At 40.1% G+C, this 57671-nt stretch carries 47 protein-coding genes, 1 tRNA gene, 2 rRNA genes and 1 riboswitch (2 of these 51 only partly in view); of the genes, 5 read left to right on the forward strand and 45 right to left on the reverse strand.

Annotated features, from left to right (window positions below; all coding sequences use genetic code 11):
• From IGL70_RS11975 to pth, 15 genes are all read right to left on the reverse strand, one after another.
• Window positions 1-725: ribosomal RNA gene (locus IGL70_RS11975) — 23S ribosomal RNA — on the reverse strand; it reaches 2190 nt to the left of the window's first position.
• A gap of 292 nt (window positions 726-1017) precedes the next feature.
• Window positions 1018-1090: transfer RNA gene (locus IGL70_RS11980), tRNA-Ala, on the reverse strand.
• Between the two features lie 76 nt (window positions 1091-1166).
• Window positions 1167-2727: ribosomal RNA gene (locus IGL70_RS11985) — 16S ribosomal RNA — on the reverse strand.
• The 16S and 23S rRNA genes sit together here with 1 tRNA gene alongside, the layout of an rRNA operon.
• A 680-nt stretch (window positions 2728-3407) precedes the next feature.
• Window positions 3408-4904, reverse strand: a complete 1497-nt coding sequence (gene lysS / locus IGL70_RS11990) for a lysine--tRNA ligase (RefSeq protein ID WP_002296055.1) — start codon at window positions 4902-4904, stop codon at window positions 3408-3410.
• Between the two features lie 110 nt (window positions 4905-5014).
• A complete protein-coding gene (gene dusB / locus IGL70_RS11995; RefSeq protein WP_002307694.1) occupies window positions 5015-6019 on the reverse strand; it encodes a tRNA dihydrouridine synthase DusB in 1005 nt (334 codons plus the stop codon).
• Window positions 6020-6907 carry an Hsp33 family molecular chaperone HslO gene (hslO, locus tag IGL70_RS12000; RefSeq protein WP_002298174.1) on the reverse strand — a complete coding sequence of 296 codons (888 nt, stop codon included), beginning with the start codon at window positions 6905-6907 and terminating at the stop codon, window positions 6020-6022. It abuts the gene before it with no gap.
• 216 nt (window positions 6908-7123) lie between these two features.
• Window positions 7124-9235 carry an ATP-dependent zinc metalloprotease FtsH gene (ftsH, locus tag IGL70_RS12005; protein WP_002287418.1) on the reverse strand — a complete coding sequence of 704 codons (2112 nt, stop codon included), beginning with the start codon at window positions 9233-9235 and terminating at the stop codon, window positions 7124-7126.
• 89 nt (window positions 9236-9324) lie between these two features.
• Complete coding sequence (hpt, locus tag IGL70_RS12010) at window positions 9325-9870, reverse strand: hypoxanthine phosphoribosyltransferase (RefSeq protein WP_002287415.1); 546 nt, start codon at window positions 9868-9870, stop codon at window positions 9325-9327.
• Window positions 9870-11315: a tRNA lysidine(34) synthetase TilS gene (gene tilS / locus IGL70_RS12015; RefSeq protein ID WP_033585966.1), complete on the reverse strand. Its 1446-nt coding sequence runs from the start codon at window positions 11313-11315 to the stop codon at window positions 9870-9872. Before tilS ends, hpt begins: the two co-directional genes overlap by 1 nt.
• A gap of 119 nt (window positions 11316-11434) precedes the next feature.
• The gene (locus IGL70_RS12020) at window positions 11435-11905 is read right to left on the reverse strand and encodes a S1 domain-containing RNA-binding protein (protein WP_002287412.1); all 471 of its coding nucleotides are present in this window, start codon (window positions 11903-11905) and stop codon (window positions 11435-11437) included.
• 45 nt (window positions 11906-11950) lie between these two features.
• Entirely contained in the window at window positions 11951-12376 is a 426-nt protein-coding gene (locus tag IGL70_RS12025; protein WP_002287409.1) for an FtsB family cell division protein, read from the reverse strand.
• 66 nt (window positions 12377-12442) lie between these two features.
• Complete coding sequence (locus IGL70_RS12030; RefSeq protein ID WP_002287407.1) at window positions 12443-12712, reverse strand: RNA-binding S4 domain-containing protein; 270 nt, start codon at window positions 12710-12712, stop codon at window positions 12443-12445.
• 10 nt (window positions 12713-12722) lie between these two features.
• Window positions 12723-14318, reverse strand: a complete 1596-nt coding sequence (locus tag IGL70_RS12035) for a putative polysaccharide biosynthesis protein (RefSeq protein ID WP_002325526.1) — start codon at window positions 14316-14318, stop codon at window positions 12723-12725.
• Window positions 14319-14332: 14 nt separating this feature from the next.
• A complete protein-coding gene (gene mfd, locus IGL70_RS12040; protein WP_002287403.1) occupies window positions 14333-17854 on the reverse strand; it encodes a transcription-repair coupling factor in 3522 nt (1173 codons plus the stop codon).
• Between the two features lie 16 nt (window positions 17855-17870).
• Complete coding sequence (pth, locus tag IGL70_RS12045) at window positions 17871-18431, reverse strand: aminoacyl-tRNA hydrolase (protein ID WP_104873989.1); 561 nt, start codon at window positions 18429-18431, stop codon at window positions 17871-17873.
• Between the two features lie 352 nt (window positions 18432-18783).
• On the opposite strand from pth, the gene IGL70_RS12050 reads away from it, so the two are divergent.
• Together IGL70_RS12050 and IGL70_RS12055 are read left to right on the forward strand one after the other, a co-directional pair.
• Window positions 18784-19758 carry an L-lactate dehydrogenase gene (locus IGL70_RS12050; RefSeq protein WP_002287399.1) on the forward strand — a complete coding sequence of 325 codons (975 nt, stop codon included), beginning with the start codon at window positions 18784-18786 and terminating at the stop codon, window positions 19756-19758.
• 169 nt (window positions 19759-19927) lie between these two features.
• Window positions 19928-21328, forward strand: coding sequence for a L,D-transpeptidase family protein (locus IGL70_RS12055; protein ID WP_002298179.1), 1401 nt, complete (start codon window positions 19928-19930; stop codon window positions 21326-21328).
• 77 nt (window positions 21329-21405) lie between these two features.
• Here IGL70_RS12055 and IGL70_RS12060 read toward each other — a convergent pair whose 3' ends face one another.
• Complete coding sequence (locus tag IGL70_RS12060) at window positions 21406-22128, reverse strand: YebC/PmpR family DNA-binding transcriptional regulator (RefSeq protein WP_002287391.1); 723 nt, start codon at window positions 22126-22128, stop codon at window positions 21406-21408.
• 78 nt (window positions 22129-22206) lie between these two features.
• Window positions 22207-22713 carry a VanZ family protein gene (locus tag IGL70_RS12065; RefSeq protein WP_002287389.1) on the reverse strand — a complete coding sequence of 169 codons (507 nt, stop codon included), beginning with the start codon at window positions 22711-22713 and terminating at the stop codon, window positions 22207-22209.
• A gap of 122 nt (window positions 22714-22835) precedes the next feature.
• Between IGL70_RS12065 and IGL70_RS12070 the strand changes: the two genes are divergently transcribed.
• Window positions 22836-24635 carry a M3 family oligoendopeptidase gene (locus IGL70_RS12070; protein ID WP_002328221.1) on the forward strand — a complete coding sequence of 600 codons (1800 nt, stop codon included), beginning with the start codon at window positions 22836-22838 and terminating at the stop codon, window positions 24633-24635.
• Window positions 24636-24702: 67 nt separating this feature from the next.
• On the opposite strand, the gene IGL70_RS12075 is transcribed toward IGL70_RS12070, so the two are convergent.
• From IGL70_RS12075 to IGL70_RS12160, 18 genes are all read right to left on the reverse strand, one after another.
• On the reverse strand, window positions 24703-26280 hold the full coding sequence (locus tag IGL70_RS12075; RefSeq protein ID WP_104873988.1) for a C40 family peptidase: 1578 nt from the start codon (window positions 26278-26280) through the stop codon (window positions 24703-24705).
• A 254-nt stretch (window positions 26281-26534) separates the two neighbouring features.
• Window positions 26535-27044: a rod shape-determining protein MreD gene (mreD, locus tag IGL70_RS12080; RefSeq protein ID WP_002287385.1), complete on the reverse strand. Its 510-nt coding sequence runs from the start codon at window positions 27042-27044 to the stop codon at window positions 26535-26537.
• Between the two features lie 3 nt (window positions 27045-27047).
• A complete protein-coding gene (gene mreC / locus IGL70_RS12085; RefSeq protein WP_002298185.1) occupies window positions 27048-27902 on the reverse strand; it encodes a rod shape-determining protein MreC in 855 nt (284 codons plus the stop codon).
• 154 nt (window positions 27903-28056) lie between these two features.
• A complete protein-coding gene (locus IGL70_RS12090; protein WP_002287382.1) occupies window positions 28057-28695 on the reverse strand; it encodes a thiamine diphosphokinase in 639 nt (212 codons plus the stop codon).
• Window positions 28696-29346, reverse strand: a complete 651-nt coding sequence (gene rpe, locus IGL70_RS12095; protein ID WP_002287380.1) for a ribulose-phosphate 3-epimerase — start codon at window positions 29344-29346, stop codon at window positions 28696-28698.
• Between the two features lie 12 nt (window positions 29347-29358).
• The gene (rsgA, locus tag IGL70_RS12100; protein WP_002287379.1) at window positions 29359-30258 is read right to left on the reverse strand and encodes a ribosome small subunit-dependent GTPase A; all 900 of its coding nucleotides are present in this window, start codon (window positions 30256-30258) and stop codon (window positions 29359-29361) included.
• Between the two features lie 164 nt (window positions 30259-30422).
• A complete protein-coding gene (gene pknB, locus IGL70_RS12105; protein ID WP_002287377.1) occupies window positions 30423-32492 on the reverse strand; it encodes a Stk1 family PASTA domain-containing Ser/Thr kinase in 2070 nt (689 codons plus the stop codon).
• On the reverse strand, window positions 32489-33229 hold the full coding sequence (locus IGL70_RS12110) for a Stp1/IreP family PP2C-type Ser/Thr phosphatase (RefSeq protein ID WP_002287376.1): 741 nt from the start codon (window positions 33227-33229) through the stop codon (window positions 32489-32491). Before IGL70_RS12110 ends, pknB begins: the two co-directional genes overlap by 4 nt.
• Before the next feature lie 12 nt (window positions 33230-33241).
• Window positions 33242-34600 (reverse strand): 16S rRNA (cytosine(967)-C(5))-methyltransferase RsmB, encoded by a 1359-nt coding sequence (gene rsmB / locus IGL70_RS12115; RefSeq protein ID WP_104873986.1) that lies wholly within the window; start codon window positions 34598-34600, stop codon window positions 33242-33244.
• Window positions 34600-35538 carry a methionyl-tRNA formyltransferase gene (gene fmt / locus IGL70_RS12120; RefSeq protein WP_002301208.1) on the reverse strand — a complete coding sequence of 313 codons (939 nt, stop codon included), beginning with the start codon at window positions 35536-35538 and terminating at the stop codon, window positions 34600-34602. The genes rsmB and fmt overlap by 1 nt, the downstream gene beginning before the upstream one ends.
• Window positions 35531-36022 (reverse strand): peptide deformylase, encoded by a 492-nt coding sequence (def, locus tag IGL70_RS12125; protein ID WP_002287369.1) that lies wholly within the window; start codon window positions 36020-36022, stop codon window positions 35531-35533. Before def ends, fmt begins: the two co-directional genes overlap by 8 nt.
• A 14-nt stretch (window positions 36023-36036) precedes the next feature.
• Complete coding sequence (gene priA, locus IGL70_RS12130) at window positions 36037-38445, reverse strand: primosomal protein N' (RefSeq protein WP_002287367.1); 2409 nt, start codon at window positions 38443-38445, stop codon at window positions 36037-36039.
• A 252-nt stretch (window positions 38446-38697) separates the two neighbouring features.
• Window positions 38698-39003: a DNA-directed RNA polymerase subunit omega gene (gene rpoZ, locus IGL70_RS12135; protein ID WP_002287365.1), complete on the reverse strand. Its 306-nt coding sequence runs from the start codon at window positions 39001-39003 to the stop codon at window positions 38698-38700.
• A gap of 4 nt (window positions 39004-39007) precedes the next feature.
• Window positions 39008-39622: a guanylate kinase gene (gmk, locus tag IGL70_RS12140; protein ID WP_002287358.1), complete on the reverse strand. Its 615-nt coding sequence runs from the start codon at window positions 39620-39622 to the stop codon at window positions 39008-39010.
• Between the two features lie 486 nt (window positions 39623-40108).
• The gene (locus IGL70_RS12145) at window positions 40109-40393 is read right to left on the reverse strand and encodes a hypothetical protein (protein ID WP_002287356.1); all 285 of its coding nucleotides are present in this window, start codon (window positions 40391-40393) and stop codon (window positions 40109-40111) included.
• A 17-nt stretch (window positions 40394-40410) separates the two neighbouring features.
• Window positions 40411-41301, reverse strand: a complete 891-nt coding sequence (locus IGL70_RS12150) for a YicC/YloC family endoribonuclease (RefSeq protein WP_002301205.1) — start codon at window positions 41299-41301, stop codon at window positions 40411-40413.
• A gap of 19 nt (window positions 41302-41320) precedes the next feature.
• Window positions 41321-41539 carry a YdbC family protein gene (locus IGL70_RS12155; RefSeq protein ID WP_104873985.1) on the reverse strand — a complete coding sequence of 73 codons (219 nt, stop codon included), beginning with the start codon at window positions 41537-41539 and terminating at the stop codon, window positions 41321-41323.
• A complete protein-coding gene (locus IGL70_RS12160) occupies window positions 41509-43209 on the reverse strand; it encodes a patatin-like phospholipase family protein (RefSeq protein ID WP_081156759.1) in 1701 nt (566 codons plus the stop codon). Before IGL70_RS12160 ends, IGL70_RS12155 begins: the two co-directional genes overlap by 31 nt.
• Before the next feature lie 265 nt (window positions 43210-43474).
• Between IGL70_RS12160 and IGL70_RS12165 the strand changes: the two genes are divergently transcribed.
• Window positions 43475-44248, forward strand: a complete 774-nt coding sequence (locus IGL70_RS12165) for a hypothetical protein (protein WP_002298196.1) — start codon at window positions 43475-43477, stop codon at window positions 44246-44248.
• Window positions 44249-44328: 80 nt separating this feature from the next.
• Here IGL70_RS12165 and thiT read toward each other — a convergent pair whose 3' ends face one another.
• The 9 genes from thiT to mprF all read right to left on the reverse strand — a co-directional run bounded on the left by thiT (window position 44329) and on the right by mprF (window position 55259).
• A complete protein-coding gene (gene thiT, locus IGL70_RS12170; RefSeq protein WP_002301201.1) occupies window positions 44329-44898 on the reverse strand; it encodes an energy-coupled thiamine transporter ThiT in 570 nt (189 codons plus the stop codon).
• Window positions 44899-44963: 65 nt separating this feature from the next.
• Window positions 44964-45066, reverse strand: a riboswitch (TPP riboswitch).
• 5 nt (window positions 45067-45071) lie between these two features.
• Window positions 45072-46043, reverse strand: coding sequence for a ribose-phosphate diphosphokinase (locus IGL70_RS12175; RefSeq protein ID WP_002287347.1), 972 nt, complete (start codon window positions 46041-46043; stop codon window positions 45072-45074).
• A 93-nt stretch (window positions 46044-46136) separates the two neighbouring features.
• Window positions 46137-47510: a bifunctional UDP-N-acetylglucosamine diphosphorylase/glucosamine-1-phosphate N-acetyltransferase GlmU gene (glmU, locus tag IGL70_RS12180; RefSeq protein ID WP_002287346.1), complete on the reverse strand. Its 1374-nt coding sequence runs from the start codon at window positions 47508-47510 to the stop codon at window positions 46137-46139.
• A 502-nt stretch (window positions 47511-48012) separates the two neighbouring features.
• Entirely contained in the window at window positions 48013-48831 is an 819-nt protein-coding gene (gene purR / locus IGL70_RS12185) for a pur operon repressor (RefSeq protein ID WP_002287345.1), read from the reverse strand.
• A gap of 166 nt (window positions 48832-48997) precedes the next feature.
• Window positions 48998-49822, reverse strand: a complete 825-nt coding sequence (locus IGL70_RS12190; RefSeq protein WP_002287344.1) for a metal ABC transporter permease — start codon at window positions 49820-49822, stop codon at window positions 48998-49000.
• Window positions 49795-50475 (reverse strand): metal ABC transporter ATP-binding protein, encoded by a 681-nt coding sequence (locus IGL70_RS12195; protein WP_002287343.1) that lies wholly within the window; start codon window positions 50473-50475, stop codon window positions 49795-49797. Before IGL70_RS12195 ends, IGL70_RS12190 begins: the two co-directional genes overlap by 28 nt.
• 22 nt (window positions 50476-50497) lie before the next feature.
• Window positions 50498-51436, reverse strand: a complete 939-nt coding sequence (locus IGL70_RS12200; RefSeq protein WP_002287342.1) for a metal ABC transporter substrate-binding protein — start codon at window positions 51434-51436, stop codon at window positions 50498-50500.
• Window positions 51437-51680: 244 nt separating this feature from the next.
• Window positions 51681-52532, reverse strand: a complete 852-nt coding sequence (gene ispE, locus IGL70_RS12205) for a 4-(cytidine 5'-diphospho)-2-C-methyl-D-erythritol kinase (RefSeq protein ID WP_025479366.1) — start codon at window positions 52530-52532, stop codon at window positions 51681-51683.
• Between the two features lie 153 nt (window positions 52533-52685).
• Window positions 52686-55259 (reverse strand): bifunctional lysylphosphatidylglycerol flippase/synthetase MprF, encoded by a 2574-nt coding sequence (gene mprF, locus IGL70_RS12210; RefSeq protein WP_104873756.1) that lies wholly within the window; start codon window positions 55257-55259, stop codon window positions 52686-52688.
• A gap of 140 nt (window positions 55260-55399) precedes the next feature.
• Here mprF and proC point away from each other — a divergent pair, with 140 nt between their 5' ends.
• Window positions 55400-56206 carry a pyrroline-5-carboxylate reductase gene (proC, locus tag IGL70_RS12215; RefSeq protein WP_010728528.1) on the forward strand — a complete coding sequence of 269 codons (807 nt, stop codon included), beginning with the start codon at window positions 55400-55402 and terminating at the stop codon, window positions 56204-56206.
• A 78-nt stretch (window positions 56207-56284) separates the two neighbouring features.
• On the opposite strand, the gene rny is transcribed toward proC, so the two are convergent.
• On the reverse strand, window positions 56285-57671 hold the 3' portion of the coding sequence (rny, locus tag IGL70_RS12220; protein ID WP_002287336.1) for a ribonuclease Y. 170 nt of this gene lie beyond the right edge of the window; only the last 1387 of its 1557 coding nucleotides appear in the window; its start codon lies off the right edge, out of view; its stop codon occupies window positions 56285-56287.

Genomic DNA, 57671 nt, shown 5'->3' on the forward strand with positions numbered 1-57671 from the left:
ATCACATGGTTTCGGGTCTACGACTACATACTCAAACGCCCTATTCAGACTCGCTTTCGCTGCGGCTCCGTCTCTTCAACTTAACCTCGCATGCAATCGTAACTCGCCGGTTCATTCTACAAAAGGCACGCCATCACCCATTAACGGGCTTTGACTTGTTGTAGGCACACGGTTTCAGGTTCTATTTCACTCCCCTTCCGGGGTGCTTTTCACCTTTCCCTCACGGTACTGGTTCACTATCGGTCACTAGGGAGTATTTAGCCTTGGGAGATGGTCCTCCCGGATTCCGACGGAATTTCTCGTGTTCCGCCGTACTCAGGATCCTCCTAGGTGTCTTCCACATTTCGTCTACGGGGTTTTTACCCTCTTTGACTGACTTTTCCAAGTCATTCGACTATCTGAAAGAACTACCATATTGGAGTCCTACAACCCCAACAAGCAAGCTTGCTGGTTTGGGCTTTTCCCGTTTCGCTCGCCGCTACTCAGGGAATCGAATTTTCTTTCTCTTCCTGCAGGTACTTAGATGTTTCAGTTCTCTGCGTCTACCTCGAATGTGCTATGTATTCACACAATCGTAACATCCTATTAAAGATGCTGGGTTCCCCCATTCGGAAATCTCTGGATCATAGCTTACGTACAGCTCCCCAAAGCATATCGGTGTTAGTCCCGTCCTTCATCGGCTCCTAGTGCCAAGGCATCCACCGTGCGCCCTTATTCACTTAACCTTATCAACCTTGCGGTTGGGTTTTGATCCTTCTTCTAGCGATAGAAGTTAGATCAAGAAAATAAGCAATTGAACTTATTAAAAAACTCTATCCAGCTCACAAATCAGCCTGTGCGGCAAAAAGATCGATCGTCTCATAAAATCAAAGATTTTATGGCCGTCCGCCTATTTTGCTTCAGGCTAAACAATTTGTTCAGCTTTCAAATTCAACGCGGTGTTCTCGGTTTGTATTACTTACATTTACTTCAAATATCCAGTTTTCAATGAACAAATTTAACAACTAATGTTGTTAATGGAGCCTAGCGGGATCGAACCGCTGACCTCCTGCGTGCAAAGCAGGCGCTCTCCCAGCTGAGCTAAGGCCCCGTTTTAAATTGAGAGTAAACCTCTCAAAACTGAACAAAGTAAAAACAAATTGTGTAGTCTCCGTAATATTCCTTAGAAAGGAGGTGATCCAGCCGCACCTTCCGATACGGCTACCTTGTTACGACTTCACCCCAATCATCTATCCCACCTTAGGCGGCTGGCTCCAAAAAGGTTACCTCACCGACTTCGGGTGTTACAAACTCTCGTGGTGTGACGGGCGGTGTGTACAAGGCCCGGGAACGTATTCACCGCGGCGTGCTGATCCGCGATTACTAGCGATTCCGGCTTCATGCAGGCGAGTTGCAGCCTGCAATCCGAACTGAGAGAAGCTTTAAGAGATTAGCTTAGCCTCGCGACTTCGCAACTCGTTGTACTTCCCATTGTAGCACGTGTGTAGCCCAGGTCATAAGGGGCATGATGATTTGACGTCATCCCCACCTTCCTCCGGTTTGTCACCGGCAGTCTTGCTAGAGTGCCCAACTGAATGATGGCAACTAACAATAAGGGTTGCGCTCGTTGCGGGACTTAACCCAACATCTCACGACACGAGCTGACGACAACCATGCACCACCTGTCACTTTGCCCCCGAAGGGGAAGCTCTATCTCTAGAGTGGTCAAAGGATGTCAAGACCTGGTAAGGTTCTTCGCGTTGCTTCGAATTAAACCACATGCTCCACCGCTTGTGCGGGCCCCCGTCAATTCCTTTGAGTTTCAACCTTGCGGTCGTACTCCCCAGGCGGAGTGCTTAATGCGTTAGCTGCAGCACTGAAGGGCGGAAACCCTCCAACACTTAGCACTCATCGTTTACGGCGTGGACTACCAGGGTATCTAATCCTGTTTGCTCCCCACGCTTTCGAGCCTCAGCGTCAGTTACAGACCAGAGAGCCGCCTTCGCCACTGGTGTTCCTCCATATATCTACGCATTTCACCGCTACACATGGAATTCCACTCTCCTCTTCTGCACTCAAGTCTCCCAGTTTCCAATGACCCTCCCCGGTTGAGCCGGGGGCTTTCACATCAGACTTAAGAAACCGCCTGCGCTCGCTTTACGCCCAATAAATCCGGACAACGCTTGCCACCTACGTATTACCGCGGCTGCTGGCACGTAGTTAGCCGTGGCTTTCTGGTTAGATACCGTCAAGGGATGAACAGTTACTCTCATCCTTGTTCTTCTCTAACAACAGAGTTTTACGATCCGAAAACCTTCTTCACTCACGCGGCGTTGCTCGGTCAGACTTTCGTCCATTGCCGAAGATTCCCTACTGCTGCCTCCCGTAGGAGTTTGGGCCGTGTCTCAGTCCCAATGTGGCCGATCACCCTCTCAGGTCGGCTATGCATCGTGGCCTTGGTGAGCCGTTACCTCACCAACTAGCTAATGCACCGCGGGTCCATCCATCAGCGACACCCGAAAGCGCCTTTCAAATCAAAACCATGCGGTTTTGATTGTTATACGGTATTAGCACCTGTTTCCAAGTGTTATCCCCTTCTGATGGGCAGGTTACCCACGTGTTACTCACCCGTTCGCCACTCCTCTTTTTCCGGTGGAGCAAGCTCCGGTGGAAAAAGAAGCGTTCGACTTGCATGTATTAGGCACGCCGCCAGCGTTCGTCCTGAGCCAGGATCAAACTCTCATAAAAAGTTCGAACAATCTTGCGATTGTTAAGCTCAATTTGTTTGCTAGCATATTGCTTGCTTGTTAAAAATGTTTGTTGTCTTGAATTGAATCAAGACGCCCTACACATTTGGTTTGTCTTACTTTGTTCAGTTTTCAAAGGTCTACTTCATCGAGAGTGTTTCCCGATTCATTTTTGGTTGCCGTAGCAACTTTTATATCATATCAGAGAGACAAACGATTGTCAACTCTTTTTTAAAAGTTTTTTTCGATTTCGTTTTTCGAAATCTTTCAGCAACTCATTTATCATAACTTATCGTTTGTTATTTGTCAAGAACTTTTTTGAAGTTTTTTTCGATAGAATCAAGCTTCGCAAGTGGTTCTTTTTTAACGACTCAGTTATCTTATCATGTCGTTAGTAACATGTCAATAACTTTTTTGTTATGTTTTTGAATAAATATTTTCTTCTGTCTTTTGGACAAGTAATAATATACCAACTAAATTTAGCTTGGTCAACGAATTTTTTGTATTTTTTCAAGTTTTTTTCAATAAACGATTATTCATAACTTTTCTTTCTTTATCGTTCGTTTTCGTCTTCTTTAATGTCTAGAATAGTCGGCATTAGCTTTTGAACTTTCGTTATTATTTATTCCTTTCTACACAGCAAAAGCTGCCTAAGGAATTCCTTAGACAGCTTTTATTCGATTATCTCATTGTTGGGAATAGCAAAACATCCCGAATTGATTGTGCATCAGTTAGCAACATTACTAATCTGTCGATCCCGATACCTAGACCACCAGTTGGCGGCATACCGTATTCTAAGGCTTCCAAGAAGTCTTCGTCTACACCGTGAGCTTCGTCATTTCCTAGTTCACGTTCTTTTTCTTGCGCTTCGAATCTTTCTCTTTGATCAATTGGATCGTTCAGTTCTGTAAAGGCATTAGCAAATTCGCGCCCCACGATGAATAGTTCGAATCGATCTGTGAATCGAGGATCTTCTGGATTTTTCTTCGCTAAAGGCGAAACTTCGACTGGATGTCCGTATACAAACGTCGGTTGTGTCAATGTTTCTTCAACAAATGTTTCAAAGAATTCATTGATAACATGTCCGACACCCATAGCTTCGGTTACTTCTACATTGTGTTTTTCGGCTAAAGCTAATGCTTCTTCCAATGTCATTTCTTGCCAGAAGTCTACACCAGTTTGTTCTTTGATTGCATCTACCATATGGATGCGTTTAAAGTCACTTTCTAAGTCGACAGCTTGTCCATCATATGTGATTTTTGCTGTTCCTAGTACTTTTTCAGCTGCGTTACGGATAATACCTTCTGTCAGATTCATTACATCATTGAAATCAGTATATGCTGTGTATGCTTCTAACATTGTAAATTCTGGATTATGTGTAGTATCAATTCCTTCATTACGGAAAACGCGGCCGATTTCATAAACTTTTTCCATTCCGCCAACAATTAGTCGTTTTAAATGAAGTTCTAGCGCAATACGCAAATATAAATCAATGTCCAGTGCATTATGATGCGTGATAAATGGGCGTGCGGCAGCTCCACCTGCCTCATTGTGCAATACTGGTGTTTCTACTTCAATATAGCCATTGCCATCTAAATAGCGACGGATTTCGCTGATAATTTGGCTTCGTTTCATAAATCGGTCAAAGCTTTCGCGATTACTGATTAAATCCAAGTAGCGTTGTCTGTAGCGTTGTTCAATATTCGTTAAGCCATGGTATTTATCTGGCAGTGGACGAAGTGCTTTTGACAAAATCGTGATTTCTGAAGCTTTGATAGAAACTTCGCCTGTGTCTGTTTTCATGATTTGTCCAGTTACACCAAAGAAATCTCCAAGGTCTGCATGTTTGAATACTTCATAGGCCTCATCACCTACTTGGTCTTTTCTTACATAAATTTGAATTTGGCCTTCACGATCTTGTAGATGCGCAAATCCAGCTTTCCCTTTTCCTCGGCGAGTCATCATACGACCAGCTACACTAGCGGTCAATCCCATTTCTGCTAGTTCTTCTTTTGTTCTTGGATCAAATAGTTCATGCAATTCTTCTGAGTTGTGCGTGCGTTCAAATCGTTTTCCAAATGGATCGATTCCATCTTCACGCAATTGTTCCATTTTTTGACGACGTACAAGCATTTGATCATTTAAATCTTCTACTTGATGTTGTTGTTCCTGTGTCACAAAAGTTCCTCCATTCTCATGTTAATCTCTTTCCTATAATGCCAATGAAACACAAAAAAAGCAAGCCGAACTTGGAATTTCGGCTTGAAAATTCACGAAAAACTTAGAAATCACAACGTTTGTTTCAATAGTACTTTTTCCGCTTTTTCTACAAATTGGTCCAGCAGGTCATTGATTTCTTGCTGTTTTTCTGTCTGATTGATTGCTACTTTCACTTTCGCTGCTCGAGGAATCCCTTTTAAATAATAAGCCGCATGTGTTCTGAATTCTCTACAAGCTACTTTTTCTCCTTTGAGATCTGCTAAGCGTTGTAAATGAAGTTTAGCTGTAGCAATTTTTTCGGCTGGTGTTGGTTCAGGAATCAGTTCTCCTGTTTCGAGATAATGCTGTGTGCGGTGAATCATCCATGGATTGCCCAGCGCTGCACGACCAATCATCACACCGTCTGCACCGACATAGTCAAGCATCCGTTTTGCATCTTCTGGCGTTTTGACATCCCCGTTCCCCATAAATGGGATCGTCAAATGTTTTTTCACTTCTTTCAATACTTCCCAGTCCGCTTTTCCTTCATACATCTGAACCCGTGTACGTCCATGCATAGCGATGGCACTTGCTCCAGCTGATTGTGCTGCTAATGCATTTTCTACAGCAAAGACGTGCTCTTCATCCCAACCAATACGCATCTTGACTGTTACTGGGATATCTACTGCTGAAGAAACAGCTTGGACCATTTCGTATACTTTCTCAGGATCTAAAAGCCATTTTGCTCCTGCTTCTGCTTTGATTACTTTATTTACTGGACAGCCCATATTGATATCTATTATATCGGCAGCTGTGTTTTCTTCGACAAATTGAGCAGCTTCAACTAGACTATCTTTATTTCCGCCAAATATCTGTAAACTTAATGGATGTTCTGTTTCTTCAATGTGGAGCATCTCTAAAGTTTTTTTGTTTCTGAAATGAATACCTTGGTCACTGATCATTTCACATACGACTAAGCCTGCACCAAATTCTTTGACAGTGACTCGAAATGCTGAATTTGTTATTCCAGCCATCGGTGCAACAACGACACGATTAGGGATTTCCACATTGCCGATTTTCCATGTGTGTTCCACTTAAATCCCTCCTAAGGCTTCTTTCTTCAATCCAGCTAATTCTTCTTCACTATACTTGTATTTGTTATTACAGAAAGAACAAACCGCTTCTGCACCGTGATCTTCGTCTATCATTGCTTGGATTTCTTCTGCACCTAACGCGATAATTGCTTCTGCAAATTTTTCTTTTGAACAGTCACATTTGAATTGAACAGGCATTTTTTCCAAAATGTTCAATTCTTCTGTACCAAGCAATCCTTTCAATATTTCTTCTGGTGTCTGTCCTTCATCTAAGAGGGTAGAGATTCTTGGTGTCGTTTTTAATTGTTCTTCGATCTTGCTGATTGTTTCTTCATCGGCACCTGGCATGATTTGGATCATGAATCCTCCCGCCGTCTTGATGCTGTCGTCAGTATTGACCAATACACTCAGTCCAACAGCTGAAGGGATTTGTTCTGAGATAGCAAGATAGTAAGTAAAATCTTCAGCGATTTCTCCAGAAACAATCGGCGTTTGCCCAGAAAAAGGTTCTTTTAATCCTAAGTCTTTTGTGACAGTAAACATTCCTTGTGTTCCAACTGCTCCCCGCACATCGATTTTACCTTCACTATTTAGAGGAAGACTGAGATGCGGATTTTTGATGTAACCTTTCACATCTCCCTTTCCATTTGCATCTACTACAATTCCTGTTGCTGGACCATCGCCTTGGATTCGAACAGTTAGTTTGTCTTCTCCTTTGAGCGTCGCACCAAGTAGCAGACTACCGACCAATGTCCGTCCCAAAGCAGCTGAGGAGGTGTGCCAAGTATCATGACGTCTTTGTGCCTCCGCTACGGTATTTGTTGCTTGAACGGCGTATGCTCGGACGAATCCGTCGTGAGCAAGTGCCTTAACCAAATAATCTTTCATTTGTTATGTACTCCTTTTTCCGTTTTTAAACTCATAGTGAATCATACTAGCAACTACTGCTTTTTTCAACTTTGGAATGCTTCTTTTAAAAATAATTCAGAATCATCTAGAAAACAGGACATCATCCTATTTACAACTTAAATAAAGAAATCTCCCGAAAACCGGTTTTTGTTCCGGTTTTCGGGAGTCATATCAGATCAATTGACCTATATTTTTTTATTTGTATTGATCGTCTGAATGATTATCTTCTGATTGTTGAGAATCTGAATCATGTTCTGCTTTATTTTCCTCATTCAGTTCATGTTTTGCTTCTTCAAAATCACGTTTTTCTTCCGCTTGTTTTTCAGCGTCTTTTTCTTCCAAAGCACGTTTTGCTTCTTCAAAAGTTTTCGCTTCTTTTTCGCTTGGATAATCATTTGACTCAGTACCTTCAGGCATCACACCGTGTTCAAACAATGACTTGATTGCTTTGGCATCCAATGTTTCGAATTCCAAAAGTTTTTCAGCAATCAGTTTATGTTGTGCACGATGAGCTTCGATGATTTCTCGAGCTTTATCATGAGCTTCCATCAAGATTTTTCGTACTTCTTGATCAATCTCGAAAGCGACTTGTTCAGAGTAAGCTTTTGTTTGACCATAGTCGCGGCCAACAAACACTTGATGGTTTCCTTCATATTGAACAGGACCTAAACGATCACTCATTCCATATTCTGTTACCATGCTTCGTGCTAGAGCTGTCGCTTGCTCAAAGTCATTGGAAGCACCAGTTGATTGGACATTGAAGATGATTTCTTCAGCTGTACGTCCACCAAGTAAGCCTACGATTTGTTCAAACATATCTTCTTTCGTCATCAAGAACTGATCTTCTTTTGGTAAAGCGATCATATATCCGCCGGCGCGTCCGCGAGGGATGATCGTTACTTTGTGGACGACCCGAGCGCGACTCAATACTAATCCGACAATCGTATGACCAGCTTCGTGATAAGCAACCATTTCGCGTTCTTTTTTGCTGATTACGCGATCTTTTTTAGCTGGACCTGCAATCACGCGATCTTCCGCTTCATCGATATCAGAAGCATCGATTTTCTTTTTATTTCTTCTAGCAGCTACTAACGCTGCTTCATTCAAGACATTTTCTAAATCTGCTCCGGCAAAACCTGGTGTCTGTTGAGCCACAACTTTCAAGTCAACGTCATCTGCCATCGGTTTATTCCGTGCATGGACTCGCAAGATTGCTTCACGACCTTTTACATCTGGACGTCCAACTAAAATCTGGCGGTCAAAACGGCCTGGACGTAGTAACGCTGGGTCTAGTACATCAGAACGGTTGGTTGCAGCAATGACGATTACTCCTTCATTTCCGTCGAAGCCATCCATTTCTACAAGCAATTGGTTCAATGTTTGTTCGCGTTCATCATGTCCGCCGCCCATACCGGCACCACGTTGACGACCTACCGCATCAATTTCATCAATGAAAATGATAGCTGGTGCGTTTTTCTTCGCTGTTTCAAACAAATCACGAACACGACTTGCTCCGACACCGACAAACATTTCTACGAAATCAGAACCCGAGATCGAGTAAAACGGTACTCCAGCTTCTCCGGCAACAGCTTTTGCTAATAAGGTTTTACCTGTTCCTGGAGGTCCTTCTAAAAGTACACCTGCCGGGATACGGGCACCTAATTCAACAAATCGGCGAGGATCTTTCAGAAATTCAACAACTTCAACTAGTTCTTGTTTTTCTTCTTCCGCACCCGCTACATCAGAAAAACGTACGCGATTAGCTTTTTTGTCTGCTTCTTTGGCTTTTGATTTACCAAAGTTCATGACACGGCCGCCACCGCCACCGCCGCCGCCTTGTTGTCCCATCATCATGTAAAAGAAAAAGATGATGATTACGATTGGCAAGAAGCTAAGCAATAGGGAAACCCATATACCGCTGCTTGATTCTTCTTTTACTGTTGTAGCAACTTTGTTTTCTTTTGCCAGTTCTGTTACTTGGCTCAATGTTGTATCATTTGGCAAAATGATTGTTGTGAAATGGGTAGTAGTCGTATCTGTTGAACCTAAGATAGCTAACCCACCGCTGTTAGCGACGGTCTGCTGTTCTTTGTATTCACCAGTGATCTTATATACACCATTTGCAGGCTGCACTTCAAATTCTTTGATCTTGCCTGCTTGTAGTTGTTCTGTGAATTTTGAGTACTCGATATCTGACGATCGCTGGCCGTTATTACCAAAAATAAAATAAACGACCATTACCATCGCTAAGATTACGAGGACATAATACAAGGCATTTTTCATCATGCCGTTGTTCTTTTTGTTCATAGTTGCCCTCCCTAAGCGTCAATTTAATTTAACAGTTTTTTATCAATCCTGACCATTCTATTGTACCATAATTTAATTGAGATACAGCATTAATTTGATTGATAAACACTAGGTTTCAATACACCGATGTACGGAAGGTTACGATATGCTTCTGCATAATCCAAGCCATAACCGACCACAAATTCATTTGGTACGTTGAAGCCAACATAATCTGCTTCGATATTTACTACTCTTCCTTCAGGTTTGTCAAGTAGTGTAACAATTTTGACTGATTTTGCTTTGCGGTATTTGAAAAGATCCACTAAATAAGCAAGTGTTCTTCCGCTGTCAATGATATCTTCAACGATCAACAGATCGCGACCTTCTACATTCGTATCTAAGTCTTTGACGATTTTTACTTCCCCTGACGAGACTGTTGCATTCCCGTAGCTTGAAACATCCATGAAATCCAATTCCAAATACGTATCGATAGAACGAACGATATCTGCCATGAATGGTACCGCTCCTTTTAAGACACCTACTACTAGGGGATTGGTGTTTTGGTAAATTTCTGTTAACTCTTTGCCTAGTTCTTTGCAACGAACTTGTATCTCTTCTTGTGAGATCAAAATTCTCTCAATATCCTTTTCCAACATCAGGTTCTCCTTCCAATTGCTTCTTTTTGATATTTGTAAAGAAGTATGTAGTGTATTTTATCAGTTTCTTCACGAATACTCAAATATGAAAAGGCAAAAGGTATCAAGCTATATATATTTCTTTTGGCATCTGTAATGATCCAAGCATGCTGCCTTTGTGAATTAGGTACTTTCTGATCGATAAAATATCTAGATACTTTTTTTGTGAGATTCTCTGTTAATTTAATGCGGTCTCCTGCTTTTCTTTTTTCGACATACAGTTGCACATCAGCAGGAATCCAAATGTCATGAGAAAATAGAGACCATGAATCTGTTGCTTTGATGTCCCCTGCATTTTCAGGTTTGACCAGACCAATCCATTCTGTTTCATTCAAATATATTCCTTGTTCTGGAATCAGCAACAAGCGCTGGTTTTCTGTCTGGCTAGTTGCTTGTTTTTCTTTTTTAGAGAGTACAACAAAATGATACTCTCTTTTCAGTATCCAATTATTGCCAATACTGAGTTGCCATTGGCTTTTTTTCTGTTGCCACTGGTCTAAAATCGACTCCATTTGTTGTTCTTTCAAAATAATCCCTGTTTTTGAGAATGCTTTGTCGAAAAAGGAGTAAAAAAAATAGTATCGTTCAGCATCTGTCATTTCTTCAATCATTTCTGCAGAAAATCGAAATTGTTCCTCCCACTGTTCGACTTCCTTTTCGATCAACTGTCCCATATATTTTTGAATGACTTGGTCTGCCCATTGGATCTGTTGCGAAAATTGCTGGAAATGTCTCAACGCCTGTGTATTTTCTTGTTTCAATTGAGGAACTACCAAATGACGAAGCCGATTTCTCTGGACATCTAACAATTGGTTTGTCTGATCCTCAAAGTAAACAAGCTGCGATTCCGCTGCATAAGTATATAGGTCTTCTTTGCTAAAACTCAGCAACGGACGAACCAGTCTGCCCGTAGCAAATGGTTGTACTTCTTTGATTCCAGAAAAAGTATTTAACTGTCCCCCACGAACGATTTTCATTAACACCGTCTCGATTTGATCATCTCCGTGATGAGCAGTCATCAATGTGTCATATTGTCCTTCTTCCATCACGCGAGTGAATTCTTGATAACGAAAGTTACGAGCTTCTGTTTCTATGGCGGATTTGGCTGGATCTTCCCAAATACTTACATATAAAGGGAGATTCTTCTCTTCACAATATGAGCGAAGATAGGCAGCTTCTTCTGCTGATTCTTCTCTTAATTGGTGATTGATGTGGACGATACCTAAAGAAAAACCGATTTGGCGTTGCACTTGTAAAAGTAAATGGAGCAAAACCATCGAATCAACACCACCTGATACCGCTGCTAAAATTCTCGATCCTTGTTGCCAGAATCCTTGTTCATTCCCGTGCCGAATAAATGACTGCTGTAATAGCGGTGCTTTTTTCCCGCCTTTTTCAACGTTCATCCTTTCCACACCCTTTCTTCCTAAAAAAAAGAGAGCGGGAAAACGTCTAAAACGACAATTAACCTGCCCTCTGTTGATACTATGACCCAAATAGTCGCACTATCATTATTTGCGGCTTTTTAGCTGCGGCGTCCGCCACGGCCACCGCGCTTTCCTTCTGTGTTTCGCTTCAATGAAGATAAGCGGTCATCGCTATCTTTCAAAAATGAACTCATCAATGAATCGAAGTCTTCTTTTTGAGCTGAAGGTTGACTGCGAGAAAAAGATTTTTTCTGTGCTGGACGATTTCGGTTGTCACGGGGATCTTTTTGTTGATATTTTTTAGGACGGCTTTCTTCTCCAGATTCAGCAGGTTGTTCCTGCGCTTTCCGGATAGATAGTCCGATTTTTCCATCATCATTTACTGAAATAACTTTGACTGTTACTTCATCTCCTACACTTAAAACATCATGGATGTCTTTTACATAGCCATTTGACACTTCGCTAATATGAACTAGACCCGTTTTTCCAGCACCTAGATCAATAAACGCACCAAAATTTGTGATTCCTGATACTTTTCCTTGCAGTTTTGCTCCTACCTCGATTGACATAAAAAAAATGTTCCTCCTAATTATTTCCCTTTTTTATATTCCTGCTTATTTTGCAGTTGTAGAACTAGTTGATTGATCTGTTTCATTTGTCGAGCTGTCTGTATTTGATTCTAATATAGGATAAACTTTTTCACCGTCTTTTGAGTAAAAGAATTTGCTTCTGGCAAGTTTAGCTACATACTCATCATCTTTCAGCAATGAAACATCTTGGTGCAGCTGATCAACGTCTGCGTTGACTTCTTTCATTTCAGTATTTGCTTCGACTCTCAATTCGTTCAATTGATGCATCCTTTGCATGTCATGGAAAATCTGCACACCTATTATCGCGAAAATGACCAAAGCACCAACAAAAATTGCAGCCAGTCTGCGTCTTCGAAAAATCAGTTGACGTTGTTGTTGCTGAAATTCAGCATACTTTTTCTTTGCATATTCCGTATCTAGCGCAGCGATTTTATTGCTTTTTTTCGTCACTTGGATTCGCTCCAATCTTTTTGATTGTCTTTTTCATTATACCAATATCGTGAAAGCTTGTCTAATCTATTTCTCTAGTGTTTCTGTGCGATTTTCAGAAATAATTTCGTACATTTTTTGTGCATCTTCTTTTTTGGTTGATTCATGTAATTCCGTGATTTTCACTTCCAACGTTTTGTTGCCGAACTGGACTTTCAAAATATCGCCTACTTTGACATCACTGGAAGATTTCGCCAATTTACCGTTGATTTGAATTCTTCCTTTATCAGCTACTTCTTTTGCTACTGATCGTCTTTTGATGATTCGGGAAATTTTTAAAAATTTATCTAATCGCATATCTTATTCCTCACTTTTTAATTTTTTTATTTAATCGCAGGATTTTCTTACCAAAAGGCAACATTAGCCATTCTCGTACTGTAAACAGACGAAGACGGATCACTGTATAAATGAACACAGAAGCCCCGATCCCAACTCCTATCACGCTGACAAAAAAAGCAGTGGAACGATGAGTTACAGGACCAAACACTATATTCAATACACCATAATACAGCAGCAGTACTACTGCCATACAAAGAAGGCTGATCATCAACTTCCGTCCAAAATGCCGTTCTTTCCAAAAAGCATTTAGCTCTTTTGTTTCGATTCGAACAAAATACCAAAGCGTCACACCTAATCCTAAAAGAGTAGACAGGCTTGCACCTGCTGTTCCTAATAAACCGGTCAGAAAAGAAGTAGTCAATCCTTTTACCAATAGTCCCCATCCTGCGCCTTTTAAAGAAGGGCGAAACGAGTTCTTGCTTTGAGCAATACTTTGATAAGCTTGGATGACTGCAGTGAAAGCAATGGAAAAAACAAACAATACAAGCGCTGCATTTCCCGCATAATCTTTAAACAACGCATAATTGATATAAGGGAGCAGCAAGGCTAATCCCAAAGACGCAGCTAATGCTAAAGCGGTCGTCAATCTAAGATAGATTTTGGCTGTCTGTAAAAACTGACGATAGATCCGGTTGGTCAAATGACGAGTCAACGCAGGCAGGAATGTCGCACTTAATGCAGTGGCAATCACTAAACCTAATTGTACTAAAGGCTGACCTCGATCATAGACCCCTTTTGCTATCTTCGCACCGTATTCTGACAGTCCGTAAACTTCCAAAGCATTTTTTACAAAGAAAGAGTCGATCAGCTGGAAAAAGATAAGCAATCCACTATAAATCGAAACCAGTCCGCCTTCTATCAGAAAACGCCGGATCAAGGGCTTTGACGGCTGTTTGAACAATGGAAACCGTCGGAAGCTTAACGCTCCTCCATGAATCTTTTGTTCATAGTAGTGAAGGATCCCATATGCGCATAAACCGCCAAAAACAGCTCCACTCATTGCTGCCGTCCCTGTTTGGTACACCGTCCATCCAAGCTTTCTAAAAGCAAACGCACTACAGACAATCACAAAAACACGAACGAACTGCTCAACTACTTGAGAAACAGCAGTTGGTTCCATCAAGAATCTTCCTTGGAAATTCCCTCGATAAAAAGATAGACCAGGCATCAGCAAAAAGGTAAAGGAAACTACTTGGATCAGCGGTTTCAATTGTATGTCTCCCATCATCCAAGCAATCCAGCTGCTAAATGAAAAGACAAACAACCACAAAAAGACACCTGTCCAAAATACTAAGGGATAAAGATTTTGCAAAGCTTGCTTTCGCTCGAAAGGATTCTTTCTTTCTGCAACGTACTTTGATATGAACTGCGGAAGACCGGATAAAGCTAAAGTCATTGCTATCCCATAAATTGGATAAACTTGCTGATAAACATAAAAACCTTCGTCGCCGACTAAGTTTTGGAGGGGAATTCGGTAAAGGGCACTTAATACTTTTGCTATGAAAGAAGCAATCGTCAATACAAATGCTCCTTGCATGACGCGCCGCATTTCTTTATGATCCAAATCATTGCTCCTTCCTACGCTGACAGATATTTTTGCTCACGCAACGCTTTGACAAACTTTTGGATTTCCTGAAGCCATACTGCTTCTTCCATTTGGTTGGGGATCGTCAAGCGTATCACCATCTGTTCTTTTTCAACGCCTAGACTGGCTTTTAGTTTTGTCGCTGTCAGTGCTTCGAATAACTGTTCCACACTATAGCGTTTTGTTCCAACTTTACTTAGAGTAAAGACTATATGCGCCTCCTGTTTCCTTATCGTTTCTAGGAGCGCTCGATCGCCATCCATTTTGATCTGCCCAATTGTCAAGAGATGTGCTACTTCTTCTGGATATTCTCCAAAACGGTCGAGCAGATCATCTTCTAGTTCATCTAGCATTTCTTGCGAATCAAGTTCACGAATTCGTTTATAGATCTCGATTTTCTGCCGTTGATCTGCCACGTATGTTTCAGGTAGATACGCATCGACACCGAGGTCGATCTCAACAGTGGTCTTCTCCACTTGACTATTCTTTCCTTGTTTACGAGAAACAGCTTCGCTTAGCATTTGAGAATACATATCGAAACCGACTGCATCAATAAATCCATGCTGCTGAGCACCTAAGAGATTACCTGCACCGCGAATGGAAAGATCCCGCATCGCAATCTTGAATCCAGATCCCAGTTCTGTAAAATCTTTGATTGCCTGAAGACGTTTTTCACTGACTTCGTTAAGGATCTTCTGCTGCTCATACATAAAGTAAGCATATGCGACACGGCTGCTTCTTCCTACCCGCCCTCGCAATTGGTATAACGTGGATAATCCCATATAATCAGCGTTCTCAACGAACAACGTATTTGCGTTCGGGATATCTACTCCTGTTTCAATGATGGTTGTAGTGACAAGAACATCATACTGACCTTCAATAAATTCAAAAAGCGTATTTTCTAATTGCGCCTCTGTCATTTGCCCATGAGCATAACCGATCCGTGCTTCCGGAACGAGTTCTTGGATTTCTTCTACTTTTTGTTCGATCGTTTCTACCCGATTATATAAATAGAATACTTGTCCACCTCGTCCCATTTCTCGATGGATTGCTTCGCGAATAGCCCCAGGATTTTTTTCCATAACATATGTTTGGATCGGATAACGATTCGCAGGCGGTGTTTCGATTACTGAAAGATCCCGCACGCCTAACATCGACATATGCAAAGTTCTCGGAATCGGTGTTGCAGTCAGAGTCAAAACATCCACTTGTGCACGTAACTGTTTCAATCGTTCCTTATGTTTTACACCAAAACGTTGTTCTTCGTCAATGATCAGTAGACCCAAATCGCTAAATTCAATATCTTTTGACAAAATTCGGTGGGTCCCTACAACAATATCAACTTGACCTGTACGCAGTTGTTCGATGGTTTCTTTTTGTTGCTTTCTTGTTCTGAAACGACTTAATAGCCCGATATTTACGGGGAAGCCTTCAAATCTTTCCAGCATCGTTTCATAGTGCTGCTGTGCCAAGATCGTTGTTGGAACTAAAAAGGCTACTTGTTTGCTTTCCTTTATAGCTTTAAAGGCCGCTCGAAGCGCTACTTCTGTTTTCCCATAACCAACATCACCTACGAGTAGTCGATCCATTGGTTTTTCTTTTTCCATATCCCGTTTGATCTCCGCTGCACTTCTCAACTGGTCATCAGTTTCAGAGTAGGGGAAGGCATTTTCGAATTCTTTTTGGTAGGCGTCATCAGGTCCAAAAGCATATCCTTTTTCTGACTCTCTTGCGGCATATAATTTGATTAGATCGTCAGCGATATCCTCGATTTTTGAAGAGACTTTTCGCTTGGTTTTCGTCCATTCACTTCCGCCTAGCTTATTGATGCGAGGCGCTTTGGCTTCAGAGGCGACATATTTTTGGATCAGATTCAGTTGAGTAACAGGAATAAACAGTTTGTCGTCGTTTTGATACAAAATAGTCATATAGTCTTGGTGAACGCCATCTACTTCTAGCGTTTCCATCCCAATGTATTTCCCGATACCATGATTGGCATGGACAACGTAATCTCCTGCTTTTAACTCATTATAGCTTTTCAATCGCTCTGCGTTTGTTACTGTTTGACGTCTCGTTTGTTTTTTTGTTGTTTTTTGAAAAATTTCTTTTTCTGTGATAGCTACTATTTTTTCTTGAGGAAGTTCAAAACCAGCCTGCAAAGCTCCTTCAACTAATTGTACCTGTCCTCTGATCAATGCATTTTTTTCTGTTTCTACTACTAATATGTCTTCATCTCGAAGCATTTGTTCTGCTTTGCGTATTCTGTCCTTTGTCGGAATAAAGATCACAACAGTCTGTTTTTGCTTGCGCCAACGGTCCATTTCTGTTTTCAGCAATGGCATTTGTCCGAAGAACTGTTGCATCGTCCGATATTGAAAATTATGGATTGCTTGGAAACGAAGATTTCCCATCCCTTTTTGGAAGAGTGAGAAAAAGGTTGTGGTGAACTTTTCCTTCTGCACGATTTTTTGTATATCTGCTGAAAATGTCTGCTCAGAAAACACCCGCAATTCGCTGATTTTTTGAGTCTGCCATTCTGCCGCTTCCCTTTCGATTTCCCGATTTGTTTCCATGATTCGCTGATAATCATCAACGACTAGTAAACTATTTGAAGGGAAATAATCCAAGATCGTCACAGATTCTTGGTAAAGAAGATCTGAGTAGAATTTTGCTTCTTCTGTCGGGACACCTGCTTGCCAGCTTGAAGTCAGCTGACCGAAGTAATCTTGCAAAAACTCGCGGTCTGCTTCTTCTGTGGTCGCAGCAAGCCGTTTTTCTAGCATTTTTTGCATTTGCTCTATTCCATGTTCTAGATCCTCTGGTCCGTAGACTTGTTCACTCGTTGGGGAAACCCAGATTTCTTCCGTTTTTTCGATTGAGCGTTGTGTTTCTGCTTCAAAATACCGCATAGAATCTATCTCTACATCAAATAGTTCTACACGAACAGGATAGGTTGTCGTTAACGGGTAAATATCGATAATGCTTCCTCGAATACTGAATTCTCCCGGTTTTGCGACCATCTCTTCTCGTACATAGCCCATCAAAGTCAATTGGCGAGGAAGATTTTCCACGTCTATCTCATCACCAATATGCCAATTCAATTGCGCCTGTAGCCAAGTTTTCTTATTCGGCAGTCGTTTGTGCAAAGATGCGACTGGCAACAAATAGATACCTGCTTTTTTTTCTTGAAGTGCGTTAAGCGTTGCAACTCTCTCGCCTCGCGCTTCTGGAGAAGAAAAGGCCATTTCAGCAGAAAGCACTTCATCCACTGGAAATAAATGGATCTGATCTTGCGGAATCACATGTTGCAGATCTTCTGCTAACTGATTCGCATAATACAAATTTGGCATCAGAATAATCATGTTTTTATTTGTTTTCTTAAACGCTCGAGCAAATAGAAGTGTTTTCGCTGAGCCCGCTAATCCTGTGATTAGTTGTCTAGGCATTTTTTCTTCTAAATTGCTGACCCATTCTTTTACTTGCGGATCTTTTCCGACTAATTGAATAATATCCATTCCTTTTCCTCCTTCCTCAATTGAATCGATTCATCGCATCCACGAACGAATGCCCTTCTATGAGATATTCGACTGCTTTAACAGATTGACACATGCTTTCTTCTATCAAAGGCTGATTTTCTTTGCTGAAAGGACTAAGCACATGCTGGACTACTGTTTTTTTCCCTTCTGGCCTGCCGATTCCCACCTTGATTCGATCAAAGACATTCGTATTCAAATGGGAAATAATACTTTTGATACCGTTATGCCCGCCGGCACTTCCCTTTTGACGGAGCCGGATTTTTCCCACTGCCAGATCCAAATCATCGTAGATTACGACTAATTCCTCTGGATAAATCCCAAAATAAGTCATTAGTGGGCCGACTGCACGACCAGATTCATTCATGAATGTTTGTGGTTTGACTAAAAGGATCTTTTCTCCATTATGAAAAAATTCGGCAACTTCTGCTTCGAACGGATTTTTTTTGAAAGTAGCTTGATGCTCGTGTGCAATTTTATCCACGACCATAAAGCCGATATTGTGTTTTGTATATTGGTATTTGGTACCTGGGTTTCCTAACCCGACGATCATTTTCATTTTTGTTTTCCACCTAATTCTAAAAAGCAGCACAAAAGGCTGGACTGCTAATTAGCGGTCCAGTCCATCGAGCTTTTTTCTTTTTTATACTTGTCAATGCATAGTATAACACAAAACAAGGCGTTTCGGCTAAAAGAGAATCGTTAATAAATGATAAAGAAATTAAAAATTTCTTCAAAGTTTAATGAAATAATTGATATATAAAAATAGTGAAATAACGCACATGTAAGCTTTTACATATAATACAACCTTGTTATCTGTTATATTTTATAGCCAAATAGCGTGACATGGGGCTTGAGAAATGTTAGCATAAGCATGGGAAAAAACAAATCAATGGAAGGATTGATACTAAATGACTGCAGCTGCAGAAAAAAAAGATCATCAAAAAGTTATTCTTGTTGGAGACGGCGCCGTAGGTTCTAGCTATGCCTTTGCTCTAGTTACTCAAAATATCGCTCAAGAAGTAGGTATCGTGGATATCAATACTGCTAAAACTGAAGGAGACGCAATTGACTTGTCTCACGCTTTGGCATTTACTTCACCTAAAAAAATCTATTCTGCTACTTACGCAGACGCACATGATGCTGACTTAGTTGTTATTACAGCTGGCGCACCACAAAAACCAGGTGAAACTCGTTTAGACTTAGTAAACAAAAACCTAAAAATCAACCGCGATGTTGTCACACAAATCGTTGAATCAGGATTTAACGGTATCTTTTTAGTTGCCGCTAACCCAGTAGATATTTTGACTTACTCAACTTGGAAATTCTCAGGTTTCCCTAAAGAACGCGTAATCGGTTCAGGTACCTCTCTTGACTCAGCTCGTTTCCGTCAAGCACTTGCGGAATTAGTTGACGTTGATGCACGTAACGTCCATGCTTACATCTTAGGTGAACACGGAGATTCAGAATTCCCAGTTTGGTCACATGCAAATGTTGCCGGCTTGCAAATCTATGAATGGGTAAAAAACAACCCAGAAATCGATGAAGAAGCTATGGTTAACCTATTCTTTGGCGTACGTGACGCTGCTTACACAATTATCGAGAAAAAAGGCGCTACTTTCTATGGTATCGCAGTAGCATTAGCACGTATCACTCGTGCCATCTTAGATGATGAAAATGCTGTTCTTCCTTTATCAGTATTCATGAATGGCGAATATGGATTGAACGACATCTACATTGGTGCACCTGCTGTTATCAACCGTCAAGGTATCCAAAAAGTAATCGAAATTCCTTTAAGTGACAGCGAGCAAGACCGTATGGCTGCTTCTGCTAAGCAATTAAAAGAAATTCTAGATGAAGCTTTTGCTAAACTAGACGCTGAATAATCTTTGAACATGACGGAAAACATCTATTCGGTGTTTTCCGTTTTTTTATTTTATCACCCTTATGGTTTCTAAATTTTTTCATAAAGTAGAGATAACCTTCGTCTTTTCCTCTAAATTATGCTATCATGAGACCGTTCCACCCTAAACTTTTACTTAAGGAGTTGTCGATATGACAAGATCTTCGCATCGAAAAAAATCGAAACATGTTGCTTTGCTTTCAGCTCTTGGTGTTCTCTTAGTGCTGATCAGCTTTTATACCTATCGCAGTACATACTACACAAAGCATTTTTTGCCGAATACAGAAATAAATGGAATAAATGTCAGCAATCTAACAGTCGAAAAAGCAAATGAAAAATTAAAAGAAGCTTATTCTGATAAAAAACTGGCTATTAAAGAAGATGGAAAAGTCTGGCAGGAAGTACCAAAATCCGAGCTCGGCTACAAAGATGATTTCACTTCGGAGCTTTCTCCGATCCTAAATGAACAAAACGGATGGACTTGGGGAATGACTTATGTCTCAGCGGCAGAAAAACAAGAAATAGATCCTGTCAGTCAAAACCACCAAAAACTAGACACTACCGTTCAGACATTGACAACTAAGCTGACTGATTTGAACAAAGACCGGACACCTACTACTGATGCAACGATCGAAAAAGCAGGTGACTCTTTCGTTATCAAGCCTGAAGTCAATGGAAATACGATCGACGTCGATGCTGCGGTCAAACAATTAAAAAGTGCGGTAAACTCTGGTAAAGATACAATTGAATTGACTGAATTCAAAGAAAAACCAAAAGTAACATCTGAAGACAGCTCACTGAAAGAACAACTCGCATCCATGAATGCTATCGCAAATGTAAAAGCTACTTACAGTATAAACGGTGAGACTTTCCAGATCCCATCAAGTGATATTATGAGTTGGCTGACCTACAATGATGGAAAAGTCGATTTAGATACAGAACAAGTACGTCAATATGTAACAGATTTAGGCACAAAGTATAACACAAGTACGAATGACACAAAATTTAAAAGTACAAAAAGAGGAGAAGTTACGGTCCCAGTTGGCACTTACAGTTGGACGATCCAAACAGACAGTGAGACAGAAGCATTGAAAAAAGCGATTCTGGCAGGCCAAGATTTTACTCGTTCACCCATTGTGCAAGGTGGCACAACCGCTGATCATCCATTGATCGAAGATACGTATATCGAAGTTGATCTGGAGAACCAGCATATGTGGTATTACAAAGACGGAAAAGTGGCCCTTGAAACAGATATCGTTTCCGGAAAGCCAACTACACCTACACCTGCTGGAGTCTTCTATGTTTGGAATAAAGAAGAAGATGCAACTTTAAAAGGAACAAATGACGATGGAACACCTTACGAGAGTCCGGTAAACTACTGGATGCCGATTGACTGGACAGGTGTTGGTATCCACGATTCAGACTGGCAACCTGAATACGGTGGAGACCTATGGAAAACCCGCGGTTCACACGGCTGCATCAACACCCCACCAAGTGTAATGAAGGAATTATTCGGGATGGTCGAAAAAGGAACGCCTGTATTGGTCTTCTAACAAAAATAATATATAAAAAGAAAGCACCCGTACGATTGGTACAGGTGCTTTCTTTTTATTATCTAACCATGTGCTACTTACATTTCAGCAGCAGTAAAGACTTCTGAAACATCATCATCGTCTTCTAGCTTATCTACTAGACGTTCCAATTGCTCTTTTTGTTCCTCATTTAAATCAATCGTCGTTTGTGGAATCATCGTCAATTCTGCTTGCGCCAAAGTGAACTCTTTTTCCAACTCATCTCGTACAGCAGCAAAATCTTCTGGTGCAGTATAAATCTCGAATACTTCAGGAGAAGTTTGCAGATCTTCTGCCCCCGCCTCTAATACATCCTCAAACATCGTCTCTTCATCAACAGTCAACCCATCGCGTTCAATAGCGATATATCCTTTGCGGTCAAACAAGTAACTGACTGAACCCGTTTCTCCCAGTGATCCACCGTTTCGAGTAAAAGCTACTCGGACATTTGTCGCTGTCCGATTACGGTTATCTGTCAATGCATGGACTAAGATTCCTACTCCACCCGGACCATATCCTTCATACGTGATTTCATCGTAATTCGTTTCATCTACGGCACTCGTAGCCTTTTTAATCGCCCGTTCCACATTGTCGTTAGGCATATTTGCAGCTTTTGCTTTGTCCACAACAAGCCGCAAAGCTGGATTCATAGATGGATCAGGACCGCCTGCTTTAGCTGCCATATAAATTTCACGAGAAAGTTTCTGAAAGACTTTCCCTCGTTTTGCATCTTGGGCATTTTTTCTTCCTTGGATATTATGCCATTTACTATGTCCTGACATGATTTTTCCTCCCTTGTTCTTTTGAGAATACACTTCTATTCTAGTACTATTTCACAAAAAAACAAAGCCACAGCCAATCTATAAACGCTTCTTGAATGCCGCAAAAAGCACACATAATATCACAGCAGTCAGAGCACCGATCGAATCCAACATGACATCTTGGAACATAGGTGTTCGTCCACCGGTCATCATCTGATGGAATTCGTCCAAACCTGCGTACCCTGTTGCTGAAAGCCAAGCAAGGATCGCTGTTAGCCACCAAATTTTTAGTTTGGGGAAAACACCTAAAAACAAGCTGCCTCCCAAAATAAAATAGGTACCGAAATGTGCGCCCTTCCTTAAAAAGAACTCTAAAAATTTGGCGTAGCCCAGATGGTCGATACTCACCATACTTCCACCATAATTAAAACGTATACCCGCTAATGTGTCTTTAAATGGCTGATTAGGCAGCCAGCTTTCTAATCGCGAAACTTGTGATTGCTGTCCGTAAGTTTGAGAAGAACTGTAAAATAAGATTATAACGACTATCAGTGCGATTACTAAATAAATATTTCCGTTTTTCATTTGTTTTTTTGAAGAATTCATAAGTCACCTCTGTATTTTATCTTAGACTTTTTTTGAAGAAACAACAATCATTTTCATAGAGACTTCTTCCATAAAAAAGTGCTATACTTAATTTTGTATTACAATATGAAGGGAGTTTTTTCATGAGTTATTCATTAAATTGGAATCTAGATTCTATTTTTTCCGGAGGCAGTCATTCTGATGCTTTGAACCAACGGATGAAGCAATTGGAAGACCAAATGAACGAGTATTATCACCGCGTAACAAAATGGTCACCTAGTTCTGACAATGCAGAGCAGTTAAACGCTATTCTTCAATTGCAAGAAACGATTACGAATGGCTTTACCCAATGCAGCAGCTATATTACTGCATTGCTTTCTGCCAATGTCAATGATTCAGATGCAAAGGTCTTATCGGGCAAGCTTTACGCAATGCTGCCTCGTCTGCAATCAGCCGAAACTGTATTGTCAAAGAAATTTGCAGAAATATCTGACAATGATTGGAATCAGATGCTTTCTCAATCTTCGTTTGAAACAATTGCTTTTCGTTTAAACGAGATTCGTCGTGATGGCTCACAATTATTATCGGAAGCTGAAGAAAACATTATAAATACGCTTTCTTTAGATGGTCTAAATGCTTGGAGCAGTCATTATGATACGATTGTAGCCAGCATTTCGATTCCCTTCGAACAAGATGGACAAGTAGTCGAATTATCTGCTGGACAAGCCTTCAATAAGATGATGGGCGATCCAGATCCAAAAGTCAGAGAAACACTTTTCGCAGCATGGGAAGAAGCCTGGAAAGAAAAGGCACCCCTCTTCACGGATACTTTGAATCATTTAGATGGTTTTAGACTTTCTGACTATGAACTTCATGGTGTCACAGATTTTCTACAAAAACCATTAGAGTACAATCGGTTGAAGAAAGAAACATTGTCTGTCATGTGGGATACAATCCAGAAAAACAAACAACCCCTTGTTGATTACTTGACTAGAAAAGCTAATCTTTTCGGTAAAGAAAAAATGGAATGGCAAGATCAAGATGCACCTATTATTTTAGGCGATTTGAAAGAAAAAACCTTTAGTTTTGACGAAGCAGCAGCATTTATTATCGAAAACTTTAACAAATTCAGTCCAAAAATGGCTAAATTTGCCCAATCTGCTTTTGAAAAGAGCTGGATCGAAGCAGAAGATCGTCCTGGGAAACGTCCTGGTGGTTATTGTACTGAGTTACCAGAAACAAAAGAATCAAGGATCTTTATGACCTACAGTAATTCTGTTAATGAGGTTGCGACACTTGCTCATGAACTAGGACATGCTTTCCATAGCAGCACGATGTGGGATTTACCTTCTTTAAATCGCGAATATGCCATGAATGTCGCAGAAACAGCAAGTACATTCGCAGAACTGATCGTAGCCGATGCTACATTAAAAGTCGCAAAAACAAAAGAAGAAAAAATCAATTTGCTAGATACAAAACTGCAAAATGCTTTAGCTATGTTCATGAATATCCATTCCCGATTCATTTTTGAAAATCGATTCTATGAAGCACGGCAAGAAGGATTAGTCTCAGAAGATAAGATCACAGAGATGATGGTTGAGGCGCAAAAAGAAGGCTATCAAGGAGCTTTAGCTACTTACCATCCATATTTCTGGGCTGCAAAATTGCATTTCTTTATTGATGACGTACCGTTTTATAACTTCCCATACACATTTGGCTACCTCTTTAGTTTGGGCATCTATGCTTACGCCAACCAAAAGGGAGCAAATTTTGAAGAAGAATATATCCATTTACTACGCGATACTGCCTCAATGACGACGGAAGATCTTGCGAAGAAACATTTGAATGTCGATCTTACCCAACCAGATTTTTGGCAAGCAGGTATCGACATGGTGACTGAAGATATCCAAACGTTCATGGAATTGACAGAAGAATTTATCTGATTTCTATTTTATCACAATAAAAAAAGAGTTAGTCCAGAATGGGCTAACTCTTTTTGATTAATCATTCTTACATGCTGACAGCAAAGTCAGGGGCAAACCATTGAACTGAACCAACTTTTACGCTTTCGCCTGGTTGAGGAGCATGGATATATTGTCCTCCGCCTAAAGCAATCGCTACGTGGTAAGTTCCGCCTTGTGACCCCCAGAATAACAAGTCTCCAGCTTTTGCTTGAGAAACTGAAATTTTTGTTCCAGCTGATTCTTGAGGAACTGTCCAACCACCGATGTCACGACCAGTTACTTGCATGTAAACATAGCGTGTGAACCCTGAGCAGTCAAAGCCACTTGGATCTTTACCGCCCCAAACATATGGAGTACCAATATATTTGTAAGCTTCTGCTACGATTGCTGCACCATTCACACTTCCAGAAGGAGCTGGAGCAGGTGTTACAGGTTTTGGTTGTTCAGGTGTTGGTGTTGGCGTTGGAGCCGGAGTACTACTTCCTGTGCCGTTTCCTGTATCAACACTTTGATCTGTTGATGGTGTTGTAGGCGCAGGTGTTGTTGATTCTTCTGTTGAAGATTCAGGTACAGTTGTTGATTCTTCTGTTGTTGAAGATTCAGGCACTGTTGTTGATTCTTCTGTTGCTGAAGATTCAGGCGCTGTTGTTGATTCTTCTGTTGCTGAAGATTCAGGCGCTGTTGATTCTTCTGTTGAAGATTCAGGTGTTGTTGATTCTTCTGTTGCTGAAGATTGTGTAGCTGATGATGATTCTTCAGTCATTGAAGATTGTGTAGCTGATGATTCTTCTGTTGCTGAGCTTTGTGCAGTAGATGAAGCTTGAGTAGCTTGTGCTTGTGCTTCAGCTTCTGCTTGTTCGCGTGCTTCTTTTTCAGCTTTTTCTTGTGCAGCTTGTTGACGAGCTTGTTCTGCTAGACGTTGTTGTTCACGAATACGAGCTTGCTCTGCTTCAGCTTCAGCTTTTTGACGGTTCAAGTCAGCTTTCTTGTCTTCAGCAGTTGCTTGTTCAGCAGCTAATGAAGTTTTCAGTACGTTCAAATCAGCTTGTTTAGATAAAAGATCGCCTTTTTGAGATTCCAAAGCAGCTTGGTTTTCAGCTAATTCTTTTAGTTTAGCATCGTTTTCAGCTTTTTTGTCTTCTACAGCTTTTTTATCTTGTTTTTGTTGTTCCATCAAGTCGTTGTTTGCTTTTACCATCGTTGTCATTGCTTGAACGCGTCCAATAGCATCTGCTAATGATTCAGCATTCAATACAGCATCGATGTAGTTTGAGCTTGTGTTGCTTACTTGTGCTTCGCGTGCTTGTTTTTGGATTGTATCTTCACGTTTTTCAATACGTTCTTGTAAATCTGCAATGTCTTTTACTAATTGTGCAGATTCTTGACGCAATGTATCTTGTTTTGCTAATAGGTCTTGTGCTTGTGTATTGATTTCAGAAACTTGGCTTTCTAAGGCATCGATTTGTGATTGTGCATCTGCTTGTTGATTTTTCAAGTCTGCAATCTTTTGATCTTGCTGTTGTATCTGAGAATCAAAATCGTCCGCCGCGGCAGCGATCGGTGATGCTACGGCAGTCAAGGTCATTGAACATACCATTACTGCTGATATTAAACTCTTTTTCACTCTTCATTCCTCCGACTGGCTTAATTTAATAAATATCTAAATATATTTAAGTCTTTCTTAACGATACAAAAATTGTACCATAGCAGTATGTCAACGATATAATAGTTATGTTACAAAAATGTTTCAAAACAACTTTTAAAAATGACAAAACTGTTCGTTTCAGAAAATGATCATGAAAAAGCCGCGTTAAGTCTAGCATTTCTTAAGATAACAACGATTCTTTTTCGCTTTCGACCTAAAAATAAAAAAAGAAATTATTCATCACTGAATAATTTCTTAAATGGAAAAATGAATAATACAAATATAATCATGTTCAACAGCAGTGTAGGTCCTAAAAACCTTGTAATAAAATACGTGTTATTTACTACTGCTAATTTAAAAATCAACTGGACCACCATCGTAAACAATTCATAACCCGTGACAAAGATGATCATACTGAAAAATTCAGTAAAGATGTTGACATGGATAACGTCTTTCATTACATACATCAACCATACAATTAAAGGGAGAGCTACTGCATAGATACCGATAACGCCAATATAGTAAGCGTCATAGATAGCCCCGAGAACAATCGTGGTAATCAGTAAATAACGTTTTTCAAACGCCATACTGCAACATAATAATGCCAATATCAGAAAGTGGGCATTTGACATATAGGTGCCTTTCGACCACTCCCCTAGCATTCTTGTTAAATGACCATCTATCAACATCAAAAAGAACAAAACGATTGGCAGATAGTACTTCATTGTTTCTTTCTTCAACATGGACTAATCCTCCGCTAGCCGTTGGACAATCGTCACAACTGACACGTCATACATTTCTGCATAAGGTTTCACATAAACTTCCCGATCCAGCCCATAACTATCTGGTTTCGTTTTAATAACCGTACCGATCGGCAAGTTAGCTGGAGAATTCCCTCCAAGACCGGATGTCTGGACAACATCCCCTTCTTTGATATCCGTATCACCAGTTAATTGGGTCACCACTAAGGCATGGAGCTTTTCATCATAGTTTTTAAGCAAACCAAACGCTTCGCCATTAGCCGAAGATACCCGTACTGGAAAATGATTGGAGCTTTCATTAGAGGATGACAGTAATTCGATTTTAGACGAAGCCGTATTGACCTCGATCACTCGGCCAATCAATCCTTTTTGCGACATGACTGCCATATTTGCTTCGATACCGTCTTTAGAACCCTTGTCTACGATCAGCATGTCCTGCCAACTGTCAGGCGAACGAGTAATGACATTTGCCGTTACTTTTTCGTAACTAGTCAGCGTCTGATTCAACTCAAGTTCTTTTTTCAACGATTCGATTTCTCTCTCGTAATTCTTGTTTTGCTGTGAAACGTCATCATAGCTATCGATTTTTTCTTTTAGCCGCTCATTTTCGGCATAAGTTGAAAAAAGATTATGGACAGAATCTACTCCATTTCGTACCCACCGTACTGGGGCAGAGATTGTTTTATCAACCATTGCAACACTGTCATTAACGATGGATTGGAAGAAATTGGGCTTTCCTTCATTCGCTCGCTGCGCAGCGGTCACACTTAGTATCGTCACCACGATGATAACAATAACCAAGGTAATAATAATATTTTTATTAGGATTGAACTTCTTCACAAAGACACCTCGAATTAATTAGACTCTTGTGTTCAATTTTATCACTAAATGCCGTGAAACAAAAGGTAAGTTGCTCCTCTTAAGCTTTTTTTTAGCAAATAATAGCTTCTGTCATTTTTAGCCTGAAAGACAAATTTTTTTATTTGTTTATGGATCAATCTTTGCTTTGAATAACTGCAATCATACCATCTGAAAAAGAAAATTCTGCGGTATCTGAAAGAAATTCGTTACTTGCATAAGATGTCGGATATTCTACTTCTTTATTTTCCAATACATACTTGCTGCCTTTTAATGTAAGATTCGAGACGGGAGTCAAGCAGCAATAAGCTAAATACTTCATATCTGGTATCTGTCTTACTATATGCTCTCCAGGCAAATAATAAGACAAATAATTTTGACAATCTCTGATAATAAGCTGATGGGCAAAGGGTTTGAAGCGAGGTTCCATACCTAACCAGAGATTGGCTAAAAGATGATCCAATCTTCCGCCCGTAGCTCCAATCAAAGTGACTTCCGCTTGCGGGTAACGTTCAAATGTTTTTAAGATACCTAACTGTGTATCTGTATCGTCTTTTTCTGCAGGGGAACGGGTATACTCTTTGGCTTTTGCAAATACTTCCTTCTGCTCTTCGTTCGACAATGAATCAAAATCACCCACTGCCAGATCTACTGGGTAGCCTGCTTGAAGCAGGTACAGCGCACCACGGTCTATCCCGACATAGGCATCGTATTTGGACAGCAGAGACTGCGGCCAGTTTTGCGGATTACCTCCAGCAGCTAATAAAATTTTCATTTAGTCTAATGCCTCTTTTAATCGTTCGATTTGTCCGACTGGATTTTCGGCTCCATAGATATATGATCCTGCAACGAAGACATCCGCCCCTGCATCTTTACAGATTTTTGCTGTTTCTGGAACGATTCCGCCATCTACTTCGATTGCATAAGTCCAATTGTTCTCTCTACGTAGATCAGCGAGTTCCGTAATTTTTTCTACTGTTTCTTCAATAAAGCTTTGTCCGCCGAACCCAGGATTGACAGTCATGACTAGTACTTGATCAGCCAAAGGCAAAACATGTTTGATCATGGAGACTGGTGTTCCTGGATTGATAACTACTCCAGCTTTAACTCCTAAGCTTTTTGTCATTTGAAGTGCCCGATGAATATGAGGAGTTGCTTCGACGTGGACAGTAATGATATCTGCTCCAGCTTTTGCAAATGCTGGAATGTAGTTTTCTGGATCAACGATCATCAGATGGACGTCTAACGGTAATTTAGTAACAGGACGGATTGCCTGAACAATATTTGGCCCTAATGTGATATTTGGGACAAATTGGCCATCCATTACATCTACGTGGATGTAATCTGCGCCTCCTTTTTCCACTAACTCAATGTCTCTTTGTAAATTGGCAAAATCTGCACTCAAAATGGATGGTGCTATCTTCATTCTTGTTTCCTCCTATTTTCGTTTACCTTCTTTTTTTGCATACATTGGTTTTCTTTTTTCGATTTCTTGTAAGAATTGCAAATAATTGTCGTAACGTGTCTGTGCGATACCACCTGTTTCTACTCTATGTTTTACTTCGCAGCCAGGTTCTTTAGCATGCATGCACTCTCTAAATTTGCAATGGACAGAAGCTTCTACAAATTCAGGAAATTGTCTCGGCAGTTCTCCTGCTTCAATTGTCAAAAAGTCAATCGAGCTAAATCCTGGTGTATCTGCTACTAACCCGCCATAGATAGGAATCAGTTCCACATGACGTGTTGTATGCCGTCCTCTTCCAAGTGCATCAGAAATCTCTCCTGTTGCTAAATTCAGTTCCGGTGATATTTGATTCAGTAGCGTCGATTTTCCTGCTCCAGACTGACCCATAAAGACCGATAGCCGTTCTGGGAAGTAACGGATCAGTTCTGTCGTATCACCCGTATGATTGGGTACAATCACCGGATAGCCTATTTTAGTATAGGTTTGCTTGATCTCTTCGATTTTTTCTGGGTCGTCTGACAAGTCGGTCTTTGTCAAAAAAATAATCGGTTCGATCGACTCGTATTCCAAGGTAACTAGAAAGCGGTCAAGTAGATTATAAGAAAATGCAGGCTCTACGATACTTGTGACAATGATTCCAAGATCAACATTTGTGACTGGTGGGCGAACTAATTGATTTTTTCTCGGCAAGATTTCCAGAAGATAGCCGTCTGTTTGATTTTCACTCTCAAAGATCACCTGATCTCCGACAAGCGGCGTGATTTTCCGATTCCGGAAATTTCCTCTTCCTCTTGTTTGATAGGTCTCTCCGTTTGCGTATACATAGTAAAAACCGCTGATTGCTTTTCTGATTTGTCCTTTGATAAGTGCCACCTCCGTTTTTGTTTATTTTACCATACGAAGAGGAAAGTAGGTGTTATTCCATGCAAACTTCTCAAAGTATAAGGCTTGAAAATTGATCAAAAGAGATAGAAACACAAAAAAGAGAATGCAACAAATCAATGTCGCATTCCCTTCTGATATATTTTATTCAGCACTTATTTTGAACTTTCTGAGGTGCTAGCTGATGAACTTGTGGAGCTGGAAGATTCTTCTTTTGAAGAGTTGCTTGTGCTACTGGAGCTACTTGAGCTGCTAGAACTGTCTGAAGAGTCTTTTTCAGAACTAGAAGACGCTGGATCTGGTCCTTTAGAGTAAATTACGTTCACAACCATTCCTTTGGTAATTGTCGTTCCTGCCCCTGGTACTGTACGAATCACTTTATCTTTATCCACCGTGTTTGAATATTCGGAAGTCTCATGCCCGATATATTCTGCACCGACACTAGCTAAATAACTTTGTGCTTCGCTTTTTGTATAGCCGGAGATATCATTCAATTTAGGCTCTGTTCCTTGGCTTACGACAAAATTGATGTAAGTTTCTTCTGCTACAACTTCACCCGAGGCTGGATCCTGACTGATGATCGAACCTGATGGTACAGTGTCGCTATAGTCATAAGTAGCACTAATATTATTGATATTGAATCCTTGTGTAACAAGCCAGTTACGAACAGTTTCGTAGTTTTCTCCTACATGACTACTCAAAGTCACTGTTTCTGGTCCTTTGCTGACTGTGAAAGTAATCGTGTCTGTTTTAGGATCGACTTCTGTATCTTCTGATGGAGATTGCGAAATGATCATTCCGCTTTCTACCTCTGAACTGAATTCCTCTTCTTTTTGAATCAAGTCAGCAGAAAACCCTAGTTCTTTCAAACTTGCTTCGGCATCTTCATAACTTTTACCACTGTAATCATCTAATTTGATTTTTTTCGTGCCGCTACTAATATACAGAGTGACTTCGCGTTTTTGCTTGACTGTCGTTCCCGCTGCCGGGTCTGTCTTCACTACATTACCTTCTTCGATTTTGTCATCTGCAATTTCTTCTGTTTTTGTTGCTACTTCTAATTTCGCTTTTGCGAGTGTTTCTCTAGCAGAAGCTTCAGAAAGATCAGAAACATCAGGAACAACAACTTCTCCTCGCCCGCCAGAAGCAAAGAATACAGCTGTTCCGATTCCTAAAACAGCAAGAATAGCTAATAGGATCAGCCACCATTTTTTCTGTCCTTTCTTTTTAGGATCAGGCAGAACTTCTTCCTCCTCTGGTAAGGTTTCGTTTTCTGGCTTGTCTTTTGGCAGAGGCATAGATTTGAATGAATCAGGCATTGGTGCATCTTCCGTAAGGGGTGTGATAACTTTTGTTTCATTATCCATCACATGAGGCTGCCATTTTTCTTCGTTTGCACGAGCTGGTGATAATACTGTAGAAAGATCATCAGACATTTCCTCGGCTGACTTATAACGGTCTGCAGGTTCTTTAGCCGTTGCCCGTAAAATCACGTTTTCCAGTGCTTGTGGCACATTTGGATCAAGTGCTTTTATAGATGGAAGATCATCTTGAAAATGTTTTAAAGCAATTGTTACAGCAGATTCACCATCAAACGGTACGCTACCCGTCAACATCTCGTAAAGGATGATCCCTAAAGCATAAATATCTGACTGCTTCGTTGCCATACTTCCTCTGGCCTGCTCAGGGGACAGATAATGAACAGATCCTAGCATCGTATTCGTCTGCGTGATCGATGTTTCAGATAAAGCGATAGCAATCCCGAAATCCGTGATTTTTACAACACCTTCATTATCGATCAGTACGTTTTGGGGTTTCAAATCTCGGTGGATGATTTGATGGTTATGAGCTAAAGAAATAGCAGAAAGGATCTGCTGCATAATATTTACTGCTGTTTCATAAGGAACAGGATAATGTGTTTGGATATATCGTTTCAAGTCCATTCCTTTGACGTATTCCATCACCAGATACTGCATGTTGTCTTCTTCACCAACATCGTAAACACTAACAATGTTTGGATGAACGAGCTCTGTTGCTGCTAAAGCTTCTCTCTGAAATCGTCGAATCGCAGTCTGGTCATTTTGAAAGTCAAATCGTAAGACTTTAACTGCGACATCACGATCCAAGATTAAATCGTGCGCCAAAAATACATTTGCCATACCACCGCTACCGATATTTCCAGTGATTTGATAACGGCCATTTAATTTTTTTCCCAACTCGATCATACACTGTCCTCCTTATATTCGATAAGAAGAACGGTGATATTATCCGCTCCGCCTGCTTCATTGGCACGATCAATCAGCTCAGTTACTTTATGAGACAATGGGCCTTCTTGATTGATGATCGTTCCTATTTCTTCTTCAGACAGCATGTTCGTCAAGCCATCTGAACATAACAGCAGTCGATCTTTTAGTTGCCAAAGATGAGTAGAAACATCTACTTCGACTGTTCCAGGCATGCCGACAGAACGTGTTAAAATATTTTTCCTTGGATGGTTCACTGCCATTTCTTCGCTGATTTCTCCTGATTTGACTAGTTCATTGACTAAAGAATGATCCTCCGTCAATTGCATGATTTTATCTTCACGAATCAAATAAGCTCTGCTATCCCCAACATTGGCAATCGTGAACCAGTCATCTGACAGAGCGGCCGCTACGATTGTTGTTCCCATACCGTTATATTCCGGCTGTTCTTGTCCACGCTGATAAATCAGCATATTTTCTTCTTGAATCGATTGAATGAACCATTGGGCGATTTTTTCATCGTCAACAGCTTCTTGTTTTTCCCAAGCTTCGCCTAGATTCGTTACCGCCATCTGACTGGCAATGTCTCCGGCACGATGACCACCCATCCCGTCTGCTAATACAGCAAGCTTGAGACCTGAACGGCTGGTAAATACACTGGCATAGTCTTGATTTGTGTTACGTCGTCTTCCTACATCTGATTGATATTCAATCTGCATTTTTTCACCTCATTACTTTTTGCGCAAACAACAAATGAAAAATCCATCTGTGTAAAACTGATGCGGATACAAAGTCAACATTTTCTCTTCGATTGATGATTGTAGCATAGGATTGGTCAAAACATCAATCCTCTCAAAATCAGGGTGTCTTTCCAAGAAAGCAGAAACAACGTCTTGGTTTTCTTCTTTTAAGATCGTACAAGTACTATAAGTCAGAATACCGGAAGACTTTAAAGCTGGTGCGCAGCTTTCTAAAATTTCCAATTGGATTTTTGGTAAATTCGCTAATTCATCCGGCTGTTTTTTATAACGAATATCTGGTTTTCGCCGAAGCAGCCCAAGACCTGAACAAGGCGCGTCTACTAAAATCCGATCAAACAGCTCTGCTTCGAACTGTTTACTGACTTCTCTAGCATCCATCTTTTGAGCGTAGACAGCAGAAGAGACACCTAGACGTGCTGCATTATCTTCAATGAGTTTGACTTTGTGTTCATGTACATCTAAAGCGACCACTTCTCCACCGCATGACGGATCTAAAAAAGAAGCAATATGCGTCGTCTTACCTCCGGGTGCTGCACAGGCATCTAAGACATGATGTTCAGGCTCGATTTGCATAGACGGCGCTACAAGCATCGAACTTTCATCTTGGATCGTCATGACGCCATCGTGGAACAATGAGCTAGAAGCTAAATGCCCTTTTTTCGCTACTATACCGTATGGACTGACTTGGCTTTTTTCAGCTGTGATCTCTTCTTCTTGCAAGACAGTGATGGCCTGATCTCTGGAAAGTCGGCGTGTATCTACTCGGGCACTAGCATGGCTAGGCTGATATAGCGATAAACCGAGCTTTTCAGTTTCTTCGTATCCGATTTGATCCACCAGTCGTTTCGTCATCCATAGAGGCAGGCTGATTTTGACAGAAAGTCTTTCGATAGGATCAGCAATGCCTTGCAGATCTGGTGCTCCTTGACGCTGATAATTCCTCAAGACACCATTTACAAATTTCCCTGTCCCAGGATTTCCTTTTACTTTTGCGATTTCGACCGCCTCGTTTAAAATAGCATGTGCAGGGACTTTATCTAAAAATTCTAATTGGTATACAGAAAGATAAAGAAGCGTCTTGACCCAGTCATCCACTTTTTTTGCTTTAGCGATCAATGGTGCAACGTAAAATTCCAATAGTCGCTGATGGCTAATCGTCCCGTAGATCAATTCTGTAAATAAACCCACATCTTTTTGATTTAGCTCGCTTTGTTTGATCATCTCATTCAACAAAAGATTCGAGTAGGCGCCACCCTTGTTCACTCGCTCTAATGTCAGTAATGCCATATATCGTACTGATTTTTTCATTTTTTTAGGGATTTTTTTCATTATTTCACCTGCTGACCAATCTGAACTTGCTGACCGCTTCCGTTAAGGAAATCATGTACGGCCTGTTTTCCTTTACCAGCTGGCTGTAATTCATTGATAGCTAAGACGGTCTGTTTACCGCAAGCAATCCATAGATTTTTTTTGTCTTTCCGGATGATCGTACCAGGTGCTTTGTCTGTAGTTTCTGCCAATACTTCAACCGATAATAATTTCCAGCGTATGCCCTCATAGGTCGTGAATGCAATTGGCCAAGGACGCATTCCGCGTACTTGGTTGTCAATTTCTTCTGCAGTTTTATGCCAATCGATTGCTTCTTGTTCCCGTGTGATGTTTGGCGAAAAAGTTGCTTCTGACTCGTCTTGAGGTACTGGTTTTTGTCCATCCAAAATATTGGGCAATGTTTCTAGCAATAGCTTTCTTCCTAAAAGGCTAAGCTTTTCAAACATCGTCCCTACATCATCTTGTTTAGTGATTGGTATGCTTTCTTGCGCATAGATTCCGCCTGCATCCATTTTTTTGATCATTTCCATGATCGTTACACCAGTTTCTTTCTCCCCATTCATGATGGCATAATGAACAGGCGCACCTCCCCGATATTTAGGAAGTAAAGAAGCATGGACATTGATTGCCCCTAATTTTGGTACTTGCAATAACTTTTCAGGCAAGAATTGGCCAAATGCCGCAGTGACGATCACATCAGGCGCCAATTCAATGATTTCTTCCATTTCTGGCGAACCGGAGATTTTCTCTGGCTGCAGCACACGGATACCGTGCTTCAGAGCCGCTTCTTTTACCGGTGTCGGCGTAATTACTCGTTTCCGCCCAACTGGACGGTCGGGCTGTGTTACCACTGCCTGGATCTCGTAACCTGATTCTATCAGCCCTTCAAGAATCGGCACAGAAAAAGCAGGTGTGCCCATAAATACTAGCTTAGTCATCAAGATGTTCCTCCATATATTCTTCAAGTTCTTCTTCCGGGATCTGCTGTATCATTTTCTCAATGAACAAGATACCGTCTAAGTGATCGATTTCATGCTGGAAGGCACGGGCTAAATAGCCAAAAGCCGTCACTTCTATCTCTTCTCCGTCTCGATCATAATAACGCACGGTCACTTCATCTGCTCGCTTGACCGTTCCATAGACATGCGGAATACTGAGACAACCTTCTACGTCAAGGCTTTCACCTTTTGCTTCGATGATTTCTGGGTTAATCAGTTCAAATTTCTCGCCTTCATCTACTTCGATCACAGCAATTCTCTTGTTTTGTCCTACTTGAGGAGCAGCGATCCCTATTCCGTCATTCGCAATCATTGTCTCATATAAATTGTCTAATAAAGCGATTGTCTCGTCCGTGATTACATCGATTGGCTGAGCAGTTCTTTTTAATTTATCATTAGGGTGGATCAATATAGGATAGCGCATAATTTGGCCCTTTCTTAAATAAAGTTTAATGGTTCGTTGTCAATTGCCACAAAAAGACCTTGTCGCTGTTCTTTCTGGCTTCCATTCAAAATTTCATCCAAAACATGAGGAAGATTCGGTTCATGTTTATATTTGATGATTAGTTGATAATAATATCGGTTTTTCACTCTCAAAATCATGCTGGGCGTTGGCCCTAATAGCAAGCTTTGAGGGCTTAACACTTCTTTTAGCTGATTGGCAATCTGAAAGATTTTCTTTGCCGCTACTTGTTCTTCAGGATGGCTGGCGGTTATTTTCACAGTAAAGTAATAAGGAGGATAGCCTCCACGATGCCGTACATGCATTTCCTGCTGATAAAACTGCTCATAATTTTGTTTTTTAGCCAATTCTATGGCGTAATGTTGAGGATTGAATGTTTGGATCACGACTTCGCCTGCTTTTTCCGCTCGCCCTGCTCGTCCTGAAACTTGGGTAAGCAATTGGAATGTATGCTCACTAGAACGAAAATCCGGTAAATTCAGGGAGGTATCAGCATTCAACACCCCAACTAATGTCACTTCTGGAAAGTCCAAACCTTTAGCAATCATTTGTGTCCCTAATAATATATCTGCTTCTTTTGCACCGAATTTTTGTAAAATCTGTTCGTGTGCCCCTTTTCTTCGAGTGGTATCTACATCCATACGCAAAATCCTAGCTTGCGGATAAAGTTCTCGGAGTTCCTCTTCTACTTTTTGAGTACCTGTTCCATAGTAGCGGATTTTATTGCCGCCACAATTAGGACAGCGATTGGGAATAGGTTCTTCATGTCCGCAATAATGGCAGCGCATTGAACGTGTATCCATATGCAGTGTAAGAGAGATATCGCAATTAGGACATGGAAGAACAAATCCACAGTCCCTACACATCACAAAAGACGAATATCCTCGACGATTGAGCAGTAGGACAGTTTGTTCTTTTTTGTCTAATCGATTTTGTATTTTTTCCTGCAAATTAGCAGAAAAAGTAGAGGTCCGATGATTCTGAAACTCTTCACGCATATCTACGATCTCAATAGCTGGAAGCTGTGCAGCTGCTTTGGCTCGGTGGTTTAACTGCAATAACTGATAAACGCCTTTTTGAGCTCGTGCTCTTGATTCTAAAGAGGGCGTCGCGCTTCCTAGAACTATTGGGCAATGATGATATTTACTGCGCCAAATTGCTAGATCTCTCGCATGATAACGCGGTGTCTCATCTTGTTTGTAACTTGATTCATGTTCTTCATCGATAATGATCAGCCCGATATTTTTCAGCGGGGCAAAAATAGCAGATCGTGCGCCTACTACTACTTGCGCTTCTTCCCGCTCAATCTTGCGCCATTCATCATATTTTTCACCTTGGGAAAGTCCGCTATGTAAGACCGCAACTGATTCTCCGAAGCGTCCTTTGAATCGCTCGACCATTTGCGGAGTCAATGCGATTTCAGGCACTAACATGATCGCCGTTTTATTTTCTGACAAAACATCAGCGATTGCCTGAAGATATACTTCTGTTTTCCCGCTGCCAGTGATTCCCTCCAGCAAAAAGACCTGATCTTTTTGCTGCTGACCTGCTGTGATGATTTGTTCGACAGCATTTTTTTGTTCTGCATTCAGTTCCAATGCCGTCGTTTGGTCAAATACTCGGTCTTTATAAGGGTCGCGATAACGTTCTGATTCTATAAACTCCAGCCAGCCCTTTTCTTTTCCTTGATTCAAGACAGCAGTACTGATTCCTTTATTTTTGAAATAAGCAATTGGTTCTTCTTGGCTTAGTTCAGATAAACACAAAAGAAGTTCTTTTTGTTTCTTGGCATTTTGCCGTAATTTTGCCCATTCTTCTTCGATTTGCTTTTCAGTTAACAAAGAACGGACCAAACGAATCGTTTTTACTTTATTTCGTGTATGGACTTCATATTTGATATCTACTAATTGCTCTTGGCGCCAGCGAATCAATTGAGAAAGGCTGCCTTCTTCTTCTGCTTCCTTCCAGGAAATCACTTCCCGCTGATCAAACAATACCTGAACTTCTGGTGTGTCTGCCAAAGGATAGATCAATTTATCATATTCTGCTTTCATCACACTCGGAAGCATCGTTTGTAGACAAGTGATTTTGAATGCGTAAGTAATTTTTTTCATATAATCAGCTAATGAAAGCAATTCTTCATTGACCACCGGAGCAAGGTCTAGCAAACGAATAACTGCCTTCAAAGATGGATTAGCTGATTCTTCTGATTTTTGGATAGCCATAACAAATCCTTGGACATGACGATTGCCATTACCAAAAGGGACTTCTACTCGCATCCCGACTTGCAAAGCTGTTTCCATTTCAGAGGGAACCAAATAAGTGAATGGCTGATCGGTCTGCATAGTAGGTACGTCCACAATGACTTCAGCTGTTAATGTCATGGTTCGTTTCCTCCTTTTTTTGTCTTTTCTTATCAAGCGACAAAAAGTTCCTTGCCTATTTTACTAGAGATCGATGGATTTGTCTTATTTTCTGCCAAATCCTAACAAAAAATTAACAGCAGATAAGAAAAAAAAGAACTGTGTCAAAAAGTTCAGACACAGCCTTTTCTACCAGACAATAAGTGGCGAATGTTTGAAAAGGAAACAGCTGGGTTTGCTTTTCTTTTTAGATGTTCGCTCTATTTTTCTTTATTACATTTTTTGCTCTTCACGGATACGTGATTCCAATTCGTGTTGTTCACGCTCTTTTTGTGCTTGACGTTCCTCTTCTTCCATCTTCAAACGTTCACGTTTTAATTCAGGATGTGGATCATTGACTACATTTCCTGCATCGATTTCTTCTAAAGCTTGACCGACGCTTTTTACTGAATCAAAAGAATCTAGAGTAGGCTGTGCACTTGCATCCAATTCATGCGCGCGTTTACTTGCTAAAATCACTAGAGAATATTTTGAATTTACACGATCTAATAGTGAGTCAATTGAAGGTTTTAACATCATAAGACTACATCTCCTTTAACATTTTAATATATTTACCGATTACGCGATCTACTCGAAAATGTTCACTGGCAATAATGTTTTTGATTCGTTCAACTGCTAGCGGCACTTCATCATTTACAACAGCATAGTCGTAAAGAGCCATCATTTCGATTTCTTCTTTTGCAACTTTCATTCGTTCTTCGATTACTTCATCTGCATCTGTTCCTCGGCCTACGATCCGTGATTTTAATTCCGCTAAATCTGGCGGAGTCAAAAAGATGAATACACCATCGGGCACTTTTTCTTTGACTTGTTTTGCTCCTTGGACTTCAATCTCCAAGAAAACATCTTTTCCTTCATCCAATGTCTTGTTGACATATGACAAAGGAGTTCCATAATAATTCCCGACATATTCTGCGTATTCCAGCATCTCTCCAGCTTCGATCATTGATTCAAACTCTTCTTTGCTTCGGAAGAAATAATCAACGCCTTCGACCTCCCCTTCACGCATTTTACGGGTAGTCATTGAGATCGAATACTGAAAATCATTATCCTCACTCTCAAAAATTGCTTTTCGTACTGTGCCTTTTCCTACACCGGATGGACCAGACAACACGATTAATAATCCACGCTCTGACATGACGACGTCCTTTCAACTAGTCTTTTTGTACTTATCGTTTATTTTGCACTTTTTTTCTGCAACTTTCAAGGTTATCTTTAATTATAGCTAGAAATTGGTAAAAAAGCTACCCTGTACCAAGAGGTCGTAAAAAAGCTGTCCTGCATCAAGTAATAAGAACAGCCAAACATAAACAGCTTCTCATGTTTTTCGTTTGGTTGGGCTTATTACCGCAGATGCAAGCTTTTGAACGCCGTGTATAAGAGGTCGTGAAGAAGCCGATTAGTTTCGAGTATGAAGAAAAATTTTGTGAAAATAGTTTCTCACATTTTTGCATAAATTTGGCTTAATACCGAGAAAATGGTTTTTGAACATCACTTATTCAAAATAAAAAAAGATTGTGACACGAATTTTGTCACAACCTTTAAATGTATTCCTAGAGCAAAGAAGCTAAGCGAAGAAATCCAATTCTGATTATTTATTGTATTTCTTTGTTCAGCATCCTTGCTAAAAGCCCATATTGGACAAAGTATTCACTACACCCATGATCTCATCTTTTCGAGAACGTGCTTTTTCTGTCGGATCTTCTACCTCTTCTGTGTCGATTCGAACAATAAATTTCCGATTCATCGTCACGTAAGCACCGTCGTTGATCAAAATAAACAGTTCGTTCTCATTATAGTCTGCACAGGCATCTTTCCATACGTCAAAGCCGTTTTTTTCAGAAGGGATATCCCGTTTAACCACAGTTTTTCCACTTAATTCGTGGAACGTTACGTCATAGTATTTCATTATCTCTACCTCTTTCGTCATTCAATATTTTGTACTTGTTCTCTGATTTTTTCTAAGATCGTCTTAGACTGGACGACTTGATTTTTAATTTCGATTGCATTTGATTTGGAACCGATCGTGTTGATTTCCCGATTCATTTCTTGGATCAGGAAATCTAATTCCCGACCTACAGGACATTGTGCTTCGATAAGTTCATCTAGTTTTTGTACATGGATCGCCAGACGATCCAGTTCCTCGTGAATATCTCCGCGTTCCAACAAGATGGCTAGCTCCGTCAACAACCGTTGCTCATCGACTTTCGCTCCAAGAAATTCCTCCAGCTTTTTTTGATACCTTATTTGAAATTCCTTTTCATAGATTTCTACAAAACTATCGAGTTTTTTTAGTACTTCTTTGAATTCTTCAGTATTCTTTTTCAACACTAAAGCTAAAGCTTGACCTTCTTTTTCTCGACTCACCTCAATAGAGTCAAGTGCGCTTTTCAATGTATCTAGAGCTAACTGTGCCAATTCTTCCATGCTCTCTTCCGGTTTTTCTTCTACCGTTACGAAGTTTTCGTCCAGCGCGAAGCGTTCCGCCATCCGACTAATTGACACTTGATTTTGACTACCGTATCGTTGTTGAATTCCGTCTGTCAATTGAGTGATAAGTGAATCAATCAATTCCCAGTTGATGACGATCTGTTTTTCGTTTTTGCCAATATAAGCTAGATTCACAAATACTTCGATTCGACCGCGGCTTAACTGCTGTTTAATAAGCTGACGAAAATCGTTTTCAATAAAGTTCAGGATTTTAGGACTTCGTATTTGAACATCTAGAAAACGCTGGTTGACACTTTTTATTTCAATATCTAACTGATACGCTTTTGTTTCGCGGATGGCTTTGCCAAAACCAGTCATACTTTTCATTCGACAGGGTCCTTCCTCATTACATATTTTCTATTGCTTTTTGCAGTTGTTCAAACTCTTCGTTCGTCAATGTCAGGCCTTTCCCCATTTTTTCATGGTCTGGCGCCCAATCTCGAAGATCGAATTTTGGCGGGCGATCATTCCAGCTGACTAGGTTCAGTTCTTTACGCCACCCCTTGTTGTTTTCTGACAATATAGCGATTTCTTCTACGATTTCATATGAAAATTCTTGTGCCATGGTTGTTCCTCCTTGAGATAATATAAATATAGGATCAGTAATGTGTCAACTGGTTGCTTAAGCAATTCATGCTGCAAACGATCCTTGCGTTTTCCTTGTAGCAGAAAATCAAAATAAACAGTTTTCGTGCGCTCATTTTGTATTTTTTGCTGGTATTTTCGATACCTTCGCCATTCTTCAGTACTTAATTGACCAATTTGTGCCAATAAATCATTCGGCATACTTTTTATATCTTGTTGGCAGATCATTTGAATCATCATGTCTACTTGATAGATTTCATTGGGCAATAAAAAATGTTTTTTTGCTAAAAGTTCTAGCATCGCCAATCCGCATGTCTCTGGTACGACCCTGTTCTTATATAAATTACGCAGTTTTTGCCAAAATTTTATGCTTTTGAAAAAAGATAATTCTAACTGAATTTCTTTTGTTAAGTAAGACAAAAATCCTCGCCAGTATGTTCTTGCAGGTTTAACAGAATGAAATGTATACCAGTTCCCATAGTAATAGCCTAATCTTTTTTTCATTTCCAGATAGCCTAATTGTAAATTTAATTGGTTCCTTTGGCCATCAAAAAGCAGAAAGCTGCCTAGTGTCCACAATGTTTGACATTTCCAATGGATAAAAATGTCTGGCATACGAATTTTTTTCGCTGGGCCTGGCCCTTGCACATCTACGACAAATGCCTCTGTTGCTCCTTTGTTAATCGCAATATCAATAGGTATTTTGTTGCGATACCCACCGTCTGCATATTTATTTTTTCCGATCTTTCGATAAGCCATAGCGGGATAAAATGAAGCAGAGGCGAGTATCCAATCTGGTATTTCTTCTGTTTTTGTCTGTTGGATATCAGTCACTACTTCCGCTAGTTCTGGCAGTTTAGTAGACACCGTATATAAACGTATTTTGGGATTATGTTTGAGTAAGGACAAATCCAAATTGTCTTTGACCATCTTTTCCAATGGAGCAGAAGAAACCCCGCCTTCAATTAGTGCTGTTTTCGTCATTTGGCGTCTTTCTCGATAGAAGCGTTCACGAAGGTCTTCAACCGCAGCCATTTCTGGTAACGCAAGCACTTGTCTTGTCGACAGCTTTTTCCATAAATTCACAGCTTTTTTCATATCTCCTTGTAAAATCAATGCGCCGTTCAACGCACCTACCGAGGTACCTGTGATAATCTCAAAGTTGATATCATGTTCCTTCAGCGCCTGCCACACACCAATCTGATAAGCACCGTGCGCTCCTCCTCCACCTAAAACAAGTGCTGTATGATAGACCAGCTTTTTATTTAATTGTGTGGTTCCTTGATAGCCGTTTTTATGAAAAATACGCAACCATTCTTCTGATAGAGGAGATTGAAATAAAAAACAACAGTTTTCTTTAATAAAAAAACGAGCGCAAGCTTCCATATACCGAAAAAATTTTTTCCATTCAAAAGTTTCACCTTCAATCAACAGATTATTAAAAATAACATCTCCTCTACTTTTAGCAATAGTAAAATAGACGGTATATTTTTTCGATACTGCTTTAAAAGCACATTGCTTTTTTGCAGAACGCCAAAAAGCGTCTCTACTTTCTTGATGACTTTGAAAAAATGGGAGGGGTTGTTTTGCTTGCTGGATAGGCGAATACAGCGACATTTTCTGTGAAAAGTAAACTTTTTTTATCTCCATCGCTCTCTCCTTTTTCTTCAAGTATACCAGTACGTCATAAAAAGGTCATGAGTCTCGTATTCGACTTTGTAGATTCCATAAGAAAACAATTCATAAAACCTCCTTTAAATAAAAAATACAAAAATCACAAAAATTAATTGAAAATGAGAGTGTTTTCAATGAAAACGTGATTTTGTAATGGAATTTTAAAATAAAAGAAACAAGCTTTTTTAATGCAAATGTTGTAAAATAAAAGAGATTAAGAGGAAATAAGAGGAGGAACATGATGACTGAGTCAGTTTATGTACATATTGATACCACAAGTAATGCTGTTTTAACAAAAGGGCTGACTGCTACTGACTTTGCAAACAGTATCGTGCATTTTCCTCAAAACTTGCTCTTGCTTGATCCATCTGCTTCTGCTGGAGAATATGAATCCCATACAGGGCTGAAAGTAATCCGTGGTACAGAAAATATTCAGCGTTTCTTTTCCTCTTCTCGTAACAGGCGTGGATTCGATGAATTGAAGTGGATCGACTTTACTGATTTAACGATGCTGAAAGAATTGACACCTTTAGAAATTTCAGAATTATTATATTTTGGTCATATGAAAACACATCTTCATTCGCCGTTTTTTTATAAACTACAGAATAATTTTGTATACTTCGATCTTAATGATCAGCTGAATCGGATTTATTATCGCTATTTAGATGAATTTTATAGGATTTTTGCTAGTAAATTAAGTTCGATCTTGTCAGATAAGATCAATGTAAAAAAATCTTTTTTCAAAAAAGAAACACCTGTTGAAAAAATCAGTGTGGAATTATTGAAAGAAATGCGTAATTTGATGCAGGAAGGGATCATTTTTTCTTTTGATCAAGTTGGTTTGATCGATGGTGAATATCGTATCCCAATCTATGTGATTGAAGATTATATTTGGAAATTAAAAGGCACCCGGTATCGAGAAGAGGAAATCATCGCTACTTTAATCTACTCTGTCACCGATCGACACTGGCAATTGGTGGAAGATGCCGATCTTTCTTATCTGCCATTGAAGTAGATCTATTTCTTATCAAAAAATAAAAAGGAAACAAGAAACTAGGACATGATTCTGTCTCAAGTTTCTTGCTTCTTTTTTATTTACAGCTCCTGTCGTTTATCTGGCACAAAAATCGAAGGAATCGTTTGTTGGATCCCTAATAAAACGATGATCGTTACAATAGCTGTACTCAACCCGCTGGCACCATTCATTACGAAAGAAAAGAGCCAAGGATTCATCCCCCATAGTGCATACGCTCCCCAGAAAACCACTCCTGCAATAAAATGCCAAAAATATCTGGAAAGTGCGCCAATCAATGCACCAAACACGATGCTTTTTCTAATTTGTTTCGTATTATCGTCTACATAGCCTTTTTGGACATTTGAAGCCATGAGCCCTGCTGCGCCTGCAAAAGTATAGGCAATCGGGTACTCAATCAACACTTGAACGACACTTAAATAATAAACTTGTCCCAACGGAAAATGTAGGATGCCCCAAATGAAACCTGCCAGCATCCCTGCCTTTGTCCCTCTTCTTAACGCAAAAAGAGTCAATGGAATCTGCCCTAATGAAATAGAAAAACTGCTGCCGATCTGGATCGGAATCAACGACAACACCATCGCTAACGCTGCAACAATCGTTCCTTCTACCCAAACTCTATTTTTTCCCATAAAAAAACTTCCTCCTTTGAATAAAAAAGTCACAAAGGAGGAAGCAGCTTTCGAAAATAGTCAAACAGCTGTTTATTCACAATTCCTACGCTCGCATAACCGATACAGGTACGAAGGGTTTAGAAATAGATTCAATCTCAGCCCAATTGGACTCCCCTTTGTGAGTTTATTTATTATTTATTTTTTGTTTCAAACAATGGACTAACTGGTTTGTTTTCATGGATACGTTTGATTGCATCTCCCATTAGTCCGCCAACACTTACTTCATCGATTTTGTCGATTTTACGATCTTCTGGAAGATAGATCGAGTCTGTAACAACTAGACGCTCGATAGCTGAATCTTCTATTCTTTGTAAAGCAGGGCCGGATAATACTGGATGTGTACATGAAGCATACACACTAGTTGCACCAGCTTCTTTCAAAGCATTGGCAGCCAATGTGATCGTACCTGCTGTATCGATCATATCATCGATCAGTACACAAGTTTTGCCTTTGACTTGTCCAATGATATTCATTACTTCTGCAACATTTGCTTTTGGACGGCGTTTGTCTATGATCGCAATCGGAGATTTCAAAAATTCCGCTAATTTACGTGCCCGTGTGACACCACCATGGTCTGGTGAAACAACGACAACATCATCGCCTTTGATTCCTTTTTCTAAGAAATAATTGGCAATAAGTGGCGCACCCATCAAATGATCGACTGGAATATCAAAGAAACCTTGGATTTGGACTGCATGAAGGTCCAAAGTCAGCATTCTTGTTGCACCAGCTTTTTGAATCATGTTTGCTACTAATTTCGCTGTGATTGGTTCCCGTGCACGTGCTTTACGGTCTTGACGCGCATAGCCATAATAAGGCATGACTACGTTGATTGTTTTTGCACTTGCTCGTTTCAGTGCGTCAATCATGATCAGCAACTCCATCAAGTTATCATTGACTGGGCTGCTCGTTGATTGAATAACATAGACATGCGATCCACGAATACTTTCTTCAATGTTTACTTGAATTTCTCCATCACTAAATTGAGTAACAGATGATTTTCCTAACTCGACGCCGACTGCTGCTGCAATTTTCTCTGCTAATGGGCGATTGGAATTTAACGCAAAAATTTTTAATCTTGGGTCAAAGTAATGTTTTGACATGGGGACCTCCACTTTCTTTTTCACAACTCTAGAATTCTACCTAATAAATAGTAGTCATATTTTTTAAATAAATCAAGTGATTTTGCAAAAGTCTTAGTTTAGATAAGGGAGTTTTTTTGCATATCCTTCTTTATTGACTTGTCTTGCTCTCGCAATTGCCAGCGCATATTCTGGAATATTGTCTGTAATTGTTGACCCGGCAGCAATCGAACTGTTTTTAGCTACCTCGACAGGTCCGATGATATTCGTGCTAGAACCAATAAAGCTGTGGTCGCCGACAGTCGTATGATGTTTGTTCTTTCCATCATAGTTGACGAAGACAACACCACATCCGACATTGATTTCTTCTCCCAGCGTAGCATCACCAACATAAGTCAAGTGACCGACTTTAGTTCCTTTGCCGATTTGAGCATTTTTCACTTCCACAAAGTTTCCGATATGGACGTTTTCGCCAATTTCAGCTTTTGGTCGTAAATGTGCATAAGGTCCCACATCTGCATGTTTCTTGACATGGCTGCTTTCAATGACTGAGTTTTCAATGACGACGTGATCCTCAATCCTACTGTCTACGATTTTTGAATGTGACCCGATGACACAATCAGAACCGATGACTGTATTTCCTTGGATTTGTACACCTGCTTCGATCAATGTGTCTGGACCGATTTCTACGCCTGCATCGATGTATGTCGTTGCTGAATCGACAAAGCTTACGCCATTGACCATATGCATCTGGTTAATTCGCTTTCTCATGATCTCATTTGCTTTAGCTAACGCGATCCGATCATTGACTCCCATTGATTCTTCAAAATCATCCGTTTGATAAGCAGCAACTGTATGGCCTTCTTCTTTTAAGATTTCGATGATATCTGTTAGATAGTATTCACCTTGAGCATTGTTTGTTCCAACTTTGCTTAACGCATCGAACAAAGCTTCGTTGTCAAAACAGTAAGTTCCTGTATTGATTTCTTGTACAAGAGCTTCTTCTGGTGTTGCATCTTTTTGTTCCACGATTTTTTCTACGATCCCAATATGGTCACGGATGATTCGTCCATATCCTGTTGGGTTTTCTGCTTGTGCCGTCAAGATCGTTGCACTTGCATTTTTTCCTTGGTGATATTCAAAAAGATTGTTCAGCGTTTCAGTAGTCAATAATGGTGTATCTCCACTGATAACTAACGTTGTTCCTTTTTTTCCTTCCAAGAAAGAAGCAGCTTGCAAAACAGCATGTCCTGTTCCCAATTGTTCTGCTTGTAACGCATATTTACTGCGTTCCCCTAGTTGTGCTTTAACTTGTTCTGCTCCGTGTCCAACGATCGTAATCACTTCATCTGGTTTCGTTTCACTGACCCGATTAATGATATGTTCTACCATAGGTTTACCAGAAACGGGATGTAAAACTTTATATAATTTTGACTTCATGCGGGTACCTTTCCCTGCCGCCAAAATAATTGCATAACGTGCGTCCAACTGCGTCACTCCTAAATATAGTTTGCTGATTTCAGTTTATCCCAGTATACCCATTTTTTCAACAAAACAAGTGATTTTCTTTTATCCCAGCGTTTTCTGGATAAAAAAATAGATAGACCATAACGGGCCTATCTATTTGGTAACCGGTGCTCTCCTGCCAACTCCTCGGTCACAAGTCACACTACTCATAAAACATGAAAAGCTGTTTTTTGAAATCATTTCTTGTGACTTAGAGTTAAACGGTAGGCTTACAACCTCTTCATTAAACGGTTTTCAATCAGCTGACCTTCGGTATTAGCTCAATAAACGGCAAAATATGAGGAGCAATTTTTCCGTTTATTGAGCTAATACTCAGGACAGGACGCTGATTTCACAACCTCTAGATAAACGGTGTTCAAAAGCCAGTTTCTCGGTATTAAGCCAAATTTATGAAAAAATGTGGAAAGCCATTTTCACAAAATTTTTCTTACTACTCGAAACTAAGCGGCTTTTTCACAACCTCTTATTCTGAAAAATAATTTCCCGGCACAACCGTAATATTTTTCGTTTGAGTATCTACATCTTTGACATAAAGCAGTGACGTATAATCATCGATGGCGCGATGACCGTTGAATTTTGATTCGGCAAATACAGTGATGCCAACAAGTTCTGATTCGAATTCTTCAATCAAGCTCTTCATTCCGTTGACTGTTCCGCCGCCTTTCATGAAATCATCCACTACAAGGACACGTGAACCACGTTTCAAACTTCTCTTAGACAGTTCCATCTTTTCAATTCTTTCAGAAGATCCAGACACATAGTTGACACTTACTGTTGATCCTTCTGTTATTTTTGAGTCCCGGCGTACAATAACGAATGGCGCATTCAGATAATAGGACACAGCTTGGGCAATAGGTACGCCTTTTGTGGCTACAGTCATTACAGCATCGATTTTTTCACCAAGGTATTTAGAAGCAATGATTCTTCCAACTTGACGCAGCAGTTCAGGTTCTCCTAACAAATCAGAGAGATAAACATATCCTCCTGGAAGCAGACGGTCTTGTTCTGATAGACGTTCTGCTAGAGATTCAATATATTTTTTCGCCTCTTCATATGAAATTTCAGGGATGAACAATACACCACCTGCAGCACCTGGGATTGTTTCCAAGGTTCCATACCCTCGTTCTTTAAATGTTTTCTTGATGATTCCCAAATCTTCACTGATAGAAGATTTAGCAGATTCATAACGTTCGGCAAAGCTTGTTAAGGAAATCAATTCATGCGGGTGATTCAATAAATACTGTGTCATGTCAACTAGACGTTCACTGCGACGTACTTTCACCTATTCCAACTCCTTTTAAGAAATTTTATCGTTTTACATTATATAAGTTTTTCTTCAAAAATTCGAGCATTTTATGAAAAAATAAGAAAATAGTTCGGTATTTATTAAAATAAAAAGAAGCCTATAAAAAATTTTTCGTTTTTATAAGGCTTCTTTTCTTTATAATTTAGTTATTTTTTCTTCTGAAGGCAACCAATATTCGTTTGATGATATTTACAATCAGGAACAAAGCAATAAAGACTAATGTGATTGTTGCTCCTGGAGGTGTATCTAGATAAAACGAGCTAGTTAGTCCTGACAGCATCCCTAGAAATCCTACACAAACACTGATAGCAATCACGACATTGAAGCTTTTGCCTAATCGCATACCGATTGCTGCGGGAAGAACCATGATTGCGGATATCAAAAGTGCACCGGCAATCGGGATCATCACAGCAATAGCCACACCAGTAATCACATTGAACATCATCGACATCAAATGAACGGGTAGCCCATCCACGTGGGCGGTATCTTCATCAAAAGTCAGAACATACATCGGCCGTTTGAATAAAAAGAACAATATACCGATGGCAACGAATAAGATTCCTAAAAAGATGACTTGCTCCCATGTAATGGTCACGATCGAACCAAACAGATAGGATTGGATACTTGTTGCTGAATTCCCTCCGCTCAAATTCATCAATACTAACGCTAGCGCCAAACCACCAGCCATTAAAATGGCAATGGAGATTTCTGAATAGGTTCGGTAGATCGTTCGCAGATACTCCAATATCACAGCTGCTAATACAACGACTAGCATGGTCGTAAGTGTAGGATTAAGGTTCAAAAAGAATCCTAACGCTACCCCTGCTAAAGAGACATGAGAAAGCGTATCAGCCATCAGCGATTGTCTTCTGATCACTAAAAACACACCTAGCATCGGGGCGATTCCGGCAATGAAGATAGCGGCAAGAAACGCTCTTCTCATGAATTCATATGAAAGCAACGCCATTGAGAATCCTCCTTTCTCACCAGTCGGATCTGTCTGTCCGCATACTGTTTGATATCTTCATGATCATGGGTGATCATTAGAACTGATTTCCCATGGACATGCGCACTATGTCGGAGAAGACGATAAAATTCATTTCTGGATTCTTCATCCATACCTGTTGTTGGTTCATCAAGAACAAATAAGTCAGGGTCAGTAGCAAAAATACGCGCTAAACTGATTCGCTGCTTTTGTCCGCCAGACAATTCACCTATTCGCCGATTTCGCATATCCCACATCCCTACAGCTTCTAAAGCACGCTGTACATGTTGATGATCTTTTTCAGAGAGACGCTTGAACCAGCGGCCTCTTGGATATCTTCCTGAACGGACTAATTCGATCACCGTACTAGGAAAACCTGCATTGAAAGATGCAACTTGTTGGGGAATATAACCGATACTTAATTTTTTTCCTTCTTGATTTTTCTCAGCAATCTTTATCATTCCTTTTGAAGGTTTCAGTAATCCTAACGATGCTTTCACCAAGGTTGACTTGGCTGCTCCATTTTCTCCAGTTAAAATGACAAATTCACCCGCATCTACATGATAAGAGACATCTTCTAGTACAGGTTCATCATCATAGTAAAAGGTCAAATCAGATATTTCGATATAACGCACCTTACAACCTCCATTCTAAAACTTAATTGATACTTTCTTTTAAAGCTTTCAGATTTTTTTCCATGACAGAAATATAATTTTCGCCTGCTTTGATTTGTTCATTAGTCAAGCTTTCTAAAGGATTCAACACTTCTAGCTTCACTCCTGTTTCATTCGACAATGTCTCAGCTACCTTCGAAGAGGCATTTTCTTCAAAATAAATCACTTTGATGTTGTTTTTCTTCACAAATTCTTTTAGTTCAGCTAAGCGGCTTGGTGTGGGTTCCTGATCTGGTGAAACGCCCGAAATCGCTACTTGTTTTAAGTCGTATTGATTCGCTAAATAAGCAAAAGCAGCATGCTGAGTGACAAATGTGCGGTTTGTTGCATCTTTTAGCTCATCGGAGTATTTTTGATCCAGTGCTTCAAGCTTTTTGATATAAGCATCGGCATTCTTCGTAAAAGTTTCCTTTTTATCTGGATATTTTTCGCCTAATTCTTCAGCAATCGTTCTGACTTCTTTTATAGCTAATACCGGATCGAGCCAAACATGTGGATCGTATTCATGTGAATGACCATGCCCTTCTTCTGATTCTTCATGTTCGTCTGCTTCTTGCGATTCTAAACGGTCGATTCCTTTAGCTGCTTCGATCATCAAGGTCTGTTTGCTATCCACTGAATCCTTTAACGAATCCACAAAAAATTCCATGTCTGAACTATTATACACGAAAACATCTGCATCGGAAATTTCTGCTCTTTCTTTTGCACTTGGTTCGAAATCATGCGGCTCCGTTCCAGCAGGGATCAAAAGTTTCACGTTTCCTTCATCCCCTACGATCTCTTTTGTAAAATCATACATCGGATAAAAAGTCGTAACGATCGTCAAATCCTCTTTTTTGTCTGCTTCCTTGTTCGTATTTCCACATGCTGCAAACAGTAAAGCACCTATCATTACCGTAGCTGTCAAAAGATATTTTTTCATTTATATGCTCCTTTCAATGAACAAATCGGAATTTTACGATTTATTAACGTGAACTAATGTATCAAAATAAAAAAACACAGTCAATAGAAATCCATCAATTTCTGATTTAAGCATGTATATTCTTGATTAAATCGTAAAATGGATGAGTTGCTGCTCATATCTAGCCATTTCACTACAATAAAAAACTGAAGAATACCATTTTAGGATTCCTCAGTTTTTTATCACCTATTTTACTTCTTATATTTTATTGCAGGGTTCGTACTAAATAAACTTCCTCACAAAAACCTTTTAACCCATTATATACTCTCTGCGCTCTTGAATAATGTTGACACAAGGCAAAAACGGTTGGTCCGCTTCCACTCATCAATGCAGCATCTGCTCCGTACTTGATCATACGCTCTTTGATTTGATGGATGACTGGATGCCGCTTTCCCGTTATATCTTCTAAACTGTTTCCCATTTTTTTGATCATCTGCTGATAATTTTGCTCTCGGATGGCTTCAGCAAGTCCGTGGATGTCTTGATGTTGGATGGCTTGCGTATCTACTTCTCTAAACACTGTACGTGTAGAGACACTCATTCTTGGTTTGACCAACACAACCCAGCACTGTGGCATAGAAGGTAATACTTGGATTTCTTCCCCTTTGCCACCGACAAATGCCGTACTTCCGTAGACACAGTAAGGAACATCTGTACCGACTTCCAAACCGATTTCTGCCAGTTCTTCTAACGAACAGCCCAGATTCCATAATTGGTTGATCCCTCTTAGAGCAGCTGCACAGTCTGTACTTCCTCCGCCTAATCCAGCTGCTACTGGAATATTCTTCTTAACAAAGATCTTGACACCGGTTTTGATATTGTATTTATTTTTTAACAATAAAGCAGCTTGATAAACATTGTTCCGTTCATCTACCGGTAAAAATGCTTTATTTGTTTCTACAATGATTTTGTCTTCTGTTATTTCTTCAAAAAATAGATGATCTGCCAAGTCTACGCTCGACATCACCATTTCCAACTCATGATACCCATCTTGCCGTCTATATAATACATCCAGTCCTAAATTTATCTTGGCTGGCGCTTTTTCAATCAATTCCATCCTCTCACCCATTCGAAAAGTCTAAGTCGCAAGTATTCTATCATAGGGAAAAATAAAAGTATAGCTTATGTCTGCCTAGTGGTTGATTTTGTCATCGTTTCAACAGCTTTCACAGAATTTTCTCTTCATAATCCAAACAAGTTCTAGTGATTCTTATAATTCTGTGAGCACTTCTTCTGCCAAACTCGGAACATTTCCTTTTTCTTTTCCTATCAGACTGAGTAGCTGCATGGTAGCAAATCCGAAATTACTTCCTTTCCTATAAGCAAAGTAACGTCCTTCCCAATGATCGACATATTTTAATTTCTTTTCATAAGCAGACTGGAAGGAATAGAAAAAATTACCATAATTATATACGATATGCATGACTTTTTCTTGAAAGAAAGAAAAATCTGTTTCTCCAACATTAGCTAATGGAGCTAAGCCTAGATTGGCTTCCGAGTAGCCCATTTTCTCGTATACAATAAACAGATTGGCTAACAGATAGTCAGCTAATTCCTCAGATTCTTTAGGTAAGACCCGCAACAAATCATATCCCGCCTGCTTCTTCGTCATCGGCTGAGCGGTGATGAAGCCAACGACTTTTTGATCTTTACGAACAATACCGACACCGTTAGATAATACATATGATTTATCAAATCGTCCCACAGAGAAGTATTTTTCTCGTGCACCTTGAAGCCATTTTTGTGAAACTTCATTTACAGCTTGATGTAATTCTTCTGGCAGTTGATCGTACCAAGTAAAATGGTATCCTTCTTTCATCAAACGTTGATATTCAAGTTGCTGACTCAGCCGAGACAAGTCTTCTGTTGCTAGATCAACAATCCCTGCTTCACCTACTTTCGTGAAGTGAAAACCCAATTCATGAAGCATCACTACGTAGCTTTCTGATATCTTATAAAACGCAAGCTGATAGCCTAAACAATCTGCTTGTTTCATAAACTGATTCGTTGCTGCCCGCATCATTTTAGGATTTCCAACTGGATCTCCTAAAACAAAGCATTTGTTTCCTTTGATCTGATAACCAAAAACGACTTGATCTTGGTCGTCTTCTTGGTAATAAAAATAACTGTAACCTGACAAGCGAAGCTGATGGCTTGTAGCTGTGCCTCCGTATGTTTCCAATAAAAGGTCAAAACGGTCTTTTTCGTACTCACTGCCAAGCTTCGTAGTATCTTCAGCTAAATATTGATAAAGCGCCACTAAAGCTAGCAATGAGATGCCCAAACCAATAAGCCCTGAGAACCACACATCATCTGAAGGAAACAAAATAAAATGGTTTCCTGTTATTCGACCGACTAAAAAGCGTCCGCTGTGATAGCCTGCAATTGCGTAAACGATAAACAAAAAGCCGAACAAGCTAGCATCAAAGATTATAGCTCCCCAAGAATAAACGAATTTTGTTCGATAAAATTCTTTTCTGGATAACCACACAGCTAACAGAATCAAGACATATACCAATATCAACTGCCAAGATAACGTACGTGTGATTGTATTTAAAATACCAAAAGATAGTAAAGCAATCGTAGGCAGAAATGCCTTTTTGACTTTTACTGAAAGTGCTCGAGCAAGGCCGAGTAATAAAAAGCCAACCAATAGATTCACTGTCTGATCTAAAAAATTGAATGAGAACGGCAATAATACTTGAAATAGCCGACTGATTGCAGACAGATTAGTGATTGTTGATAGAAGTACCATCATGATTCCCGCAAAATAGACAGCACTTACGAGCACGATATGCGCAACCTTTTGGAAAAACAGTCGCGGAATGTTATCTAAAAATCGATTGATTTTGACTCCTGTATGTGTGATGAACAATAGAAGTCCCGTCATAAAAGGTAGAACATAATAAAACAACCGATAATATAATAGCCAAACTACTGCTACATCTTGCCGAACAGACAATTGACTCATTCCTAAGATCATCAAAACGTCAAAAGTCCCCATTCCCCCTGGGACCATCGTCAGCATTCCTATCAATGTAGCAATCATGAACATAGGATAGATCGAAAGCATCGAAATATCTATTCTCATCAACTTGCCGATGATCAAAAATACCGCAAGGGCTCCCGTCCATTGTCCAAAGGATGCCAGTAGCAGACCAAGCAAGCCTTTTGGATAAAACTCAGAGAACAAGGTCTTTCTCTTTAGATAAGCAAAAAAGAAAATGACTGGTGCTAAAAAACTACCGCCGAAAAGCCAGATCCAATAGCTTCGAAAAATACTTTCTGACTGAATAAAAAAGACATCAATAAATGTAAGAAACGACCATACAGACAAACCAGTCAGCATAAATAGTGCGACTTTTGATACAGTGGCTAAAACCATTTTTCTATTTGTCTGCTTTCCATAAAAACTAGCTCGCAGGCTTGCTCCTACCACACCACCAAAACCGGCGAGATTGTTGATCGTGTTTGTTACCCACGCAGCAAGAAGAAACTCTTTTCTTTCCATTTTTGGTTTTCCTTGTTTTTCTAAGACTCTGATCGTCACCCAATCATACAACAACATCGGAGTGACACCCAGCATTCCAGCCAGAGTCATGAGCAGGATCGTCATGTGGCTTTGTTGTCCCATCCTTTGCCAAATATCTTGCCAACTCATGCCATTAGCAATATTTGCGACTTGATTTGCCACAAAGACTAACACGGAGCCGAAAAAAATCAGTTTTAAAATCAGACTATGTTCCTTTATCCATTGCAGCATCAAGTATCGTTTATTTTTCACATTTTCCCATTCCTAACTTGTATACTTTTGTGTCATACCCCAATGTTATCTTATTTATTTTAATTTTTCCACTTTAGACCTGTTCTTTGCTTGCGATGATAGAAAAAGAAAGATATCCTAATGCTAAAGGAGAGGATAACATGAAAGTAGGATTTATCGGCACAGGGAATATGGCACAAGCTATTATTGATGGTTTATTAAAAAAAGGAACAGTCTCGAAAGAAGAGGTGTTCGTTTCCAGTGGACATTTTGAAAATACACAAAAATTTGCTGCTGAAACTGGCGTCCATGCATGCAAAAGTAATCAGGAAGTTGCATCACAATCAGATATCGTTCTTTTAGCCGTGAAACCAAAAATCATTGAAAAAGTATTGGAAGAACTAAGAGAATATAGCCAGAAAGTCTTATTCATTTCTATTGCTTCAGGAAAATCATTAACAGATTTAGAAACAGCGCTTGAAGATCCTCAGGCCTCCATCGTACGTGTGATGCCGAATGTCAATGTCAGCGTAGGAGCAGGCGTTTCTGCGATTTGCAAAAATGAAGCTGCCACGGAGGAACAGCTTCAGCAAGCTACGATGATTTTTGAAGCAATCGGCAGCGTCTATCCTTTAGCAGAATCAGATTTCAGTACATTCATTGGCCTTGCTGGCAGCTCACCCGCATTCGTTTACATGCTGATCGATGCGATGGGACGGACTGGTGTACTGAACGGTTTGTCCAAACAGACAGCAACTGAGATTGCTGCAAAAGCAATTATGGGTTCTTGTCAAAAATTCCTTTCAAGTGATAAAAATCCATGGGAACTTGTAGACCAAGTTTCTTCTCCTGGCGGTACAACTGTTGCAGGTGTAGTTGCCTTAGAAGAAGCAGGATTCATCCCAGCCGTCATCAAAGGAATCAATACGACGATCGAGAAAGATCTTGAGATGTTGAATAAAAAATAATGATAGCAATGTTTTTTCGTGCCTTACAAAAAAAGAAGAGCTGTGGCTTTTGCCGCGGCTCTTCTTTTGTATTTTTTATTATTTAGCATAATCAGTTGCACGAGTTTCCCGAATAACGATTACTTTGATGTGTCCAGGATAATCCAGTTCTTCTTCGATTCGTTTACGAATATCACGTACTAAACGAACAGCGTCTAAATCCGAGATTTCTTCTGGCTTGACCATTACCCGAACTTCGCGTCCAGCTTGAACTGCGTAACTTGATTCTACACCGGCGAAGCTGTTCGAAATATTTTCCAGACTTCTTAAACGACGGATATAGTTTTCTAATGATTCACTTCGCGCACCAGGTCTTGCTGCTGAGAGCGCATCTGCTGCAGCTACAAGGACAGAGATAACAGAAGTAGCTTCCACATCTCCATGATGAGAAGCGATCGCGTTGATTACTACTGGGTTTTCTTTGTACTTGGCAGCTAATTCCGCACCGATCTCAACGTGAGATCCTTCAATCTCATGGTCAAGTGCTTTCCCAATATCATGGAGCAACCCGGCACGTTTTGCTAATTGGATATCTTCGCCAAGCTCTGCTGCTAAGATACCAGCTAATTTTGCAACCTCGACCGAATGCTTCAAGACGTTTTGTCCATAACTAGTTCTGAATCGCAGACGTCCGATGATCTTGATTAGATCTGGATGAAGTGTATGAGCACCGACTTCAAACGCTGCCTCTTCCCCGTATTCGCGAATACGTTCATCCATTTCTTTACGAGATTTCTCGACCATTTCTTCGATACGCGCTGGATGGATTCGTCCATCTTGTATCAGTTTTTCCAAGGTCATCCGTGCGATTTCTCTTCGGATTGGATCGAATCCGGAAAGAACAACTGCTTCCGGTGTATCATCGATGATTAAATCGATACCAGTCAGCGTCTCAAGCGTTCGAATATTACGACCTTCTCGTCCAATGATACGACCTTTCATTTCATCATTCGGAAGGGTAACGACTGAAACAGTCGTTTCTGAAACTTGATCTGCTGCGCAGCGTTGAATCGCTAATGATAATAAGTTTTTCGCTTTGCGATCTGCTTCTTCTTTGGCACGCTGTTCAGATTCTTTTACCATTAGAGTTAACTCATGATTCAGCTCTTCTTCAGTCGATTTCATGATGACATCTCGTGCGTCCTCTTTTGATAAACCAGCAATTTTTTCTAGTTCTTTTTGTTGATCTTCAATCATTTTTTCAACGTCTTTTTCTCGCTCTTCAATTAATTGCTGTTTTGAACTAAGTGCTTCTTCTTTACTTTCAAGTGAGTTCTCGCGTTTTTCTAACGAGTCATCTTTACGATTCAGCGTTTGTTCGCGTTGAATCAAACGATTCTCTTGAGATTTTAATTCTAACTTACTTTCTCTCAGCTCACTTTCAACTTCAGAACGGTATTTCTGATTTTCTTCCTTAGCTTCTAAC

The sequence above is a fragment of the Enterococcus sp. DIV0901a genome (genome assembly GCF_051711525.1).
Lineage (GTDB): Bacteria > Bacillota > Bacilli > Lactobacillales > Enterococcaceae > Enterococcus_B > Enterococcus_B faecium.

Coding starts and splice junctions, on each gene's coding strand:
- hslO (WP_002298174.1), bottom strand. CDS start 6,907: ATGAAAGATTATTTGGTTAAGGCACTTGCTCACGACGGATTCGTCCGA.
- ftsH (WP_002287418.1), bottom strand. CDS start 9,235: ATGAACAAAAAGAACAACGGCATGATGAAAAATGCCTTGTATTATGTC.
- hpt (WP_002287415.1), bottom strand. CDS start 9,870: ATGTTGGAAAAGGATATTGAGAGAATTTTGATCTCACAAGAAGAGATA.
- tilS (WP_033585966.1), bottom strand. CDS start 11,315: ATGAACGTTGAAAAAGGCGGGAAAAAAGCACCGCTATTACAGCAGTCA.
- IGL70_RS12020 (WP_002287412.1), bottom strand. CDS start 11,905: ATGTCAATCGAGGTAGGAGCAAAACTGCAAGGAAAAGTATCAGGAATC.
- IGL70_RS12030 (WP_002287407.1), bottom strand. CDS start 12,712: ATGCGATTAGATAAATTTTTAAAAATTTCCCGAATCATCAAAAGACGA.
- mfd (WP_002287403.1), bottom strand. CDS start 17,854: ATGGATATTATTCAATTAGTCGGAAAAGATCCGCAAGTAAAAGAATGG.
- pth (WP_104873989.1), bottom strand. CDS start 18,431: ATGAAAATGATCGTCGGGTTAGGAAACCCAGGTACCAAATACCAATAT.
- IGL70_RS12050 (WP_002287399.1), top strand. CDS start 18,784: ATGACTGCAGCTGCAGAAAAAAAAGATCATCAAAAAGTTATTCTTGTT.
- IGL70_RS12055 (WP_002298179.1), top strand. CDS start 19,928: ATGACAAGATCTTCGCATCGAAAAAAATCGAAACATGTTGCTTTGCTT.
- IGL70_RS12060 (WP_002287391.1), bottom strand. CDS start 22,128: ATGTCAGGACATAGTAAATGGCATAATATCCAAGGAAGAAAAAATGCC.
- IGL70_RS12065 (WP_002287389.1), bottom strand. CDS start 22,713: ATGAATTCTTCAAAAAAACAAATGAAAAACGGAAATATTTATTTAGTA.
- IGL70_RS12070 (WP_002328221.1), top strand. CDS start 22,836: ATGAGTTATTCATTAAATTGGAATCTAGATTCTATTTTTTCCGGAGGC.
- mreD (WP_002287385.1), bottom strand. CDS start 27,044: ATGTTGAAGAAAGAAACAATGAAGTACTATCTGCCAATCGTTTTGTTC.
- IGL70_RS12090 (WP_002287382.1), bottom strand. CDS start 28,695: ATGAAAATTTTATTAGCTGCTGGAGGTAATCCGCAAAACTGGCCGCAG.
- rpe (WP_002287380.1), bottom strand. CDS start 29,346: ATGAAGATAGCACCATCCATTTTGAGTGCAGATTTTGCCAATTTACAA.
- pknB (WP_002287377.1), bottom strand. CDS start 32,492: ATGATCGAGTTGGGAAAAAAATTAAATGGCCGTTATCAAATCACTGGA.
- IGL70_RS12110 (WP_002287376.1), bottom strand. CDS start 33,229: ATGCAGATTGAATATCAATCAGATGTAGGAAGACGACGTAACACAAAT.
- rsmB (WP_104873986.1), bottom strand. CDS start 34,600: ATGAAAAAAATCCCTAAAAAAATGAAAAAATCAGTACGATATATGGCA.
- fmt (WP_002301208.1), bottom strand. CDS start 35,538: ATGACTAAGCTAGTATTTATGGGCACACCTGCTTTTTCTGTGCCGATT.
- def (WP_002287369.1), bottom strand. CDS start 36,022: ATGCGCTATCCTATATTGATCCACCCTAATGATAAATTAAAAAGAACT.
- priA (WP_002287367.1), bottom strand. CDS start 38,445: ATGACATTAACAGCTGAAGTCATTGTGGACGTACCTACTATGCAGACC.
- rpoZ (WP_002287365.1), bottom strand. CDS start 39,003: ATGATGTTAAAACCTTCAATTGACTCACTATTAGATCGTGTAAATTCA.
- gmk (WP_002287358.1), bottom strand. CDS start 39,622: ATGTCAGAGCGTGGATTATTAATCGTGTTGTCTGGTCCATCCGGTGTA.
- IGL70_RS12145 (WP_002287356.1), bottom strand. CDS start 40,393: ATGAAATACTATGACGTAACGTTCCACGAATTAAGTGGAAAAACTGTG.
- IGL70_RS12150 (WP_002301205.1), bottom strand. CDS start 41,301: ATGAAAAGTATGACTGGTTTTGGCAAAGCCATCCGCGAAACAAAAGCG.
- IGL70_RS12155 (WP_104873985.1), bottom strand. CDS start 41,539: ATGGCACAAGAATTTTCATATGAAATCGTAGAAGAAATCGCTATATTG.
- IGL70_RS12160 (WP_081156759.1), bottom strand. CDS start 43,209: ATGGAGATAAAAAAAGTTTACTTTTCACAGAAAATGTCGCTGTATTCG.
- IGL70_RS12165 (WP_002298196.1), top strand. CDS start 43,475: ATGACTGAGTCAGTTTATGTACATATTGATACCACAAGTAATGCTGTT.
- thiT (WP_002301201.1), bottom strand. CDS start 44,898: ATGGGAAAAAATAGAGTTTGGGTAGAAGGAACGATTGTTGCAGCGTTA.
- IGL70_RS12175 (WP_002287347.1), bottom strand. CDS start 46,043: ATGTCAAAACATTACTTTGACCCAAGATTAAAAATTTTTGCGTTAAAT.
- IGL70_RS12190 (WP_002287344.1), bottom strand. CDS start 49,822: ATGGCGTTGCTTTCATATGAATTCATGAGAAGAGCGTTTCTTGCCGCT.
- IGL70_RS12200 (WP_002287342.1), bottom strand. CDS start 51,436: ATGAAAAAATATCTTTTGACAGCTACGGTAATGATAGGTGCTTTACTG.
- ispE (WP_025479366.1), bottom strand. CDS start 52,532: ATGGAATTGATTGAAAAAGCGCCAGCCAAGATAAATTTAGGACTGGAT.
- proC (WP_010728528.1), top strand. CDS start 55,400: ATGAAAGTAGGATTTATCGGCACAGGGAATATGGCACAAGCTATTATT.